This window comes from Actinacidiphila oryziradicis, assembly GCF_005047355.1.
Lineage (GTDB): Bacteria > Actinomycetota > Actinomycetes > Streptomycetales > Streptomycetaceae > Actinacidiphila > Actinacidiphila oryziradicis.
On sequence record NZ_SUMC01000030.1, the window covers coordinates 1 to 56099 of the forward strand.

Consider the following 56099-nt stretch of genomic DNA (forward strand, 5'->3'; position numbering starts at 1 on the left):
GGCGCAGCGCCCGGGGGCGTGGCCGGGTGCCGGCGCTGCTGCGGCGCCGGTCGCGCAGCCCGCGCCGGCGGTGGCCGCGCCAACAGCGGCCGCACCGGCCGCGTCGGCCGTGGCCGGGGATGCGTCGCGGGTGCGGCAGATGTGGCCGGACATTTTGGAGGCGGTGAAGAACCGCCGCAGGTTCACATGGATATTGCTGAGCCAGAATGCGCAGGTCGTCGGCTTCGACGGGACGACGCTGCAAGTGGGCTTCTCGAACCCCGGCGCACGGGACAGCTTTGTGAACGGCGGCAGCGAGGACGTACTGAAGCAGGCGCTCAGCGATGCGCTGGGCGTGCAGTGGCGGGTCGAGTCGATTGTCGACCCGTCCGGCAACGGCAACGGCAACGGCAATGGCGGCGCCGGCAGCGGGGGAGCACCCGCTCCGCGCCAGGCCGCCCCCGTCGCCAGGGTCCAGGAGGCGCCGCCCCCGCCGCCTTCGCCCGCGCCTGCCGCCGCTGCCGCGCGCGCGGCGGTTCGGGTCGCGCCGCAGCAGGACGTCCCGCCGCCCCAGCCGGAGGCGGACGCGCCGCCGCCGATCGAGGACGACATTCCGGAGGAGGATGATCCGGATCTCGATGACACGGCGTTGACCGGTCATGACCTCATTGTGCGCGAGTTGGGTGCGACGGTGATCGAGGAAACGGCTAACGAGTAGCGAGCACAGGAACGGGTAGCGCACGTCGCCCGTTTACTGCGTATGGCGTAGGGCGCGCGACCGCTTGAGCACGTAGGCTCGCCCTACTCGAACCACGTAGTCGTACGGCAGGAGTGACGCAGTGATTCCCGGTGGCCAGCCCAACATGCAGCAGCTGCTCCAGCAGGCCCAGAAGATGCAGCAGGACCTGGCAGCGGCGCAGGAGGAACTGGCCGAGTCCGAGGTCGAGGGCAGTGCGGGCGGCGGCTTGGTGACGGCGACGGTGAGCGGGGCCGGCGAGCTCCGAGGGCTGGTAATCGACCCGAAAGCGGTCGATCCTGATGACACCGAGACACTCGCCGATCTGGTGGTCGCCGCGGTGCACAACGCGAACGCGGCAGCACAGGAGTTGCAGAAGCAGAAGCTCGGCCCGCTGACCCAGGGGCTGGGCGGCATGCCTGGCCTGCCGTTCTAAATTCGCCCGTCCCGGATATGCCTGTTCCGGGCTCTATCTAAGGAAGTCGCTCCGTGTACGAAGGCGTGGTTCAGGACCTCATCGACGAACTGGGCAGGTTGCCCGGCGTGGGGCCCAAGAGCGCGCAGCGGATCGCCTTCCACATCCTGCAGGCCGATCCCGCCGACGTACGCCGGCTGGCGCACACCCTCGCCGAGGTGAAGGCAAGGGTCCGCTTCTGCACCGTGTGCGGCAATGTCGCCGAGGGAGAGCAGTGCCGGGTCTGCCGGGACCCGCGCCGCGACCCCGCGGTGATCTGCGTGGTCGAGGAGTCGAAGGACGTCGTCGCGATCGAGCGCACCCGTGAGTTCCGCGGCAAGTACCACGTGCTGGGTGGCGCGATCAGCCCGATCGAGGGAGTGGGCCCGGACGATCTGCGGATACGGGAGCTGCTCACGCGCCTCGCGGACGGCACCGTCACCGAGCTGATTATTGCCACGGACCCGAATCTCGAGGGCGAGGCCACCGCCACGTATCTCGCGCGCATGATCAAACCCATGGGCCTGAAGGTCACCCGACTCGCCAGCGGTCTGCCGGTGGGGGGCGACTTGGAATACGCCGACGAGGTCACACTCGGCCGTGCCTTTGAGGGAAGGCGGCTCCTTGATGTCTGACAACGCACTGACCCCGGACGACTTCGCCGTGCAGATCGCGGACCAGATCGAGAGCTTCATCCTCTCGGTGCGGGAGGTCGCCAAGGGCGACGACCCGGACAGCGCGGTCCCGTACCTGCTGCTGGAGGTCTCCCAGCTGCTGCTGGCCGGCGGCCGGCTCGGCGCGCACGAGGACATTGTCCCGGACGAGCGCTACGAGCCGGATATCGGCCCGGAGCCGGACGCGGACGAACTGCGGCAGCGGCTGGCGGCGCTGCTGGAGCCGATCGATGTCTATTCCGAGGTCTTCGACCCGTACGTGCCGCGCAGCACGCCGGTCGCGTGCCGGATCTCGGACGACCTGGCCGATGTGGTGACGGATCTGGCTCACGGGCTGGCGCATTTCCGCGAGGGGCGGGTGAGCGAGGCGCTGTGGTGGTGGCAGTTCTCCTATCTGTCGAACTGGGGCTCCACGGCGTCCGCCAGTCTGCGCGCGCTGCAGTCGCTGGTCGCCCACGTGCGGCTGGACAGCCCGCTGGACGCGCTGGACGGGCTGGACACGGACGATTCGGCCGGTGACGAGGAGCAGCTGGCGAAGGAGGCGGGCCGGGTGATGGCCGCCGAGATCGCCGGCCCGCTCGGTCTGCGCCAGGGCCAGGGTCAGAGCCGCCGGGGGTAGGGCCCCCGGCGAGCGCCCCCAGCGCACCCGCCGGAATTCCGGGGCGGGGCCCGATCCTGTGACCCGGCGCTGACAGGCGGCGCCGGGCGTGACAAAGTTGAGCGATGCAGTCCGGACGCCCCTCGCACTCGCAAGAGCCGGCGATGACCGCTTCCGAAGTGACGGATCTGCTGGCGGTCCTGTGGGGCAAGGCCCGGGCGAAGGCTCCGGCCGGGCCGATCTCGCCGTCGCAGCTGCGCGCGCTCCTCGCGATTGAGCGCAGGCAGGGCAGCAATCTGCGGGCATTGGGCGAGGCGCTCGAATCGAGCCCCCCCGCCACGAGCCGGTTGTGTGATCGGCTGGAGGCGGCGGGCCTGGTTGAGCGCTCCACGAGTCCGGCGAGCCGCCGCGAGGTGGAACTGCATCTGAGCAGGCAGGGACAGGAACTGCTCGACGAGGTACGTGACCACCAGGTGCGTGAGATCCGTAAGGTGCTCGAGATCATGCCTCCCGACGCCCTTGCACATCTCACCAAGGGGCTGGTCGCCTTCCGCGACGCGGCCGCGGCGGTGGATGACACGGCGGACGCTGACACAAGCGGGATACGAGCAGAGCGATCTGCTTGAGGCCCGGACGGTATGGGCGACGGGGTGGCCGGGCAGCCTGCCCGTATCCGACGGTGAAGCGTTACGCTGTTCGATTCCGTACAAACTGACAAAGAAGGTGCGACCCACAGTGAAGAACTTCCTGGCCGTGGAGCGCGCCGTGCGCACCGCCCCGCCACATGACCTCAGCGGCACAGCACGTGCCGCGCTGATCGAGCATTACGAGGCCACCGGCATGGAGCTGCTGATGGCCGACTACAGCCTCTCGGTCCTCGTCCCGGTCACCGCTCCGCCCGACGCCGCGGAGCCGTTGTCCATGCACACCAGTCCGGAGGGCCGCGCTTTCGGCAGCCAGGAGCCGTACGGACGGCATGCGACCCGCGACGGCACCGTTGACCTGCATCTGCCGGTGACCGTCCGCGGAGACAGGCTCGGGATCCTCACTGTGCGACTGCCCGAGCACAGGTGCACCCCGCAGTCCATCGAGGAACTCACCGAACTCGCGGAACTCATCGGACACGCGATCATCGTCGCCGAGCGTGACACCGATGTCTTCCTCCAGGCCTGCCGCGCCAGCCGCCTCACGCTCGCGGCCGAAATGCAGTGGCAGCTGCTGCCCGGCCGGGCATGCTCCCGCCCGGAGTACGCCATCGGAGGACAGCTGGAGCCCGCCTACGCCATTTACGGCGACAACTTCGACTGGGCCACCACCGGCGACTCCCTCACCCTCACCATCACCAACGGAATGGGCGAGGGAATCCAGGCCTCCCTCCTCACCAACCTCGCGGTGAACGCGCTGCGCAACGCCCGCCGCGCCGGGATCGGGATCACCGACCAGGCGGCCTTGGCCGACCAGGCCCTCTACGGGCAGTACAAGGGCGCGCAGTACGTCTCGACCCTGCTGCTCTCCTTCGAGCTGGCCACCGGGCACGTCCAACTGGTGGATGCCGGGTCCCCCCAGCTGTGGCGGCAACGCGACAGGACCATTGAGCGCGTCGCCTTCGAGGAGCAACTGCCGCTCGGCATGTTCGACGAATCCTCCTACACCGCCGAGGAGTTCCGTGCTCTCCCCGGTGACCGGTTGATCTTCGTCAGTGACGGCGTCTACGCCGCGGTCTCCGAGGCCGGAGAGGCGTACGGCGATCGGGCACTGGGCCGTGCCATCCAGGCCACCCGTCTGTTGCCCGCTGCCTCGGTCCCTCGCGCCGTCCTCCAGGAACTCGCCCTTCACCGCAACGCCGAGCCCGCCGACGACGCCGCGGTCGTCTGCCTGGACTGGTTCGGCCGCAGCGACGACCGAGCGGACTGACCTGGCCGGCAGGGTCTGCCGGGGAATGGGCGGGAAGTGGCACATCTGTTTCATTCAGTGGTCTTGATGTCTCACTATGTGGTAATGAGGCGACGTCTCAGAGTCGCTCGTTAGACTGAGTCGATCGCAGTACCGCAGTACACATCTTGAGGAGCGCACGTGGGCCTTGTCGTGCAGAAGTACGGCGGCTCCTCCGTCGCCGATGCCGATGGCATCAAGCGTGTCGCCAAGCGGATCGTCGATGCCAAGAAGACCGGCCACCAGGTCGTTGTCGTGGTGTCGGCGATGGGCGACACGACGGACGAGCTGATCGATCTCGCCCAGCAGGTATCGCCGATCCCCGCCGGGCGGGAGTTCGACATGCTGCTGACCGCCGGTGAGCGGATCGCCATGGCGCTGCTCGCGATGGCGATCAAAAACCTCGGCCATGAAGCGCAGTCGTTCACCGGCAGCCAGGCCGGGGTCATCACCGACTCGGTCCACAACAAGGCCCGCATCATCGATGTCACGCCGGGCCGGATCCGTACCGCCCTCGACCAGGGCAACATCGCGATCGTGGCCGGCTTCCAGGGCGTGTCCCAGGACAGCAAGGACATCACCACCCTCGGCCGTGGCGGCTCCGACACCACGGCCGTGGCGCTGGCGGCGGCCCTGGACGCCGGGGTCTGCGAGATCTACACCGATGTGGACGGCGTGTTCACCGCCGACCCACGAGTGGTGAAGAAGGCCCGGAAGATCGACTGGATCTCTTCCGAGGACATGCTGGAGCTGGCCAGCTCCGGCTCCAAAGTGCTGCTGCACCGCTGCGTCGAATACGCACGCCGCTACAACATCCCGATCCACGTCCGGTCGTCGTTCTCCGGCCTCCAGGGCACCTGGGTCAGCAACGCGCCGCGAAAGGACCAGACGGTGGAGCACGCGATCATCTCCGGAGTCGCCCACGACACGTCCGAGGCGAAGGTCACGGTCGTCGGCGTGCCGGACAAGCCGGGCGAGGCCGCCGTGATCTTCCGGACGATCGCGGATGCCCAGGTCAACATCGACATGGTGGTGCAGAATGTGTCGGCCGCCGCCACTGGCCTCACGGACATTTCGTTCACCCTGCCCAAGGACGAGGGCCGCAAGGCGATCGACGCCCTGGAGCGCAACCGCAGCGCCATCGGCTTCCAGTCGCTGCGCTACGACGACCAGATCGCGAAGATCTCGCTGGTCGGCGCCGGCATGAAGACCAACCCGGGGGTTACCGCCCAGTTCTTCGAGGCGCTGTCGAACGCCGGGGTCAACATCGAGCTCATCTCGACCTCCGAGATCCGCATCTCCGTCGTCACGCGGGCCGATGACGTCAAGGAGGCCGTGCAGGCGGTCCATTCGGCCTTCGGCCTGGACAGCGCGGGCGACGAAGCCGTCGTCTACGGCGGAACCGGTCGTTGAACAGCGAATATGTGACGTAATCCGTGGTCTGGACCACTTGATCAGATGTCCGGGTCCGTCAGACAATTTTGCTCCCTGCCTACCGCAACCGGCGGTAGGCAGGGAGCGTCTTTGTGTCAGCGCACTGTCCTAATGTGCTGCGCACGGGGGCGCGGGCGTTCAGGTGTACACACGCACAACAACGCCGGCGAAATTAGGGCATTGGGAAAGAGTTGGTACGCATGGGGATATTGGCTACACCGCCAAAAGCGGTGCCTTCCGCGTACAACCCTGACGGGGGGACGCGTGTCCAACAGGCGTGGCAGAGGCACTTGGTATCGAAGCGGCGTTCGGGCGGAGCAGCGCCCCGGCACGGCCGTACGGTCGCCGGCCGGCCCGCAATACCGGCGGTATGCCGGTGATCGCCCCCTGGCCGGTCGTGCGAGCGCCCTCCGACCGCGGGGACGCTGACGCCACGATGTCTGTGGGAACCACAGTCGACCACCTCACCGAGACCTACCGGGCCCACTACCGCTCCCTGCTCGGCCTCGCCGCACTGCTTCTCGACGACACCGCTTCCTGCGAGGACGTCGTCCAGGAAGCCTTCATCCGGGTGCACTCCGCCCGGAACAGAGTCCGGGACCCGGAGAAGACCCTCGCCTACCTCCGGCAGACCGTCGTCAACCTCTCCCGCTCCGCCCTCCGCCGCCGCATACTCGGGCTGCGGCTGCTCTCCAAGCCGATGCCCGACATGGCCAGCGCGGAAGAGGGCGCGTACGAGATTCTCGAACGCGACGAGCTCAAAACCGCCATGCGGAAGCTCCAGCGGCGCCAGCGCGAGGTCCTTGTGCTGCGCTACTTCGCCGACATGACCGAGGCTCAGGTGGCGGAGACACTCGGTGTCTCCATAGGGTCGGTCAAGGCGTACGGCTCCCGCGGCCTGGCGGCGCTCCGCGTCGCCATGGAGGCCACGGCATGAACACCCCAGACTTCCCTCACGGCATGGATCCACAGAACCCAGAACGCGACGACGACAGCACCATCCGCATGGGGACGAGCAGTTCCGAGGAGAACCTCAGTCCCGACGAGCAGGCCCTGCGCCGGCTTATGAAGGCCGCCGTCCAGGGCATCGAGCCCACCCCCGACGCCCTTCACCACCTGCGCCGCGCGGTCCCGGCCCGCCGGGCTCACCGCCGCCAGCTCATGGCCGGTGCCGTGGCGGCCGGACTGCTGGCGATCGCCGCCGTACCGGCCGCACTGCACGCCGCGAACACGTCGGGCTCGGCCAACAGCGACACGGCCAACGCCTCCAGCTCCCACAGCAACGGCGGCGGGGGCGGTGCCAAGGGCGATAACGGCAAGGCCGATTCCGGCAGGCCCGCCGGCTCCGTCAGCGATGGCGGCAAGCAGAGCGGCGGCAGGAAGACCAGCACCGCCTTGCCCTCCGCAGCCACCGTCACAAAGGGCGGCGCGGGCGGCCCCAGCCCGACGAGCACGATCGGCGCCGTCGCCGTCCATGCCTGCACCAGCGGCGACTTCGGCAAGCCCCTCAGTTACGCCGGCAGCGCCGCCTCCGACGGCACCGTCTACGGCTGGTTCAAGCTCTCCAACATCTCCAGCACCGCCTGCACCATCGCCGGCGCCGGCTCCGTCACCGCCGTAGCGCAAGGGAGCGCGGATCCCACCCGCATCTCGGTCGTCGACCACACCGCGGGCGACCCGGCCACCGGGCTTCCCAACGGCTCCGTCAAATCCCTGGTCCTCGCGTCCGGCCAGGCCTACGAGGTGCAGTTCGCCTGGATCCCGGCCTCCGGCGGCGGCACCACCGGCTGTCAACCCACCACGACGCCGACGCCCACCGACACGCCCACCGACGGCACGTCGACGACCTCCGGCTCCACGGCCGGCAGCACCGCCACCGCCACCACCGCGCCCGCCAGCATCGTCCTCACCGACACCTCGGCGCCCGCCACCGCCGCCGCCTCCGTCACCCTCGCCGACGCCTGCGCCGGCACCGTCTACAAGACGGGCGTCCTCAACGCGACGTAACCGGACGGGGGCGGGTCCGGACTCCGCGCGCGCCCCCCGTACCGTTGAGGGGTGTACCGGTTCCTGCTGACCCCGCGCTGGCTGGCCGGCCATCTCTTCGTAGTGGCCGCCGTCCTCTTCTGCACCTTCATGGGCAGCTGGCAGCTCAGCCGCTTCGAGGCCCGCGTCAACAGCCAGCACCAGGCCGAATCGGTGACCTCCAAGGCCGCCACAGCCAAGCCGGTGCCCCTCGCCTCCGTCCTGCCGGGCGTGCAGTCGGCCGTCACCACCGTCTCCTCCGGCCGCACCATCACCGCCACCGGCCACTACGACACCGCCGCCGCCCACCAGCTCCTCGTCCCCGACCGCGCCATGGGCAACCGGACCGGCTTCTACGTCCTGACCCTCCTCCGCGTAGACGGCGGCGCGGCCCTCCCCGTCGTACGCGGCTGGCTCCCCGGCAACCCCTCATCCGCCTCCGCGTCCGCCGTGCCGGCCGCCCCTTCCGGCCCCGTCACCGTCACCGGCGCCCTCCAGGCCCCGGAAAGCGTCGGCACCACCGGCGTCAACGCCAGCGGCGGCCTCCCCGCCGGCCAGCTCGGCATGATCAGCGCAGCCTCGCTGATCAACCTCGTACCGTACGACGTCTACAGCGCCTGGATCACCCAGACGACCGGCATCGCCGCCCCCATGAAAGCCGTCCCGCCCGCCGCCCCCGCCAACACCGGCCTCGACCTCAAGGCCTTCCAGAACCTCGGCTACACCGGTGAGTGGTTCGTCTTCGCGGGCTTCCCCGTCTTCATGTGGTTCCGCCTTGCGCGCCGCGAGGCAGAGGACCAACGTGACGCTGCGTTGGGCCTTGCCCCGGTTGACGCCGCGCCGCAGCCGGCGACTGCCGCCCCCCGCTGACCCCGTGCCGGGCGCCTCCGGCGCGGGTTGCGTTTGCCCTGCCGGGTGCCTCCGGCGCGGTTCCATCCCGCCGCGGTGTCCTCAAGCGCCGGACGGGCTGGGTTTGTCCGGCCGGACCGGCGTGGCTGGATTGCCCCGGCTGCTGGTGTGCGGGTTCCGCCCGCTCTGCCGGTGCGACGGTTCCTCCCCCAGCGGTAGCTGGGGGAGGCTCGGCAACCCCGGTGCCGGGCAACGCGACGCAGCCGGGACCGGCCCGCGGAGCGGTGCGAGGGCGGCACCCGGCGCCGGGGGCACCCGGCGCCCCCTGGACGCGCGGCGTCAGCCGCCCAGGTGTCGCTCCACGAAAGCCAGCTCCAAGCGCAACTGCTTGATCCGCTCGTCCACGACCAGTGACCCATGCCCGGCGTCGTACCGGTACACCTCGTGCACTTTGCCGAGTTCTTCCAGCTGCCCGGCGTAATTGTCGATCTGCCGGATCGGGCAGCGCGGGTCGTTCAGCCCGGCGCTGATGTACACCGGAGCCCGTACCTTCCCCACGTACGTGATCGGCGACGACGCCTCGAACCGCTCCGGCACCTCCTGCGGCGACCCGCCGAACAGCGTGCGGTCCAGCGCCTTGAGCGCCTCCATTTCGTCCTCGTACGCGGCGACATAGTCCGCGACAGGCACCGCGGCGAGCCCCACCGCCCACGCCTCCGGCTGGGTGCCCATTCCCAGCAGCGTCAGGAATCCGCCCCACGAGCCGCCGGCCAGTACCAGCTTCGCCGGATCGGCGAGCCCGGAGTCGATGGCCCACTCCCTGACCGCCGCGATGTCCTCCAGCTCGATCAGCCCGACCCGGTGCTTCAGCGCGTCCGTCCAATCGCGCCCGTACCCGGTGGAGCCGCGGTAGTTGACCCGTACGACCGCGAACCCGTGGTCCACCCAGGCCGCCGGACCGGCCGCGAACGCGTCGGAGTCGTGCCAGGCCGGGCCGCCGTGGATTTCGAAGACCGTCGGGAACGGCCCGGTCCCCTCGGGCTTCTGCACGAGCGCGTGCACCGTGCCGCCCGGCCCCTTGACCCACGCGTCCTCCACCGGCACGGAATCCGGCGCCGCGAGCCCCGGCGCCTCAAGCACCGTCTCGCCCGTGGTGGACCGCACCACCTGCGGCAGCGCCGCGGACGACCACAGGAACTCCACCGTCCCGTCCGGCCGCGCCGTCGCACCGCTGACCGACCCGGCGGGCGTGTCGAGCTGGGTCAGCTCACGGCTGCCGAGCTCGTACCGGAAGAGCTCGCTCCTGGCCCGGTACGAGTGCGCCACCAGCAGCGCCGAGCCGTCCGGGTACCACTCCGCGCCGACATCCCCCGGCAGATCGATCCCGAGCGCGGTCTCCTCGCCGGTCGCCACATCCCATATGAACGGCTCCCAGCGCCCGCGCCGCTGGTGCGCCGCCAGCAGCCGCGTATCTCCCGCCACAGGAGCAAACCCGAGGCACTCCAGACCCAACTCCACGGTGCCGCCCCGGCTGTCGTCCAGCTCGGTCACCGTAGAGCCGTCCAGCAGCACCACTCGCAGGGAGGAGTGCATCGCATCCCCGTGCTCGGTGTGCTCGATGACGATGAGCGTCCCGTCCTCCGACAGGTCGCCGACCCCGCCCGACTCGGCGTGCCGGTAGATCTCCACCGGCTCGCTCCCGGGGCGCGCCACATGGATCGTCGTCCCGTCCTCGTCCGTGGACCGCCCCACCACCGCTGTCCCGTCGCGCCCCAGCGCCAGCCCCGCCGGATAGGACGCGGGCAGCCCCGGCACCGCGACCTCGTCAGGTCCGCCGCCGAACGGCTGCCGCTGCCATACCCCGAACTCGTCCCCGTCGGTGTCGGCGAACCACCACACCCACTCCCCGTCCGGTGTCAGCGTCCCGTCCGACGTGCCTTTCGGCCGGTCCGTGACCTGCCGCTGTTCACCGGTCGTCCGGTCCCACGCATACAGCTCGAAGGTCCCCGTCGCGTTGGACACGAAGAGGCTGCGCTCCGGGGCGTCCTGCGCCCACTCGGGGAGTCCGACGCGCGGCGCCCGGAATCGCTTCTCCCAGTCAGGAATTGAAATGCTCATCCACCTATCGTCCCGTACCGCCCCGGCCGATGGACGGTCACCCGGAACACCGGCACATCCGCGGCGGCTTCGGCTCGCTACAGCTTGTGTGCCAGCTCCTCGGACAGGGTCCGCGTCCACCTGGCGAGTTCCTCGCGGTGGTGGACCTGTCCCTCGCAGAGCGCGCTCACCTGCGAATCCGTGATCTTGTTGGGACCCCGCATGCCGAGCAGGTCCGACATCTCCTTGAGTACCCACGCGAGCCGCTCCGCATCCGCGTGGCCGAGCGTAACCGATCCGGCCATGGGCAACCTCCTCACCTGCCCTTTTAACCGTACGCCGGTGAGTGCGCGGTTGCAGGCGGACCGCGCCCCGGCCGGGGGTCGCCCCGGCTCCGCCGGGTACGTGGAGATTCTTACGAGACTCTGACGCCACCGCCGATCACCTCCCTTCCCGTCGCCCCACTGACCACTGTGGTGCCATCCGCAGACAAGCACGGAGGCACTCGTGAGCAGCAAGCACAAGTCGAGGACCAAGCGCCACTTCACCCTGGCCGGGGCCGGCATCCTGGCGGCGGTGGCAGCGGTGGCCACGGTCACCGTGGCATCGGCCAGCCAGGAGAAGCCCGGCCAGGAGAGGCTCAGCCAGGAGAGGCTCAGCCAGGCGGAGCCGCGCATGGCGCAGGCGGGGAACGCCGTCTTCGTCCAGGGAAACGAGCTGGGCGGCAACACCGTCCACGCCTTCAAACGTGCCGCCGACGGCGCTCTCGCCGAAGCCGGCACCTATTCCACCGGCGGGCTCGGCGGCAGCCAGATCAACGCCCCCACCGACTCGCTCGCCTCCCAGGGCTCCCTCGTCCACGACCGGCGCTCCGGCCTGCTCCTGGCTGTCAACGCGGGCAGCAACACGGTCACGGCCTTCCACGCCGCAGGTGTCAAGCTCACCGCACGCCAAGTCATCGCATCCGGCGGTGACTTCCCCTCCAGCATCACGGTCTCCGGCAAGCTCGCCTACGTACTCGACGCGGGCGGCACCGGCACCATCCAGGGCTACCGCATCACCAAGGACGGCCTGACCCCCCTCACCGGATCCAGCCGTTCCCTCGGCCTGGCCAACAAGGCGGTCCCGCTCTTCTCCAGCTCCCCGGGCCAGATCGCCTTCACCCCGGACGGCCACGACCTCGTCGTCACGACCAAGTCCGCGAACATCGTCGAGGTTTTTCCGCTGGCCAACGACGGCACCCCCGCCACCGCCAAGCCCGTCTCCACCCCCTCCGCCGGTGCTGTCCCCTTCGCCATCACCTTCGACCGCCGCGACCACCTCCTGATCGGGGAGGCCGGGAAATCAACCGTCACCACCTATCAGGTGCGCCGCGACGGCAGCCTCAAGGTCCTCCAGGCCCCGCTCACCAACGGCCAGCAGGTCCTCTGCTGGCTGGAGCGCGCCGGAAAATTCTTCTACGGCGGCAATACCGGAAACTCCACCGTCTCCGGCTACGTCCAGGACAAGCACGGCAAACTCGCCCTCAGCAACGAGGCCGGTATCGCCGCCGCCCCCTCTCCGCAGTCCCAGGGGGTCATCGACCTCGCCGTCACCCCCGACGCCAAGTTCCTCTATGTCCAGAACGCCACCTCCGGCACCATCGACGGCTTCCGCGTCGGCCGCACCGGCGCTCTCACCAAGGTCGCCACCACGACGGGCCTCCCGGCCTTCGGCAAGTCCGGCATGGAGGGCATCGTCGCGGACTGACCGCCGGCCGGGGAAGCAGGAATCCCGCCCGTCGGGGGAGACAGGCGGGATGCCGGCGCGCGCAGGGGCTGGTCGTCAGCGGTGCGGGTCACTGGACCAGGTGGGCCCCGGCAGGCATGCGGGCGGGCTCGATCTCGGTCGCGGTTTCGGTGATCGCGACACGACCGCCCAGGCGGGGTACGACGAGAGGGCCGGGGTCGCCGTGGAGAATGAGGCGGACGGCTGCCCAGTAGAGGTTGACGCCGGTGAAGGCGGTCTGGAAGAGCCCGGCGGAGGGCCGGGGGTTGGCTTCGAGGAGAACCGGCCGGCCGTGCCAATGGCGCAACTGGACGTTGGAGAGATAGGCGAGCTCGAAGTGGCTGACGAGGCGGTGTGCGATGGCGGTGAGTGCGGGATCGTCCAGCAGGAAGCGATAGCGGCCGTGCTTGGAGCGGGCGATGCTGGCGACCATTGCGCCGCCGGGGGCGGAGAGGCAGTCGATGCTGATTTCCGGGCCGTCGAGATAGGGCATCACGATGAATTCGGGAACGGTGCCATCCTCATCGATGGCGTGCTGCATCGCGTTGGCCACTGCGTCAACGGTGGCCACCGGTCGGGGGGCTGCGAGCAGATCCTTCACCCGCAGCGGACGGTCGTCGAGGATACGGAAGCCGAAGGCGGAGAACTCCCCGGCAGGTTTGATGCAAACGGTCTCGCTGACCTGCGAGATCTCCTTCACCGCTGAGCGCAGCCCGTCGGCATCGGAGACGATCCGCCAGTCGGGCACCGGGATGCCGGCCGCGCGGGCGGCCTCGTAGGTGCGTCCTTTGCTGGTCAGTACGGACACGACGGGAGCCGGCGAGCTCATGAGTTTGGTGCCGGCCTCCGCGAAGGCGTCGGTGTGGGGGGCGAGGGCGTCAAGGCGGCGGGGCGGGATGAGTACGTCAATGGCATGCCGACGGCAGAAGTCCAGGGCGAATTCTGCGTAGGCCTCGTTGCTGACCAGGCGGGGCTCGGTAGCGCTCACGTCGAAGGCCGTGAGGGCCGGGGCATCCGGGTCGACGTTGGTGCCGTAGACGCGGACCGGGGTGCCATCGGGATTGTCCCTCAGCATCCGGATGACCTGGGTCGTGGCGACCCCCGCGCTGCTGAGCCAGATGCGAATGGCTATAGCGGGCTCCTTTCGGGCCGAGTTTGTGTGTGAAGCGGATCATAGCCCCGACATGTTGCCTGGCCTGTTCGGCTACGTCTCATTCAGCCCCCGTCCCATCCCACTCAAGTCCGCGCGGATGCCAAAACCCGCGCAAAGCCAGTAGTTGGCGCATTACGGATCGGAAGCGCCCATACGGGCGGCTGGGGGGTTATCTCTTGACGCACTTCAAGATGGACATGAGCACGAGCATGTACATGTGAATTAGAGGCCGCGCGAATAGGTGGGGCGGGTGAAGGAGCGGGGCGAGGGGCAAGTCTGGCAAGGCGGAGGTGGGGGCACCTCCTGGGGGCACCTCCCGGCCGAAGGCTGGGGGAGGTAGCTGGGGGTGGGGGCACCTCCCGGCCGAAGGCTGGGGGCGAGGCGACGCGATGGGGGTGCCCCCTGCTCGAGCGGAGCCGAGAGCTTGGTGGGGGCACCTCCCGGACGGAGTCTGGGGGAGAGTCGTCGACCGACACCGACGGCAACACTTCCAGGCGCCCCCGCCGACGGAGTCGGCTGATGTCACAGCTCGGCACGCGACGCCGCCCCACCTATTCGCGCGGCCTCTAAATGGCCGAGCACCCCCTGGCCCGAACCGGCGGGCCCTCACCTGGTCGTCGAATGGTCTTCGGCGAGCGGCTGCTCACACCAGATCGTCTTGCCCTCGCGGCTGTGCCGGGTGCCCCAGCGCCGGGTCAGCTGGGCCACGAGAAGCAGACCGCGTCCGCCTTCGTCGAAGACACGGGTACGGCGCATGTGCGGAGCGGTGCTGCTGGCGTCGGAAACCTCGCAGATCAAGGCGGTGTCCTTGATCAGGCGCAGCTGGATGGGCGTAGCCCCGTAGCGGATGGCGTTGGTGACCAGTTCGCTCACCACCAGCTCGGTGACGAAGCCCATACCTTCCAGCCCCCAGGTCTCCAGCCGGCGGGAGGCCCAGGAGCGGGTGTCGGCGACGACAGCTGGATCGGCCGGCACGTCCATGATGGCGACCCGGTCCTCGTGCAGGGCATGGGTGCGGGCGATCAGCAGGGCTACGTCATCGCTGGGGTGCTCCGGCAGCAGCGCGTCGAGTACGGCGTCGCAGCGTTCCGCCAGTGAGGTGGCGGGCCTGGCAAGGGCACGGCCGAGCTGCTCGAGACCCTCATCGATGTCCCCGCCGCGAGAGCTGATCAGGCCATCGGTGTACAGGACGATCTCGCTCCCGTCCGGCAGTTCCAGCTCGGAGGTCTCGAAGGGCAGACCGCCCAGGCCCAGCGGAGGACCGGGAGCCACATGGGGGAAGACGATGGTGCCGTCCGGGGTGAGGACAACCGGCGGGGGATGGCCGGCGCAGGCGAAGGAGCAGTTGCGGGTGATGGGGTTGTACACCGCATACATGCAGGTCGCCGTGGTGTCCGAGGTGCGCGCCTCTCCAGGGTCGGTGACCTCTACGGCGTCGTGGTGGGTGACCAGGTCGTCCAGATGAGTGAGCAGCTCGTCGGGGGGCAGGTCCACATCGGCGAGAGTGCGTACTGCGGTGCGCAGGCCGCACATGGTGGCGGCGGCGTGGATGCCGTGGCCGACCACGTCGCCGACCACCAGGGCGAGCCGGGCGCCCGACAGAGCGATCACATCGAACCAATCGCCACCGACGCCGAACTCGGAGCTTGCCGGCAGATACCGGAAGGCGGCCTCCAATGAGGGCCGCCAGGGAAGCTGCTTGGGGAGCAGGCTGCGCTGGAGTGCGAGGGCAGCGGTGTGCTCCCGGGTGAAGCGACGGGCATTGTCCAGACAGACCGCGGCCCGGGTCACCAGTTCCTCGGCGAGGACAAGATCCTCCTGTTCGAACGGCTCGTTCGGCCACGATCGGCAGAATACCGTCACACCCAGGGTCACCCCTCGTGCGCATACCGGTACAAACAGCCACGAGTGGAAGCCGTACCGTTCGGACGTCTCGGCGCGGGCCGGATCGTTCGCGAACCACTGGACGACGTTTGAGTCCATGGCCCGGAGCAGCAAAGGGCGGCCCGAGGCCAGGCAGCGGGCCGGGGGTGTCTGCCCCGGGTAGACGTCAACCTCCCCCACTTCGGCCAAGGCCTCGGGGGCACCTTCGTTGACAGACCGATGAGCCATGCGGCGCAGCCTGGCACCAGCGGTGACCGGGCCGGGCTCGTCGCCGTGGAGCAGGGGCTCGAGCAGGTCGACGCTGATGAAGTCGGCGAGCCGGGGGACGGCGACGTCGGCCAGTTCCTGCGCGGTCCCCCTCAGGTCCAGAGTGCTCCCGATGTGCATGCTGGCCTCGTTCAAGATGGCGAGCCGCTCCCTGTAGCGGTGCTGCTTGGTGACATCGTGAGCGGTGGCGCACACGCCGAGCGACTGTCCGGCCCGGCCGCGCAGCGGGGATGCGGTGGCCGAAAAGATGTGGTCATGGTCCGGGTCGGCCGGGGTGCGCCCGCGGATGGTGAAGGCGGCCGTCGCGAAGCCGGTGTCCATCGCCTCGCGCAGGTGCCTTTCCAAATGGTCGACGTCCGGGCCGGTCAGGACATCCTGCGGCTGTCGTACCCGGCGCTCCTGCTGCGACGTGCCGATCATGCGATTCATCGCGGTGTTCTGCCATACCCACCGCATATGTGTGTCGTAGACGGCGAGAGCGATCGGTGAGCCGCTGAACAGCCAGTCCAGCATGGCCTGCCCGTTCTGGGACGCGAAGGATTCCTCCGGCTCGGTCACCATCAGCAGCCACTGGCGGTCGCCGCGGTGGGAAAGGGCGTACGCCTGTGCGGGCAGTGTCAGGAGACGATGGTCCGCGTGCCGCACTGTCAGCTCGCCGCTCCACCCGTCCCGGACTGCTGAGAGCGCCCTGTCGCCAGAGGCGAGGATGCGGGCCACCGGCTGTCCCACGACCTGTCCGGCGAGATAGCCCAGCAGCAGGTGAGCGCCGGGGCTCCAGCCTGTCACCGTGCCCGCTTCATCGACTGTGATCATGGCGGCTCGCGGAGTGCCGACGGGGGTCGCCGGAAGCTGATCGCGTTCACTCCGGAAGGCATCGAAGCCGCTCATCGCTGTTTGCCTCGCTTCGGCGGGACCCTTCATTCGTTCTCCGCGAGCCACGTCCTAGTCCAAGAATGGTCCCCCGCGAAGACACAAGCAAATGTCCGGTTTCGCCTCCTCCGGCCGGCCCCGGACGTGCACCTCAGCTGGCTGCCAAGATAGCTCCGGGGCTGGTCACCAGGGGGACCTCATCTCTGTCATGATCGACGTCCGAAGGGCCCCAGTCCCTGTACTCGCCGGCGGCAGGGACGGCTTCGCGCCTGAGCTTGCGGAGAGCGGTGGTCCAGGCGCGCGACTCGCCGGTGCAGGTGGCGTCAGAAGGGTGAACGGATGAGCGCGCGTTTCGAGGAGATCGATTGGCGCCCGACGTCGATGGGCGACATCAGCCTGCGGCGTCGACGGGACCCGGCGTCGGGCGATGACGTGTACGAGGTGAAGCTCGGCGACGAGTTCTTGATGTCCAGCCTCTTCACAGCGGGCGAGATCGCGCTCACCCGGCTGGGCCTGGCGAAGCTGCCGAGCGCCGAACTGGATGTGGCCGTGGGCGGCCTCGGTCTCGGTTACACCGCTCAGGCGGCGTTGGACGACCCACGTGTGCGCTCGCTGATCGTGGTCGAGGCGCTCGGCGAAGTGATCGAGTGGCACAAGCGCGGGCTGGTACCGCTGGGCGCTCGGTTGGCGTCGGATTCCCGCTGCCGACTGGTCCAAGGCGATTTCTTCGCGATGGTCGGCGATCGCTGTGGTCTGGATCCCCGGACACCGGACCGTCGTTTCCACGCCATCCTGCTGGACGTCGACCATTCGCCGCGCCATGTGCTGCACCCACGTCACGCGGCGCTCTACCAGCCTGCGGGCCTGCGTGCTCTCGCCGATCGTCTCCACCCTGACGGTGTCTTCGCTCTGTGGTCGAACGACCCGCCGGACGAGCAGTTCAACTCCGCACTCGCGGAGGTCTTCGCGGAATCAGAAGCCCACGTCGTCGACTTCGACAACCCGCTGCAGGGGGGAACCGCGACCAACACCGTCTATGTGGGGAGGAAGCGAGCGGGCACGGACCCGAGGTAGAGGTGGAAGGGACCAGCGCGCTCCCCCGGTCGCCACGAGGGCGGCCGGTGTGACGCCGGGGCTCACCGCCGGCGTCACACCGGCATTGGTCACTTCACGTCGACGTAGTCACCGGCGGCGGACACGGCCGGGGTGGTGGAGGTGCCGGCGAAGGAGTAGCGCCAGTAGCCGTCGACCGAGGCCTTGTAGGTGGTCTTCAGGCTGCCGGAGCTGCTGGTGGTGACCGTCTTGAGGGTGGTGTAGGTGCTGCTGCCCTTCTTACGGAACTGCAGCTTGACCGGCTGGGTGCTGTAGCCGGCGTACTTCGAGGTGTCCCAGTTCGCACGGGTGAGGGACCCGACGATGGTGACGGTCTTGCCCTTGACGACCGGCTCGGGTGATGCGTTCACCGTGAGCCTGGATGCGCGCTGCAGGGCGGGAGCGGCGAGGCCGGTCTGCTGCGCCACGCCGACCTTGCTCATGTCCGGGTTGCTCACGCTCCCCTGCCCGTTGAGGGCCACTGCCCAGGCCACTGTGTGCCACTTCGCGCCGGCGTCGACGGTGGCCAACTCATCCTGCGGATAGATGTCCACCGTGCCCTTGCAGGTCTCGGTGGTGATAACGCTGGTGGAGGAGGAGGTGGAGGAAGTGATGGAGCAAGTGGCCGGGTTGTCGCCGTACAGGTCGTTGGCCGGGGTGGTGGCGGAACCGCGGTAGAGGTCGACGCCGGTGAGGAAGTCGGCGGCGGTGACGTCGGTGTCCGTAGCGGTGAGGGTGAAGCTGTAGGGCACGTGGACCGTGGCGGTGGTGCCCACGGGCACGGCGGCCTTGCCACTGTTGACCTTCACAGCCGAGAAGGTCACGGCGAGCGGGTACGGCGTGGCTGTCACGGAAGGGGCGGCGAAGGCCTTGGCGGCCGCCGGGTGCGCGGCCTTGACCTGCTGGGCCAGCAGCCAATCCTGGTGGGCCGGGTCCCTCGGCGAACGCGAAGGAGCACCTCGGGGACGGGCCGCCAAGCGGGAAACCGCCGGTCCGGACCTCCCGGGCTGCCGAGCCGGACGGTCCGGCCGTGGCTGGTGGGTTCGGTCCGGCCCGAGGCCCGGTGGCGACGTCCACGAGAGGGAACCCGCGAGGTCGCCAGTCAACAGCCCCCTTTCATGGCCCGGTGTGGACATAGGCGGCCCACCACAGTGGGTCGCCGTCCCGCTCCCGCAACCGCTGCACGGCGCTGTGCAGGGCGGCCGCGGCGCGGCTCGGATCGAGGCCGTCGAGGTGGCCGGGAGACCGCGGCGACATCAGGCCGGTATGGAAAGAAGTCCATTCCCGAGCAGCGCGGCTGAGCGGCGGAGGTCGCCGCCGGCCGTGACGCGGGCTCTGGAGGTGTCGCTGCGGTTGGAGTTGGTCTACTCGGACACCTTCCGGGCCGTGGTCCCACTGCGCAGCCTGGCCGACCCGACGGTGCTGGCCGACGCGCCGGACCTGTGGTCGGGGAGGTCCACCGCCCCCGAACTGTTCGGCCCGCGCGGGCAGTGATGACGTACGCGGGCACGACGCCGGAGCCCGGTTTCCCGGAGGCCCGGTGGGCCCTACCCCGTATCGCGCAATCCGCGGGACATCTCGGCCGTGGCCGAAGGCGTTTGGGCGGCGGTCATACCTGAGGACCGGCTGATCTAAAGTGCTGGTGTCAGTACCCCGTCATCTGGTGACCTGAGAAGGACCAACGGATTATGCCGACCGAGACGTTCGAGTTCCAGGTGGAAGCGCGCCAGCTTCTGCAGATGGTGATTCACTCGATCTACTCCAACAAGGACGTGTTTCTGCGCGAGCTCGTCTCCAATGCCTCCGACGCCCTCGACAAGCTGCGGCTCGAAGCGCTCCGCGACGACTCACTCGGCGCGGACGTGTCCGACCTCCACGTCGCCCTTGAGGCCGACCCGCAGGCCCGTACGCTGACCGTGCGGGACAACGGGATCGGCATGTCCCGCGACGAGGTGGTCCGGCTCATCGGGACGATCGCCAACTCGGGTACGGCGACGTACCTGCGGGAACTCAAGGAGGCCGGGGACACCGCGGCGACCGAGGGGCTGATCGGCCAGTTCGGCGTCGGGTTCTACTCCAGCTTCATGGTGGCCGACGAGGTGACGCTGCTGACCCGGCGTGCGGGCGAGAGCCAGGGCACCCGCTGGATGTCGAGCGGCGAGGGGACGTACACCGTGGAGACCGTCGACGACGCGCCGCAGGGCACCGCGATCACCCTTGGGCTCAAGCCGGAGGACACCGAGGACCGGCTCCACGACTACACGTCGCCGTGGAAGCTCCGGGAGATCGTCAAGCGATATTCGGACTTCATAACCTGGCCCATCCGGATGGCCACGCAGCCCGCGCCCCAAGCCGACGCCGACGCGGGGGAGGGGGCCGACACCGCGCCCGGCGAGCCCGAGACGCTCAACTCCATGAAGGCCCTGTGGGCCCGCTCGCGCGAGGAGGTCACCGACGACGAGTACCACGAGCTGTACAAGCACATCAGCCACGACTGGACCGACCCCCTGGAGACCATCCGCCTGCAGGCGGAAGGCACCTTCGAGTACCAGGCGCTGCTGTTCATCCCGGCCCACGCTCCCCAGGACCTCTTCCTTCAGGGCTACAAGCGCGGTGTCCAGCTCTATGTGAAACGCGTGTTCATCATGGACGACTGCGAAGCGCTGATGCCGTCGTACCTGCGCTTCGTCAAGGGTGTCGTGGACGCGCAGGACCTGTCGCTCAACGTGTCCCGCGAGATCCTCCAGCAGGACCGTCAGATCCAGTTGATGCACCGCCGGCTGGCCAAGAAGGTGCTGTCGACCATTAAGGACATGATGTCCGCGGCCCCGGATCGGTATGCCACGTTCTGGAGGGAGTTCGGCCGCGTCCTGAAGGAGGGACTGCTGGGCGACGTCGAGAACGGTGACGCCATCCTCGGCGTGTCCTCCTTCGCTACGACCCACGACAAGGACGAGCCGACCACTTTGGCGCAGTACGTGGAGCGGATGAAGGACGGCCAAGACCACATTTTCTACCTCACCGGTGAGTCCCGGCAGGCCATGGAGAGCTCGCCGCACATGGAGGCGTTCCAGGCCCGAGGAATCGAGGTGCTGCTGCTGACCGACCCAGTCGACGAGGTGTGGGTCGACACGGCCCCCGAATTCGACGGCAAGAAGTTCCGCTCCGTCGCCAAGGGAGAGGTCGACCTCGGCACTGAGGAGGAGAAGCAGGAGGCCGGCACCGAGCGCGAGAAGCAGCAGGAGGAGTACGCGGGCCTGCTGACCTGGATGACGGACCGGCTGAGCGACGACGTCAAGGAGGTACGGCTCTCCTCCCGTCTTACCGTCTCGCCCGCCTGCGTCGTCTCGGACACGCACGACGTGACCCCGGCGCTGGAGAACATCTACCGGGCCATGGGCCAGGAGATCCCCCACTCCAAGCGCATCCTCGAACTCAACCCCAAGCACCCCCTGGTCATCGGCCTCAACCGGACCCACACCGAACGCCCGGGCGACACCGGCCTCAATGAGACGGCCGAACTCGTCCACGCCTTGGCTCTGCTGGCTGAAGGCGGCGAACCGCCCCACCCCGCCCGCTTCGTCAAACTGATGGCCGACCGCCTCGAACGCACCTTGTGAGCCCGCACGCCCCTCCACGTCAACGGGGTGGGGGCTGTGCCCTGGCCCGCGGGTTGTGACACCGCGGGCAGGACTTGACTCGTGAGCGTCCTCAGTCGAAACCGTCGACGCCTTGCCTCGGAGCCCTCGGTCTCTACGACCCGCCATGCGACCTGTCGGAGCCGGGCGGCAAGTCGCCACCGCGGGTCGGCGACACCGTCTTTCCTTAGGAGCGGCGGGCCGCCTCCGTCGCCTCGCAATGCGGGCGAAGCGATTTACCGCTTGGCCTCTTCGTCCCGAATCACGGGCACAGCGGTCGCTGAGGTCATCTACGCACGTCAGAGGCAGTGCAGGGGTTGTTGACGGTCACTGCGGGCTGGGGCGGTTGCTGTACTTCGCTGCTGTACATCCCGCTTGCGGATCATGGGGGACTGCGTCATGCAGGAGACAAGCCGCCTGTTGCGCGTCGAGGGTTATCCTGTCGTTATGAGCGTCGGTTACAACCACTACCCCGAGCTCCACGCCCTGATCGAGCGGCTTCAGCCGGAGCAGGCCGACGAGCTTCGCCGCCATCCCGCCTGCTCACCGGCTGAGCTTCACCGGCATAGGGGTCAGCGCCAACCAGCACCTGGGCGCTGAGGCCAAACAGATCATCCGGCGAGACCTGCGCGGAGTCGACGAGTGATCCTGGTTGACACAGGTCCACTGGTCGCCGCGCTCGCTGCCACAGACGCTGATCACGCGCGCTGCGCATCGTTCTTCAACAGCTTTGTCGGGGAACTGCTCGTCACCCCGTATGTGGTGAATGAGGTCTGCTACCTCACCGAGCGTGACATGGGCAGCAAGGCAGAGGCCGCGTTCCTCCGGTCCCTCGCGCGCGGCGAGCTGCGGCAGATCGAGATTGAGTCAGGCGATTTGTTCCGTATGGCCGAGCTGGTCGAGACCTACGCCGACTTCCCACTCGGCATGGCCGACGCCGCGGTTATCGCGGTTGCCGAGCGCTTGGCCGCTCGCGATATCGCGACCCTGGACCAACGGCACTTCCGTGTCGTGCGCCCTCGGCACACGACGACCTTCAGGCTCCTGCCCGACTGACACCACAGGAGGCCGACCGGAACCGATGTTGATCAAGGTTCCGGAAAGTCGACCCGGTCAAGGACGTGCCCGATCCGGCTCCGGGCTCCAGGCAACCTACGGGCCAGAGGCAGAGTTCAGTGCTTGGCATGCCGGCTCAACCACTCGAAGGCGGTGGCGCTGGAGGCCCATGAGGGGTGTCACGGCCGTCATCTGATCCGTAGCTCTATGTGGATCGGTCATCGGATTGTCGCACAGGTTGCCGTTGGAGCGCTGACGGGTGATTCGGGTCGGCTGCGGTCGGGGAGGTTGCTGTACTTCGCTGCTGTACAACCACAACTGACCGACCCGGTCGGACCCGGCACCGCCCCGTAGTCGCAGGGGGTGCGGCGCCGGACGCGTCAGGCCTACGCCTCGGCCACCAGCTGGAAGGCCCCCATGCCGTCGATCGTCTCGGAGATGAAGTCCGCGTAGCCCGCGTGCCGACGCAGTGCTGTCTCAAGGGTAGAGCTTCCTCTCCTCGGCCAGCATCGCCACGTACGCCGGGCGCCCCCTGCTCCACTCCCAACCCGAGTAGTTATTTATCGGCAGCCCCCTGGGGTAACCACCGTGACGGGTGGCGAGATGTCGTCACCGACCCGCTCGCCGAATTCCGAACTTCACAGCCTTGTGGCAAAGTCACCCCCAGGCCCTTTACGAAGTCTTGGCCTAGGGGCGCACAACTGTGCGTGCGGCACAGGAGTCACACAGGTGCGTCACCACTCCTCTGTCCTCCCAAGGAACTCCTTCATGAGACTTCGTCGCACATTCGCCGCAGCCGCCGCGACCGCTGCCCTGGTGCCGGCCGCGCTGCTCTCGGCGACGGCCGCGCACGCGGACCCGAACGCGACTGCCACCGCCACGGTTAGCGCCCCCCCGACGGACACGGCCGGCGACACGGCCACGGCGACGGACACCGCAACGGCGACCGACACCCCGACAGCGACCGACACGCCGACGGCGACCGACACGCCCACTGCCACGGACATCCCAACGGCGACCGACACGCCGACCACGACGGCCACCCCGACCACGACGGCCACGCCGACCACGCCGTGCCCGACGGACGACGGCAGCGATACCTCTTCCGCGCTGACCCTCAGCGTCACCGGCCTGCCCAGCAAGATCGCTGCGGGCAGTGGCTGGCACACCTTCCAGATGTCTGCGTCCAACACCTCGGACAAGTCGCTGGGCACCGTCAACTGGCTCAGCGCCGTGGACAACGACAGCAACAGCGACAATCCGAAGGACTGGCTGGGCACCTACGCCCACCTGCAGTTCTTCGACCCGGCTTCCAAGACCTGGCAGAGCATGGAGGACCTGGTCGGCACCGGCGTCTTCTTCGGCGCGACCGACCTCGGCCCGCACGCCACAGTCGACATCAAGATGCGGCTGAGCCTGGATGCCAAGGCTCCGGTCGGCGACGGCTTCGCCATCGGCCTCGGCGGCTACACCGACGACGCCAAGTGCGACCACACGGCTTACAGCGAGTACGACTTCAAGGTGCTCGCGCCCGGCAAGAGCGCCGGCAACCCGGGTGACGCCACCGGCACCAGCGCCCCCGCCCCCGTCGGCAAGAAGCCCCAGGGCGGCATCACCGACCTGCCGGCGACCGGCAGCCTCGCCGAGACCGGCGCCTCCTCGTCGCTCCCGACGATCGCCCTTTCCGGCGGCGCGGCCGTGGTGCTCGGCGCGGGTGCGATGTTCATCGTCCGGCGCCGCAAGTCGGGCAGCGCCGCCTGATCTGAACCCCGAGCGGTACCGGCGGCACCGGAAGGATCGGCAGGCGCAGCGCGCCGAAGGCCGCTCCCGGACCGCCGGGAGCCGGGGGCTCACCGGGGGAGGCGCGCGTAGGCCTCCCCCGGGTGGACGGAGTCTCTGCTCGCCCAGTTGGTGGCAGTCCGGGATCAGTGGTGACCTGGCAGCGTGCCCAACCGACGCCGCGTCCGCGTATATGAACGTGGCAAAGATCGCTGAACTCAGACGGCTCGCCCCAGAACCTTCCCCTGCCCGAGCGCCGGCAGATCAAGAAGATCGCGAAGTCCAAGCCCACCGAGCACGCATCGGTGGATCAAGGCTTAGGTACAGGAGTGAGCCGCTGCGCGGACACTGTGGCGACGGTCGTGGGCGAGAAGGTCGAGTACCGCTGCGGTTGGTTCGGAATCGTCCGCCTGGGCTGCTGCCTGTGCGAGTGTTCGCCGTACTCGAAAGTCCTTGTCCGTGGCCAGTTGCATGGTGGTGCTTCGATAGCGGGTCGGGTGCCGCAGGCATAGCACTGCGCTGGCCTGTCGGACGCTGTTGTGGGGGTGGGCTGCGAGGAGGTTGGCGTCGACCGCGTCAGTTGCTTCCTGCGGCAGGTAGCTCAGCACCTGCGCGGCAGCATGCACGTCGGCGGCGTCCTCGCTGCGTAGCAGGATGATTGCTTGGTCGCGCGCCCAGGCGTGCTCCTCGGGGGTGGTGGCTGACGCTGCGGCCAGGAGCAACGCGGGTCCACGAAGCGAGGTCGATCCCATGGAGATCTTGAATGAGCTGAGTCGGTGGGGAGTCCCGGTCAGCTCGTCGTCGAGATGACTGCCTTTCCGCTCTCCGAGCATGAAGCTACTGGCGGTGTGGAACGCTTCCTGTCGGATGTCGTCTGGCAGGTCGATGATCAGGTTGCGGGCACCGGTGAGTGCGTCCTGCCGATTGATTGCCACCTCCCTCTCTGTCAGCCTGTGGTGCCGCATGGTCGAGGTGGGTTGCGAAGTCAACGACTGAAGCCGCGTCCTGCCAGCACCAGGACTCGTCATGGCGCTGGCGCTGATGGATTTCGGTGGGCACGGTGTCATCGAGGCGCGAGCCGAGATAAACCAGCAACGGCAGCCGAGCGAAGCCGAAGACGCTGAGGTGTCTGACGTTGTCGCGGGCGATACCCCGTTTCAACTGGTGCTCGATCACATCGTCGATCACTGCCGTGGCGTGCCGGTTGTAGGAACGACTCCGCTCCCCCGCATCCCACGGTGAGTCCGCCAGCCTGGCGGACTCACCGGGCAGGTGCCGCAGGTCAATCTCGATGCCGTGCCGGGAGTACGACTCCAGGAACAGCGGGTACCGCTTCGCGGCGACTTTCGGGCTTCGGCAAGGAGTTCGACGCACATGTAGCGGTCGGCCTCGCGGTCTCCGCCGCTGAGACAAGACCCGCTCCGTTCACCCAGGTTATCGGCTGGATTCAGGCCATTGGCCAAGAGACGGTCTACCCGGCGGCCACGTTGCTGTCCACACTCCTCGGCAGGGAGTCCACGGAGGGGGAAGCCATGGTCAAGAAGCGAGGGCGCCGATCAGCTGCCCGCAAGCGCGGCAGCGTGATCCTTCTTGGTGGGGGCGCGCTGCTGTTGCTCGTGACGGTGGCATTCTGGTCGGCCATCTGGCCGTACCTGCTTGGGGCCGGCGTACTCGGCGGCCTCGGTACCGGAAGCTGGTGGCTGTGGCGTACCGATAGGCGGGTGCGCGGCCGGGACCGGCAGTGGCGACAGCAGGACGCGATACAGGCCGGCCACCGGACCCTTACCGAGGTGGACAAGATGTCCGGCACCGAATTCGAGGAGCTGGTCGCCGCCCTGTGCCGCCGGGACGGCTGCACCGACATCCGCAGGGTGGGCGGAGCCGGGGACAACGGGGCTGACGTCACCGGACGCCTTCCCGACGGCCGCACGATGATCATCCAATGCAAGCGCTACACACCACGCAGCACCATCGCTCCCCGCGAGGTCCGCGACCTCCTCGGCTCCAAAGCCCACTTCGGAGCAGACCTGGCCGTTTTCGTCACCACCACCCGCTTCAGCCGCCAGTCCGAGGATCTCTGCGTACACAACGACATCCTCGCCATCCACCGCGACCACCTCGGCCTATGGAACAACGGAGCCTCGCTGCAATCCCTGATCAACATCAACGGCTCCGGCCAGGGCGACCAACAGCACCGAGCCCGCTGGAAGAAGACATATGGAACATCGCCCCGACCCACAGCCCGTCGTCGAGGCGCATAGCTCCATGAGGAGGGGAAGGGCCTGAGAGTCGTCACCAGGCCCCGAACTCCTCGTCGGAGAACCGCCCACAGCTTGCGGCTAGCGCTTCTTGGTCTTCTTCTGTGGCGGGGTCCACTCGCCCCGGTGCAACTGACAGCGGGAGTAACCGATCATCGCCGGATTCTGGCACCGCTTCCCGGTCTTGGTGTTGGTCGACCCGCACTTGACCTGTTTGCCCATTCGTCCTCCTCTGTCCGGTCGGAGGCGTGCCATGCCAGGCCCATCGTCACCGGCCAGAGCTGCGAACCGCTCTACCTGCGCGCGTATTCGACTGATTCCAGCTCTTTAAGGCCCGGATCATGACATTCTCGCCCAGGCTGATCAACATCAAGGCAACAGCATGCTCAGCGCTGGCGTTACGCCTGGCCGTACAGGGCTGCCAGATCGATCAGCCGGATGCCAGGGGTGGTGTCGGCGGTGATGCGGGCCTTGTCGTTGAAGCCTGCCCCGCTGAAGCAGATGAGCTGAGTGTGGGTGGTGTCGTAGCGTCCGGCCTGGGTGATGAGGTCGCGGATGTGCTGGAGGCGTTCGATGTGGGCGATGCCCATGGTGTCGTTCCACTTGGCTTCTCCGATGGCCAGCAGCGGCGGCTTGCCGCCGTCCGTGATGCCGAGGAGTTCGCCTGCGCGCATGGCGTGTGGTCCCAAAGTGGTCCCAGGGCACACGGCTCCGAAGGCCGCTTGGCATCGTGCCAGGCCGCGGGCTTGTGTTCGGCGCGGGCGTGTTCGGCGGCCAGTTCGGCGATGTTAGGCAGGTCGCGGATGCCGCACGGTGGGGGCGTTCATCGCACGCTTCCCTCCAGAGCGTCTGCGCCCCATGCGGCCAGCCGATCCGGGACCGGCCCGGTGCCGTCCAAAACGTGCCGGGAGAACGCGTCGCGCTCGTGGGCCAAGAGGGCGGCCTCCCACACGCAGGGGGCCAGACCGGTGCGGCCCGGCCGGAGTTGGTCGGGCCGCCCGGCCGGGCTGGTGAAGATCGCCAGGTCGGACATGTGCCCCTCAATCCAGGTGTGGACCAGGAGGTAGTCGCCGTCGCCACCCGCGTGCAGGATCAGCACGGCGAGCCCGAGCGACCCGCGGACGCGTCCGAGCTCCAGATAGGCGGCAGCAATCTGCAGCGCCGTTTCTGTGTCCTGATCGGTCAGCGTGCGCCCCGGTGCCTGCAGGCCGTACACCTTCACCAGGTGGCCGCTGGCCTCGTGGATGCCCAATGCCCGTGCGTTCCGGTCGTGGTGACCCTCAGCCAAGGTGAGCAGTGCATGGGTGTCGACCGCCGCCGGCGGTTCCTCGCGGTCATTCATGCGGCCATCGTGCCGGGCGCAGGCCCGCCCGCCTTCGGCGGGGCGGCTCCCGTGCCGTCCTGCGGCCGCCCGACCTGCGACTGCGCCGACGGCGGTTGTCGTCGTTTGTTCATCGCTTAGCACCCACGCACGGCCCACAGACGGCCCGAGCGGGGGTGTTGCCAATCCTCACGCCTCACTTCGCTTCTCTGAAACACTCGCTTGAAGGCTGCGATTCGGGGCCTTGCCTGCCTACTCTCCGGTGACTCCGTCGATGCGCTCGCGGAGAAGGTCGGCATGGCCGTTATGCCGCGCGTACTCCTCGATCATGTGGGTGAGGACGTAGCGGAGTGAGAACTTCTCATCGCCGTAGTGCCCGACAACGTCGAGGGATTCGGCAGCATCCGCGATGTCGCGGGATCGGGCGCATGCCTCGTGCCAGACGTTGAACGCCTGACCCGGGTCGGCCTCATCGACGTCGAATTCGGCGAACGCCCCGTCGGACATCCGCCCCCAGTAGCTCCGGATGTGCTCACCGTTGATCACGTTCTGGAACCAAGACCGCTCGACATCCGCGAGGTGACGAACCAGCCCGAGCAGGGACATGGCGGAAGGCGGAACGGCCTTCTCCCTGAGCTGTTCGGCGGTCAGTCCCGAGCACTTCATGGCCAGCGTCTGGCGCTGGTAGTCCAGGAAGCGGGTCAGCGATATGCGCTCGTCAGCCACCCGTGGAGGTTCGGATCTGTTGTATTCACCCATCAGATGATCATCCCAAACGAGCTCGAGCAGGGGAACTGGATTCCGGAGACAGACGGGTCGGCCTGGCTGTAGCTCTCCCTTCCGGGGCGCTGTGCGCGCGGCCGGCGGAGTCTCAATGGGCGAGTCAAGGCCCGTCTTCTTGCCCTGGTTCTTCACGGTCGGGTTTCCCACCTGCGACCCCGCGGCACACCCGACTTCTGACCTGGGCCGATGTCTGCGGTATCTGTCATCGCTGGTCAGCCTCGGTTCGCCTCGGACGGCCCAGAGACGGCCCGGGACTTGACCGCCCGGATCGTTCTTAGTCGATCAAGGACTCAAACACAGCTGTGAGAGGACCCGCGGCGTCACCCGTGTTGACCACTCCACGAGGCTCGATGAGCAGGGCACTGACCTCTTCATCTGCCTTGGGACAGTGCTCGACTCCGCGCGGGACAGTGAACATCTCACGGGGTCCGAGCACGACGTCTCGGTCTCGAAGTTGAATGGTGAGCTTACCGCCCAAGACGATGAAGACCTCGTCGGTGTCCTCGTGGGTGTGCCAAACGAACTCACCGAGGATCTTGACGACCTTGATCTCGTAGTCGTTCAGCCTTCCGACAACCTTCGGCGACCAGTGCTCGGAGAAGGCGCTGAGCTTCTCATCGAAGTTGACCTTGTTGGCATAGCTCATGGGATCACCCTGTCGGACCCGGGGACCTACGCACAAGGCCGGTTTAGGGGCTTTGAGCGGTGTCCTCTCCGGTCTGGGCTCGAGCACGATCAGGGGGCTATACGCTTGTCCGCGAAATCGGGCAGCCACGGTCTGCCCGCTGATGCGCCCGATTGACCCGCGGGTCTGGGCCCCGACAGGAACCACAATTGTCCCACCTCAACAGACCAGCAGGAATTGACAATTACACGATGCAACAGCGCCGACGGCACTACGCTGCTGTGTCGTGCAGGAGACGCGCCTCGACACTGCTCGGATCCGGGCGGCCCGCCGGGTAATCGACCCGATTTTTCTCGACACTCCGCTGTACCGCTGCGAGGCGCTGGAGCGCGACCTCGGGTGCACGGTGAGCATCAAGCTCGAAACGGCGAACCCGGTCCGCAGCTTTAAGGCCCGCGGCACCGAGGTAGTCGCGAGCCTGCTCGCCGACAATGGCTCGCCAGCCGTGGTGTGCGCCAGCGCGGGCAACCTTGGCCAAGCCCTCGCTTGGTCCGGTCGCGGCCGGGGGCTCGACGTGACCGTCGTGGCATCCCGCTTTGCGACTGTGGCCAAGCTTGATCGCATCCGCGCGTTGGACGCCAGGTTGGAGCTGGTGGACGGCGACCACGAGATGGCTCGCGAGCGGGCGGCGGCCATCGCGCGGTACGACGGCATCCGGCTGGTCGAAGACAGCCTGGACATCGAGACCTGCGAGGGCGCGGCGACCATCGGCCTGGAACTGGTGGACACCGTGCCGTCGTTCGACGCCGTCCTGATTGCTCTCGGCGGCGGGGCGCTGGCCACCGGTGTGGGTCATGTGGTGAAGGCCTGGGCGCCCGAAGTCGAGGTGATCTGCGTCCAGCCGCTGGGCGCACCGGCGCTGACACACTCGTGGCGCCAACGGCGTGTCGTCACCACCGACTCGACCAACACCATCGCTGACGGCGTCGCCGGCCGGCGTCCCATCCAGGCCGTCCTGGACGACCTCCTCCTGGTCGCTGATGACGCCGTCCTGGTTCAGGAGGCGTCGATCACCGCCGGTATGAGGATGCTCCTCGACCGCGCTGGCCTCGTCGTCGAACCGTCGGCCGCGCTCGGCATCGCGGCGATCCTCGAAGACCGTGACCGCTTCGCCGGCCGACACGTAGTCATCATCGTGTGCGGCAGCAACGTCGACGTAGACGCTTATCACCGCTGGGTCGGTGCGGCTCCCATCCACAGGTCTTGACAATTGCCCGGAGCGCGGGCGTAGCGGGTGATCAAACTGATGAAGATGCACTCCGACCAACTGGGCTGGATCCGAGCTGCTTTGCCCCTTGCGGGGGGATCGGCATGCCGTATCAACCGGCATTCCGATCTGTGTGCGTCAGTTGTCCTTGCCCTCTTCCCCCGTTCCGCGCCCCACCTCGGCAGCGAGGGATGCAGCCGAGCCCGGCCGCGTCCCCGCAAGGATACAGAGACTGATCTGACACCCGCGGGCACCCGGCAGATGGTGAGTTCACCGTGACCGGGTGAGAACTTCGGCCAGCTCCCGCAGGTCGTGCGCAGTGTGAGTGGGTGCGGTCATCACCCGCGGGTAGGGGGGTGCGCCACGTTGCAGCCATGCTGCCTGCAGGCCTGCGCGGCGTGCTCCGTCGATGTCCCAGGGATGGACGGCAACCAGCAGGGTCTCGGCGGGGTCGGCGGTCAACTGGTCGGTGGCGTAGCGGTAGGCCGCTGCCGCCGGCTTCCACGCCCGTACGGTACTCACGTCCAGCAGAGCCTCGAAGTGTTCGAGGAGTCCGGCTCGGGCCAGCAGGCGCTCGGTGGTGGCGGTGGCGCCGTTGGTCAAGGTGGCCAGGCGCAGACCGGCGGCATGCAATTGCTCGACGCCGTGGGGGACGTCGGGGTGTACGTCCAGGTTGTTGAAGCCGTCCAGGATGCGGGTCACCGCGTGGTCGAGGTCGCCGTTCCAGCCGTCCAGGCCGGGCAGCAGGCCGCGCAGCCCGGCCTCGGCTACGTCCCGGAAGTCCGCGTAGGCGCCGGCTGCGGTCAGCGCCAGTCCGTCACGCAGCACACCGGCGAACCAGGTCGCCAGCAGGTGGCCGGGCGCGCCCACCGCCTCGAACCGGCCGCGCAACGGGGAGAGGTCGCTCAGGGTCTCGTTGACGTCGAAAACAATCAGGCGTACTGGCGCATGCATGGTCTCTAGCTCCTTGGTTGTTGCCGCTGGCAGAGTGGCTCGCGGCGGGATCAGGCTCTGCGTAGGTCGGTGAGAGCAGCTTTCACTGCCCGGTGGAAGGTCGGGTACGCGTAGATCATGTGCCGCTGCCGCTCGATGGGCACCTCGGCCTGGATCGCGACCGCGAGGCCGTAGAGGACCTCGCCGCCGACCGGCCCGATGGAGGTAGCGCCGACCAGCACGCCGCGGTCGGCTTCCTCGACCAGTTCGATCAGGCCCTCGTTGCCTGCCTTGTGGATCCAGCCGCAGGTGGAGGAGGGAAGCTGGGTAGTGCCGGTTTGTACGCGCAGACCCTGCTCCCGGGCGGCGTGCTCACTCAGGCCCACGGAACCGACTTCGGGGTCGGTGAAGGTCACCTGGGGCAGAGCGCGGTAGTGCGCGTCGGGTCCCGGCTCGCCGAGGATGGCGCGTACCGCAATCTCCGTCTGGTACAGGGCCACGTGGGTGAACAATCCCAGTCCGGGGCCACCGGAGATGTGCGCAAAGGTTGCGTTTACGGCTGCCCTCAGCGCTTGCGTCCGTCCGTCCTGACTCCGTCCGCGTCGAGTGGCAGCTGTACGAACTCGACTCCGGAGAGATGCTGCGCTGCCCTCCCAAGGACGACAGCTACCGCACGATCGACGCGCCGCCGTGGCTGTCGGACCTGGTCTCCGAGCACATCGCCCGCACCAAGACCAAACCCTGCCCATGCCACGGGAAGGCGTACGTCTTCCATGGCCAGGGCACGGTCCGAGGGGGAAACCCCGGTGCGAAGCTCGTGGACGTCGCACGGCGCGCGGGTGTCTCCGGGTACCGTGTCGAACGTCCTCAACCACCCGGAGCGGGTCACTGACGCCACGCGCGTCCGTGTCGAATCGGCTGTTGCGGAACTCGGGTTCGTACGCGGCCGGTTGACGCTGAAGCCGAACGCGCATTGGAGGCGCAACGGGTTCGCCACGTGGGTGTTCACGCCGGCCGCCTCCGGCTGGTACCCGAAGAAGGCCCCGCAAGAAGCTCGACCGGTGCCCCTGCTCGGGGAGCCGTGGCCCGGCGTTCCCGTCCGAGGCAGGAACTCGCAGGGGCGGGCGGATGCCTGTTGGCTCCCGATCGCGAAGGGCCTCACCCCACACGGACTGCGGCACTCCCACCGTACGCACACGGAGGAGCTGGGCACCGAGAAGGTCCTCATGGACGAGCGCATGGGCCACATCGACGGCTCGGTCTCAGCCCGCTACGCCCACGTCACCCCGGGCATGCGCAGGCGCCTCATGATCGGCCTGACCGAGCAGTGGGAAGCGGCGCTCGCGGCTCGCCACGCAATCCACCCGCGTTCCTCGGTCAGGGTCCTCGACGCCCTGCTCCGCGCCCGCCCGTAGAGACGAGAGGAATGCTCAACGGCGCCCGGTACACATTGCCGGGCGCCGACTTCATAGGGGGAACAGGTCCTCCTGGATGTACTCGACCACCTTGCGTTGCGGATAGAACAGCCCTAGCAGCATGAAGGTCTTGGGGTGTGCGGAGATGTTGCCGACGAAGCAGTGAACGGCCCGGTCGGGGGTGAACATCCGGTCGAACCAGCGTTCCCGCAGCTTGTCCTGGACGGCGCGCTCACCGTACTTGCGCAGGAACTTGCGGTACGACTCGCCCGCTTCCCAGTCCTTGAGCCCCATGGCGTGGCCAGGGCATTCCTTGTCCGCGCAGCGGAAGCTGTAGCGGAATTCGAGCGGTACCCACTCAAGACGGCTGAGATCCTGGTCGAACATATCCAGCTGGTCGGCCAGCGCGGCCTTGGATGTCGGCCAGGGCTCGGCCGACGCCAGCCGAAACCCGGTGACCTCGGCGGGGCGGAAGATGCCCAAGGAGGTCCCGTGCGCCTCCTGGTCCCTTTTGATGGGTCACAGTGATGGCGCGACGAGCGGCTCTATGTGCGCGTACCGCTGCTTCCACCCGTCGGAGGACGGTATCCGAGCGACGACGTGCAAGGTGTCGAGGTTCGGACGGACGCTTTCAGGCCGCCTGTCCCGGTTGTGCGGTTGGACGTCGACTTCGATGATCGAGTACTTCGCGAACTGGTTGGCCTCTTGCAGAAGCCGGAACGGAACCGGAAAGAGGCGTACGTGCCTTGGCGCCCCAAGGTCCAGGCGTATGCCGGCCACGCAGCTCGTCTCGTGGTACTTCGTCGACAGCTCTGGATACGTCTTGACGGTGATCATGATCCGTGCCCGTTGCCACGTTCCTGCCACATCGCCCCCTTTGCCGATCGCCCCTGATCAGATTGGAGGGGAGCATCGGGGTTCAGGCAAGAGGGCCTGCTGGTTCGGCGACGGAGTCAGGCCAGCGGCCTCACGGGCGCTGCGGTCCGCTTGTGGATCGTCTCCAGGACCACCTGCCGGTGGCAGCGCTCTTCGTCCTTTTCGAAGCACAGCACCGCGACCCGCGACTGCCTGGCGTGCTCGGCGAGACGGTCGAGGTCCGACTGGCCCTCATCGGAACGCAGCACGCTACGGAAGCGGGCTCGGCCTGCGACGAGGCGACCGTCCCAGAACGGAGCGCGATTATCTTTGGGATTCCCCAGCCCACGCAGGTGGGTGTACTCGATACCAACCTCGGCTAGGGCCAGCCCGAGCCGCGTCTTGCTGAAGCCTGGCTTCCGGCTGATCGGCGTGAGCCGTACATCGGCCACGACCTCGATCTGGCTATCCAGGAGCGAGGCGACGAACGAGTCGATGTCACGTCCCTCGTATCCGGCAGACCACAGGCCCGGGGTGGCCGGCTCGGACTGCCGGAACAGATCGTCGAGCGATACATCGAGAGCCTCGGCGAGCGCTCCAATGGTGAAGAAGCCTGGCTGGATAGCTCCCTCGCTCTCCACCCGCACGAGCGTTCTGGCATGAATGCCGGCTTCCTTCGCCAGCTGCGCACGCGTCCATCCCCGCGCCTCCCGCAGCGTGCGTACGCGCTGAGCCAGAACGCGCGCACGGGCGTGGTCACGAGAGCTCGTTGTGGGAAGACCAGCCATGTGCCGTGATCCTAACTTCCAGTCAGGTGGACATCCAGATGTTCGCCGCGGACGAGCACGGGAACCAGGGTCGTGTCCCACCGTATTCTTGCTGTCACGTGTCGCACGAGGATTCCGTTGCCGGGAACCGATCAGACATGACCGTCCTGGTACGCCCACCGTGTCGCTTTGGGGCACGCGCCCAGCGAGGGAGCTCGACCAAGATCTTCTCCCCGTTTTCTCCCAAGAGGCCTCGGGAAGCACTCAGGGCCCCGATCCAACAAGTGGATCAAGGCCCTGACCTGCACTTACGAAGTCGGGGTGGCGGGATTTGAACCCACGGCCTCTTCGTCCCGAATCACGGGCACGGCGGTTGCTGAGGTCATCTACGCGGGTGAGAGGCAGTGCGGGGGTTGTTGACGGTCGCTGCTGGCCGGGCTGGTTGCTGTACTTCGCTGCTGTACATCCAGCTTGCGGATCATGCGGAACTGCGTCATGCAGAAGACAAGCCGCCCGTTGCGCGTCGAGGGTTATCCTGTCGTTATGAGCGTCGGTTACGACCACTACCCCGAGCTGACGCCCTGATCGAGCGGCTTCAGCCGGAGCATGCCGATGAGCTTCGTCGGCATGCTCTGCGTTTGGTGGGAGCCGACGAGGTTCCGCCTGCTCACAGGCTGAGCTTCACCGGCATAGGGGTCAGCGCCAACCAGCACCTGGGCGCTGAGGCCAAACAGAGCCACTTGCATGGGGTGGTTGCAGCGCGGTCTGGTCACATCGCCACCGGGTCGGACCGGGGGACGAATCGGCCGGCCGCGACGCCGGGAACGAGCATGCCGTCGCGGACGATCAACTCGCCGCGCCGTAGGACGTGGACGACCCGGCCGGTCACCTTGTACCCTTCGTATGCACTGTAATCGACGTCCATATGGTGTCCGGCCTGCGTGATGGTCCACTGCGTCGCGGGGTCGAACACCACGAGGTCGGCGTCGGCGCCGACGTTGATCCGGCCCTTCTCGGCGAGGCCCATGAGGCGTGCGGGTCCAGTGGAGACGAGTGACACCCACTGGTTCAGCCCGAGTCGATGGCGCGCCACCCCCTCGCTGTAGAGCAACTCGATCCGGTGGCGGATACCGGGCACGCCGTTCGGGATCAGGGAGAAGTTGTCGATGCCGACGTCCTTTTGCCCGTGGAAGTCGAACGGGCAGTGATCGGTCGAGACCACCTGTAGCTGTCCGAGCCGGAGGGCGTGCCACAGTGCCGACACGTCGCTCGACTGGCGCAACGGCGGATTCATCACGTACTTGGCCGGCTCGAATCCGGGGAGTTCGTACCTCGTCCGATCGATCATGAGGTAATGGATGCAGGTCTCCCCGACTGCGACTTGTCCGCGCTCGCGCGCGCGCAGGATCTCGGTGAGCGAGTCTGCGGACGAAACGTGCACGAAGTAGACCGGCGCACCGGCTAGCCGGGCGAGGGCCAGGGAGCGGTACGTACCTTCGGTCTCGCTGATCGCGGGCCGGGTCAGTTCATGCTGGTTGGGGCCGGTTCGGCCGGCCGCGATCGCCCGATCGACCAGGACGTCGTTGACGACGCCGTTCTCGGCGTGAACGAGGCACAGGGCACCGAGGCGTCGGGAGAAGTCCAGAGCGCGGAACAGGGTCGCGTCGTCGGCCATCAGCCCGCGGCGAGGATAGGCCAAATAGATCTTGAACGTGCAGATGCCGTCGGCGACGACGTCCCGGAGTTCCTCGAGGTGGCTCTCGCTGATGTCGTTCAGGACGAGATGGAAGCCGAAATCGGTGAGGGCAGCACCCTCGGCGAGTGCTCGACGCGTCTGTACCGACTCGGCTAGGGACAGCTGCGGCTGCTGGTAGGCGAAGTCGATGACGGTGGTCGTGCCGCCCAGAGCCGCGGCCTCCGTGCCGGACCTGAAGTCATCGGCCGTCCGCTGGCCCTGGCTGCTCGCCTCGAGATGCACGTGCGGGTCGACACCGCCGGGGATTACGAGATGCCCGGCGGCGTCGATGCGGTGTCCTGCCGAGATGTTGGTGGCGTTGCCACCGTCGCCGATCCAGCAGATCCGGCCGTCGCGGACGCCGATGTCGGCGCAGTAGGTCGCGTCGGCGGTCACAATCGTCCCGCCTGCGACGAGCGTGTCGACGTTCATCATGTGTCCCTCTCCTGGCTACCGCGCAGCCTGCGGTCGACCGATGACGGTTTCGAAGAAGCGACGTGCGGCGGGGAAGATCTTTGTGACCTCGTGGGCTGCTCCCGGGACCAGGTCAACGCGGGCGTTGATGCCGTGGGCGGTGAAGTTCGCGGCGAGCGTGTTGGCTCGTTCGATCCGTGTCTTGCCTGCCGCGCCGGCGCCGTCGAGCCAGTTGGTGTCGTCGGGGTTGTTGATCTCCCAGGTTTCGGTGTCGTTTTCTCCGACGACGATCTGGACGGCGACGGAGCGGAGCTGGTCCAGGTTGAGTTGGATGCCGAACTTGTCCTGGATGTCGCTGGTGCCCAGCCACCAGGGTCGCGTGTCGTCGATCTGGGTGATGCGTCCGGGTGCCCCGACGGAGACGGCGGTGAGTCGGTCGGGGTGGAGGAGGAAGAAGCGATGCGCGAATTGGCCGCCTCCGGAGAACCCGAAGAGGAGGAAGCGGTCGGTGGTCACGTCGTAGGACTCGGCGACCTCGTCAATGATGGCCAGGAGGATCTCGTCGTAGCGGATGCCGTGGTATTCGATGAACTTGTAGTTGTGCAGGTCTCCGGGTTCGATGATGCCGCCAGGGAACAGCGGGGCCAGGATCAGGGAGTTGTTCTCCTCGGCGAACTCCGCGAACGCGTTGCAGTAGTCGGAGTTCGTGCGATCGGTCCCGTGGATGACGACGGTGAGGGACAGAGGCACATCGGGACGCCGGTTTTTGGGTGAGTACAGGGTGTAGGAGAACCGCTGGTCGACGCGGCTGGCGTAGACGGGGGTGGCTCCGAGCTTGTAGAACTCGGCGGTGTTGCGGGGGCGGTCGTTGAGGGTAACGGTCATGGTGTGTGGTTGTTTCCTAGCTGTGGTGTGTGGTTGATGCGGCCCACCGATGGCGGGACTGGTCCAGCCATCGGTCTGCTTGGTTGGTGTCGGTGGCCCACGCGGCGATCTCGGGGAGGGTGGCCAGCCAGGTCAGCTCCTCGGACCGGGCTAGCTCCAGGAGCTCTTCGAGCATGCTGATGCGGCCCGGTTTGCCGATGACGGAGGCTTCGAAGCGGGGCACGACGAGATTCCCCAGTCCGCGGTTGGCGACGAGCACGTCTTCCCAGTTGCGCAGCACGGTCTCGTACGGGGCGATGCGCGATCGGCCCGGCGGGTAGGTGGCCGGGGGCATGTTGAAGGCCAGGTAGGTGTAGTCCGTCAGCTCCCAGTTGTACGGGATGTCAAGCATCGGTATGGAGCCGGACGCGTCGGTCCAGAGCGAGGGTGCATTGCCGGCAGGGATCGTGGACGTCCACGTCACTCCCGCGCCGACCAGCAAGGGAACCCACGCGTCGGTGATCCGTGACCCGGCAATTCGGGCACCGGACGGCCGGCTGCCAGCGGCTTCTGCGACGGTGTCGAGCGCCTTATTGATCTGATCGACTGTGTTGCGCGTGGCAGCGTCGATGTCGATTCCGGTCAGCAGGACCGCGACTTGGTGTCCCTCGGCGGTGATGTCTTCAACGACGCTGCGGTAGCGGGATGCGACAGTCGGCGGCACGAACCAGGTGGCTCGGGTGCTGGTCTGTGCGAGTACCTCCAGGAGTCGGGGCACGCCGCGTAGAACGCCGTAATGGCCGATGGACAGGGTCTTGGGCAGTCGTACCGCTTCGGGGTAGCGATCGATCCAGAACCATTCGGCGTGCACGTCGATGGTCAAGGCGAACCCGCTGGTGTGTCCGGCGGGCCAGGTGAGCGTGGGCTCTGCTTCGGTCATGCGGTCACCTCGATCATGTTCTCGGCGCTCTGGCCGGAGGTGCGCCACCAGTTGGCGATTTGCGAGCCGGTGGCGAACCAGACATCAGGTTTGCTGCGCATGTAGGCCAGCAGCTCGCGCAGCGCTCTCAGGTTGGCGGGCCGCCCAGAGATCTCCGGGTGCAACATGAGTGTGTAGGTGAGCCCGTATCGGTAGTAGCCGTCGAACTCGCGACGCCAGTTGTCATGGGTGCCCCTGATGCTGGAGATGCGGTCCAGGCTCGGTGGCAGCTGCGGAGAATCCGCGTAGATGAACTGGTGGTAGTCGTCGAGCTCCCAGTGGGCGCAGATCTCGACGAGGTCTGTGGTGGCGCCGTCGATCAACCAGGTGGCGGGTCGGTCGTCGCCGCGCATGATGCTGGTGTACTCGAAGCCGGCCTCGAGTAGCAGCTTCGGGGTTTCGGGTGTCGGGTCGCCGCCAGGGCTGCGGAATGCCTTGGTGCGCACGCCGAGGTAGTGGTCGAAGATCTCGAATGAGCGGGCGAGGATCTCTTGCTGCCGGTCGACGCTCTCGGAGGAGAACAGTTCGTGGAGGTATCCGTGCTGACCGAGCTCGTGGCCGGCGTCGCGGACGGCTTCGAAGGCTGTCGGCCACTGTTCGACGTTCTTGGACGGGATAAAGAACGTGCTGGGCACCTCGAAGTCGGTCAGTGCCTGCAGGATCGCCGGAAGACCACGGTAGATGCCGTTGGCGGCGTCGTTGAACAGTGAGATGTCGTCCAGGACGCCGTGTTGTTTGTCGTCGGTGACTGCGGTCGGTCCGTCGACGTCAAAGCTCACCCAGACCGCGCATCGGGCACCGTCCGGCCAGCGCGGACGGGTGTCGTGCGTGATGGTGTGGCTCACAGGGGTGTTCCGTTCTGATCTAGCAGTTACGGCGCGCGGAGGATAGCCGGGGCGTCTGCGTGCGGGAGGACATCTGGGGCGTCCGCGTGCCGGCGGATGTTGATGACGACCGCGACGGCGGCGACGGCGGCGATCGCGCCGGGCAATGCGTACGCCACATATGCGGGGAACGTGCCGATATGCGCGTCCAGCACAACCCCGCCGATGTAGGGGGCGGCCATGGCGCCGATGCGTGCGATGCCCAAGCACCAGCCCAGACCGGCGCCCCGCACCGCCGTGGGATAGGCGCCTGCCGCGAAGGCGTTCTCGGTGACGGAGGCGTTGACGACGACGCCTCCGGCGATGAAGGCGAGCACCGCGACGGTGAATGATCCTGAGGCGAAGCCGAGGGCGAAGATCGCGGCCACAGACAGGACGTAGTTGGCCACGAACACTCGAGTCAGGCCCAACCGGGCGACGATCCAACCATTGAGGATGTTGACGACGAGGCCGCCCATGAGGAGGCAGACCGTCATCGTCAGGCTCGATGTCAACGACCTGCCTGAGGCCACAAGCAACGAAGGCAGCCAGGTCTGGACGCCGTAATAGGGAATGAGGCAGCACGCGAAGATCAGGCCGAGAAGAATCGTGCGCACCCGGAGGCTCTTGGTAAACACCTGCGCCAAAGGCGCCCTCGCGATGCCGGTCTCCGGGACGTAGAGCTCATCGGTGACCGGATCGATCGGGCCGAGCTCGCTCGGAATACGCTGCAGTGTACGCAGCGCCTTGCGATCCAGTCCCTTCCGGACCTGTATGTTCGGCGACTCCGGCAGCCAGAGCATGAGGAAGGGGATCAGGACCAGGAACAGGGCACTGGTGAACACGACCGGACGCCAGCCTGCCGTCTCAACGATCTGACGAGCCACCAGCACGGCAACCACCCCGCCCAGGTTCGCCCCGCACATAATCCAAATCGTGAACGACGAGGCCCACCTCCTGGGCGCGAGTTCCCGCGCCAGTGCGGCAGCGACCGCGAACAGACCCCCGATCCCCGCACCGGCCAGAACGCGGCACAAGGCGAACATGGCCGGCCCCGGAGAGAAGGCCGACGCGACCGTGGCCAGCGAGAACAGGCTCACACCCACGATCAGGCACGGCTTCCGTCCGATACGGTCCGAAACGGTTCCGGCAACCATCGCCCCGATGAGCATGCCAAAGAAGGTGGCCGAGCCTAGCAGCCCAGCCTCCGTATGGCTGATGTGCCAGGTCCGGGTCAGCACGGGCAACACTGCCCCGAACACGTTGAGGTCATAACCGTCAGCCACAAAACACAGGTTGATGAGGAGGATGACCCCGACGTGATACCTGCAGATTGAGCTTCGAGAGATGTACTCATCGACATTGATACGTGACATGAGGATTAGCCTGGACGCTGGCGCAGCGCAGTGACAATTATTTTCACAAAAACTTGCTAAAATATTGAAATAGCGATAGCTGTGTGCTATGTGCAGTGGGACTGTCTAGCCCTTCAGTTGTAGATCCTTGAGGGGGTTGTAGTTCCGGTCTGGCCGTGTGGCGGTGGTCGGATGGCCGCGTTATGGGCTCGGTGGCAGGCACGGGCGTGGGCTTTGTGGCGGCGGCGCCAGGCGGACCAGTGCAGGACGTGGGCGGTGCGCTCGTCGTGTGGCGGCTGGGGACGGAACGCGACGATCAGTCGGCCGATCTCGTAGGCGGTGAACCGGACAGGCGGGATGCTGGGGCGATGATCGATCGCCTCGTCCACCACGCCGAGGTCTACTCCCTCAAGGGCGAGTCCAACCGCATGCGAGCCGCGAAATCGGCCGCGTCCCCACGGCCACCGACAACGAGTGACACGAACGACCGAGGCCGCGGTGGCTCACAATTGAACCGTTCGAACCGGTCCCAAATTCAATTCAGCCGTTGCCGACAGGTTGTCGCACCGGGTGCGCGGGGTTCCACGGGCCCTGGTGGTTTCCTTTCGTGTCGTAGGATGGGTTTCCGCTGGTCAGCCAGGTGCGAGGGCGTGCAGCCGGGTGATCGCTGCGGCGATGTGGGTGGCCCAGGGCCAGGTGGCTGCGAGGCGCAGCCGCAGATGATCGCCGTTGAGAAAACCTCAGTGAGAAGGAGGGCGAATGGTCGTCCGACTGCGCCTACCCGACGCGGGGCCGCCGTTTCGAGCCACAGTGTCTCCGCTTGCGGAGATGTGTGCCGGACTTCATGTCCTGGTCGCCCCCGGGCATCATCCGGGCAGCCGGCATTGGGTCGCGCTCGCTCACGAGAAGTCATACAGTTCACTGCTGGCGCAAACGCTCAATTGGGCACCGTTGTGGGACGCGTTCCGGGCACAGTTCTTGTATCCGCTGAACTGGAAATCCTCGCCAAGAGCGGGCATCACCAGGAACCTCGAAGCGCTCAGCCGACTGCCCATCGCCGAGTTCCAGGACATGGTCGCCGACGCACTTTATGTCGGTGCGCTCAAGGGCGGCAGGCGACCCGACGATCAGAGGCTCCTCGGCGAAATGTCCCTAATCTCTGCCCGCCACCACAACCTCGCTGCGCAAATGCTGCGCGACCCAGAACAGCTACTACAGGAAATCGTCATGTTTCTCGACGACTTCTACCACCGACTCTTCGAGCGCGAATGGGTCACCATCCACGGGATCGTCACCCGCGAAGCAAGCGCAATGACAGGAGCGCTTCGCAACGATCCGCTCGCAGCCGTGCAAGCACTACCACTCGTGATCGTCGGCCCGGGCAAGAACGTGATCCGAATCGACAAGCTCTACACAGAAGCCAGTGCCCCCACCACGGGGCCGATCCTTCTGATTCCAACCGTGCTCGGCCACCCGCACCTCGTCGTCAAACACGGACCAGGACGTCCCTCACTCATCCACTACCCAGCCCGCGACCGAAGCGCTGAGACTCTCAGCACCGTCGAAGACGTCTCCGCACGGCTGGCATCCCTCAACAACATCACCCGACTGACGATCTGCCGACTACTGCTACGCCAGCCCGCTTCCACCAACGCCATCGCCCGATACCTCGACCGCACACCCTCCGAAGTCTCACGCCAACTCAGCCAGCTCCGGGCCGCCGGCCTCGTGGCAACCGTCCGCACACGTAATGGAGTACTCCATCACCTCAACACAGCCGTCCTGGAGTCCCTCGGCGAAGACATCCTCGCCTCCATCCAAGGATGAGGATCCCCTCGTATCGTGAAGGGAGGGACTTAAGGGGAGTCAGTTGCCTGAAAAGCGGCGGCAGTATGATGCGGAGTTCCGCGCGGGGGCGGTGAGGATCGTCCAGGAGACGGGCAAACCGATGGCCCAGGTGGCCCGTGACCTGGGCGTGAACGAGGGCACATTGGTCAATTGGGTGACGCGGGCACGGCGGGCGGCCGATGTGACCGCCACCGTGCGCCGACTGCGGGAAGAGAATGCCCGGTTGCGCAAGGACAACGCCGAGCTCGAGGTGCGGCGGCAGCACCGCGTAGCCGATCCGTAGCGCGGGGAAGAGCGTCTTGCTGAAGCTGCCCACGTAGACGACGGTGTCCCGGTGTCGCTCGGCGGCCAGCGCGGGAAGCCGATCGGCGGTGAAGGTGAACTCGTTGTGGTAGTCGTCCTCCAGGACCGTCGCCCCGTGCGCGTAGGCCCACTCAAGGAGTCCACGCCGCTGCCTCTCGGACATGATGAACCCGGTCGGGAACTGGTGCGACGGCGTCACGTACACCAGCTTCACCTGCCCCGGATTGTGCCCCTGGGCCCGCACACAGGCGTCGATGTCGGCCACCCGCAGCCCCTCCTCGTCCACGGGGACAGTCACCACGGCCGCCTGCGAGCAGCCGAAGACCTGTCGCAGCACGGTGTGGCTGGGGTCCTCGATCACCACCACGTCACCCGGCCTGACCAGCATCCGGACGAGGATGTCCAGGGCCTGGGTGGCACCGCCGGTGACCATGATGTGGTCGGGGGACGCGTCAAGGGCCCGACTCTGCCGGACCAGGGCGGCGATCTCCGTACGCAGGGTCGGGGAGCCCTCGGCCGGGCCGTAGCCGAGCGCTGCGAAGTCGGCGCGGCCGTAGGCGTCATGCATGGACTGCCGCCAGCGAGCGACGGGGAACTCCGCGAGCGCCGGGGTGCCGTGCCGGAAGTCGAGCGCGGCGCCCGGGTGGTGGGTGGGCGGTGGTTCCCATGGCTGCCACAACGCGTTGCCGCCGTCGGTGGCCCTGGGCGGCTACGGGGCGAGCGTGGCGGACGCCGCGCGGGAGGCGCGCGGCGTGGCGGTGGGGTCGCCCCGCCGCCCCGCGACCTTGGTGCTGGAGCCGCGCCGGGCGGCGAGGATGCCGTGGGCGCGCAGTAGTTCGTAGGCGCGGGTGATGACGGTCCTCGACACATCGAGCTGCTGGGCGAGTTCGCGAGACGCCGGCACAGTGTCGCCCGGCCGCAGCTGACTGGACCGCACCAGGGCAGTGACCTGGTCGCACACCTGCTGTTGCAGCGGTGTACCGCCGTCCCGGTCCAGAACGATGAGCAACTCCGGTGATCCCACGTCACTTTCCTCCATTTCTCATGCCCCGGCCGAGTCTGCCACGGGGGCTCACTTCGGTGGCGCTCCGGCGATCACGGGGTGTTCGGCGGCGCGCGGGTGTCGCGTCCTGGAACCCGACGGCGCTGCCGACCCTGGTCCACGACACCGCACCGAGACCGGACGTCCTCATGGTCCGGGCCGGCCTGTTGGTCGGAATCGGGACACTCGACGCCGCCGACGCCCTGCGCGAGGCGTGGGACCTCGGCGAAGACGGGGTATGGGGCATGAGCCCCTTCGGCGGCAGCGCCTTCGATCCGGTCTGGGACCGGATCGATCCACGCACCCTCCTCCCAGACGCACGCGGGGTCTCCCGGGTACAGGCCGCCTTCCGTGCCGCCTACCACCTTCCGGGCCTCGCCACCGTCGCGGTGGGCACGGATGACCTCTCCCACCTGCGCGAACTCGTTGACGCCGTGGCTACCGACACCGACGGGCGGACGCTCGCTGACAACAGCGATGGCCGCGGCCCGGATCGATGACCGGGCCATGGTGGAAGAGTTCCTCGCAGAGGCCGAACAGACGGCCCAGCGTCTCGAACATGACGCCAACCACATCTGGACGGCGTTCGGCCCAAACCATGTCGCTATCCACCGCATCTCAACTGCCATGGAACTCGGTGACGTTCAGATCGCCGTCGACCAGGGGCCACGCGTGGACACCTCCACCCTGCCCTTGGAGCGCCGTGTCCGGCACACCCTCGAGCTGGCCCGTGCGTACAGTGCTCAGAACCACACGGACGAAGCCCTCGCCCTCGTCCTGGACGCGGAGGAACTGGCGCCCGAGCAGGTCCGCTACCACTTCATCTCCCGCCACCTGGTGACCGCCTGGGGCCGGCAGCAGCGCGGCAAGCCGAGCCACCTGCTGGCCGGCGTGGCTCAGCGAATGCGCGTCATCGGGTGATCCTCCCGCGACGACTACAGTCGTTGCCATGAGCGACTCCGAAGCCCACGAGCGGTAGCCCAGCCCCGCACCGCCGCCGGCGCGCTGTTCTTCGACGAGACAGGGCGCGTGCTCCTGGTCAAGCCCACGTACAAACAGGGATGGGAGATCCCCGGCGGCTACCTGCACCCAGGCGAGACCCCAAGCGAAGGCGCTGCACGGGAGGTCAAAGAGGAGATCGGCGTCACCCCGCCGATCGGCCTCCTCCTCGTCGCGGACTGGGCACCCCACCCGACCGAGGGCGACAAGTTGCTGTTCATCCTCGACGGAGGCATCCTCCCAGCTGGCGAGCGAGCTCAGATCATCTGGACGGGGTGGAGATCGACCAGTTCACGTTCCATCAGGCCGATCAGATCGATGGAGTGCTCATCCCTCGGCTGGCCCGTCGAGTCCACGCGGCAATCGGGGCCCGTGCGCGATCAGAAACCGCTTACCTTGAGAGCGGGGCAGACCACGGCGTCGAGGGCTAATGCACCGGTCCGATTGAGCAGCCGGCCGGGGGATCAGCTGATCAGCGCCATTTGCAGCGAATGCAAGCGGACAATGACCTGGTGGCGAACGTTGAGGAGGAGCCAGTCACGGCAAGCCCGGCACCGCAGGCAAGTGATCCAGAGGCCCCTGGCGTTCAGCTCGTCGGGTTGGAGATGACGCGTATGACCGGGCGGGTGCGGTCGGTCTTGACGGGGTCCGTCACAGGAGACCTTTTCTGTCGGTGACGGTGGCACGACGACAAGGCTCCGGTGGTCGGGAACGTTCCCGGGCACCGGAGATGACATCAAACCGACATCGCCGGCTGGGTTGCAGGCGCTCGCGCTCGCCGGGCGTGAACCTCAAGGGGCCGACGCGCGCGGTGCGCTTGGCACCGGTGAAGCGGCGGATCGCCGGCTGGACGCTCTGAACGGCAGGCTCGCTGGCCGCATCGTCGACTGTGGCTGGTGCGGCGTTTTCGCTGGGGCGGACGGCGGCGAGCGTGTCGCGTTGGACGGCATGGAGCTTGTCCGGGTCGGGGACGACCTCGGCCCCGACCTTCTGGCCCGGCGCGCCCTCGCGCCGGGACCCCTCCGCCACCCCTGGGGCGGAGAACCCCCCAGTCCGGCCGCGAGTCGGACTGGGGGGACTACTGGCTCCGCCAGGAGCCCCCTTACCGAACGCCCGACGCCAAAGAACCTTCAGGTCAACGGACTTCGACGGCTGCTCCGTGCCTTCGGCGTTGCTGTCGTCGAGGTGGGGCCTCTTCCTCATGGCATTGTCTCCTGTCAAGGCTGGACTGTCCGGGGCGCACGGGTGGCATGGTCCGGGCGATCAGCGGTTTGGTGAGGCCGGGAACGCGGTGTAGTGGGGCTGCTGACCGTGGCGGCGGATGTCGGCTGATGTCCGGTGGGGGATTTCCGCCGATGGATGTCTGTGGCGGAAGACCGTCCGCCCGCGACGGCTGGGCCTGCGGGCGGACGACGGTGATCCGGATAGGGCGGGCTGTCAGTCCACGGCGGGGTGGGCGCGAGTGTCGTCGGGCCGCTGTCCGGTTTGTTCGTCGCGCAAGTGGTTCATGAGCTGGGTGAACCGGTAGGCAGCCATCGGCAGGTGCGCGGCGCGGACGGCCTGCTCGACCACGGCGCGGGTCAGGCCCCGATCGGCGACGGCGGGTCGGGCGACGGCCAGGAGCTGGTCCATGGTCGCGCCCGGAGGGCGGCCGGTCGGTTTGGCGCGGACCGCGGTGACCGGCCGTATGCCGTTGGCAGGGGCGCCGGTTGCCGCCGCTTGCTCCGGGAAGGGTATGGGCTCGTTGTTCGCGTGTGAGGTGTTCGCCGCTGACAGCCGGGGTTCTGCCTCACCGTGCGTGGCGATCTGGGTCGGAGGCTCGACGGTGTCGGCGGAAGGAAAGTGGTCCGTGGCGGTCGGGCGGCTGGCTGTGCTGGACGGCCGGCTGTCGGTGTGGCGGGTGATGAGGATGCCCAGGTGGACGGCTCCGGCGAGGGCGAGCGGGGCGAGCATGGCCAGGGTGCCGACGGCGGTGTCGCCGAGCCGAAGGCTGGTGCTGGCGGGAGTCTGCTCGTTGAGTCGGACGGCGTGCAGGACGTTGGCCCAGACGCTGGCGGCGGTGGAGATGGAGAACAGGGCCCATACGTAGGCGCGGGCGGACCAGGGGGCGTCGTGCAGGACGAGGAGGGCGCGTACGCCATAGGCGATGAACCCGTCGATGATCAGGGGGTAGACGAAGGTCAGCGATTCCCGGACGTGGATCGCGTCGGCAGTCTGGCGCAGCGCGTCGTACGAGAGCGCGAACCCGGCCACGCCGAGGGCGATGATGGCGGCGCGGTCCCAGCGGGTGACTCGGCCAACGGGCGTCGCGGAGGGGGGTGCGGTGGTGGGCATGGCGATGTGGTCCTTGGTGGTGTTTGGGGATGTCCGCGTGGGTGGTATTTGCCGTCTCGGCCGTTGAATTCGCTGGTCAGGGCGGTCACGGCAGCGGCGGGCGCGGAGCGGCTGTGCCGTCTGGCCGGGACTTGTGCCGTCTGGAGGCGGGCGCTGCGACCTGCTGTCCTACGGCAGGGACGATCAAGACGGCACGAGACGGATGTGGTTGCCGTCTGGCTGGGGCCTGGCCGCCGGGCGCGGTGGGTGCGCTCGGCGGCCAGCGCGTGGGCGGTGGTGGCTGGTTCCGTCTTGGTCCTGGTTGCCGTCTCGTCCGTAGGTGGTCTGGCCTGCGGGTTCACGGCACGTACGGCAGGTACGGCAACCGGGGACGGGACCGGCGGCTGTCAGTCGGTGATGGTGTCTGGGCCACCGAGCGGGTGGACGGCGGGGCAGTACCGGCGCCAGGCGTCGGCGAACTTGTTGCGGGTGTAGCCCTTGAGCTGGCCGCCGGGGACGCGCACGTTGCCCGAGGTGATGCCGTAGTCGCTCAGCATCGCCCCGAGGCCGCGCGGGGACAGGCCGTCGCGGCCCCACTCGCCCCACGGGGCTTCGGGGTCGGCGTTCAGGGTGAGGCGGATGTACTCGGTGGTGAGGCTGTCGGGGTCGCCGTTGTTGGCGAAGATCCGGCGGATGTCGGCGAGGATGCGCGCTCCGCTGGGGTTGTCCTCCTCGGTCTGTACCTCGGAGGCGACCATGCGCGCGCACGCCTGGCGGGCCAGGCGGGGCCAGGGGCCGCCCGCGAGGTCGGCGACGATCACCAGGGGCTCCCAGGTGTCGGCCGCGCGGTCCTCGACCGGCATGGGCGGCTCCAGTCGGAGGGCCTCGTCAGCAAGGGGCGCGGTCCAGGCGGCGAGCTTGTTGCGGATCTCGTGCAGTTCGGGGGTGTCGCGCTTGGAGCGGAAGGGTTGGACGCTCTCTCCGTCGGCGCGGCGGCGCATGCGGATGACGACCGACCTGTCCATGATCGTGTCGGGGAGATCGCCGATGCCCGCGATGGCCGCCATGGCGAAGGTGTGGAACCGGTGGGGCGTGTGGTCGTTGCCGACGACGCGCAGCACATAGCGTCCGCGCTGGTGCCCGGCGTTGAGCAGACCGCGCATCTCCTCGTTCTTCTCGGCCATTTTCGGGGTGCCGAAGATGGTGTCGGCCTCGTCGACCAGGAGAGTGGGCGGCTCGGCGGTGATCGAGCGGAAGACCGCCGCCGGGGTGGAGTTGACCGTGAGCACCGGCTGGTGGACGGTCTCGGTCAGCACGTCGAGCAGGCGGGACTTGCCGCACCGCTTGGCGGGGCCGACCACCGCCAGGCGTGGGGCGTGCTGCCACGCGGGCTGGAGGTGGGTCGCCACGACCCACAAGGTGGCCGCGTTCAGTGCCTGCTCGGACGGCAGGATCACGAACTTCGCGATCGCCGTCCGCAGGGCCGACAACAGCTCGGCGCCCTCACCCGCTGGGGCGTCGGGCAGCGCGTCGACACCGGACAGCCCACTGGGCGCCGCCTCAGCGTCCTGGTCGCCGGGTCCACAGGCTGTGGACGGAGCGGGGTTCTGGGCAGGGCGTGGCTGACCGGGGATGGCGACGGCGGGCCAGACTGCGGCGGGCCGGGAGGCTGCGCCGCTGGGGTCGGTGGGCTTATGTTGGGACATGGAAATTCCTCACTCGGCGGCTCCGGGGGACTACCCGGATTCGCCGTTATTGACTGTCCTGGGATGGGCGGTGGCAGGGTTTCCGATCGGCCCTCGGTGTTCGTAGCACCGGGGGCCTCACGTTTCTCGGGTACGTGTCAGGCGGTTGGGCCTGCGTCTCCTTCCTGTTGGTGGCTCCTTGTGCGGGCGCCTGGGTTCGACTTGCTATCACGTAAATCCGGCCGCGCCGCACCGCGCTCTGTCGTCTATTGTGTTCGCGTTCCCACATCTCCAACCTCTCTACGGTTGACTTTTTCAGTCGCGTGAGGTCTAGTTAAGCCGGAAGATCGTCCCGTGTCAACCGAGAGGAGGTTGAAAAAGTGAATCCCATGGAGACTCCTAGTGGGCGGCTCAGCGGTGAAGCCCTGGTGGCCCACAACCTGCGCGTCCTACGGAAGGCCGCCCGGCTCTCTCAGGACGATGTCGCCGAGCGCATGAACCGGCTCGGCTTCAAGTTCCACCAGACGCAGGTCGCCAAGATCGAACGGAACGCCCGGCCCGTGCGCTACGACGAGGTCATCGGTCTCGCCAAGGCGCTCGGCGTCCCGCTGTTCCCCTTCATGACCGAGGCCGTCGCCAGCGAGGGCGAGCCCGAGTACGAGCTCCAGGAGGCCGCGTTCCGCGTCGAGGCAGCCGACCAGGAATGGAGAAACTCCCACGACCTCGAACAGGCGGCGAAGGCCCGCCTGACAGAGGCGGAGCGCGAGTACGCGGAGATCGCCGAGCGTCTGGGCATAGAGGCCCCTGATTTCCAGCCCGACTTCGAGTTCTACCCCGCGCCCAACTCCCCCGACGACCCGCTCAGAGAGGACGCCGACGAGCAGGCCCCCGACCAGTAACGGAGGCTCCGCCCGCTCATCGCAGACCCCGCCGCAAGACCCCCGGCGCTACGAACGCCCAGGGCCGCCGAGCGGCATCGCACCAGCCCACCGCCCATCCCCGCCAGTCAACACCGCGGCGCGCAGCTCACTGCGCCGCCGGAAGGAACACCCATGTCCACCACTGCCACCGCCATCGAGCGGAAGTGGTTCACCACCGCTGAAGTCGCCGTGATGCTCGGCTTCGGCCTGTCCAAGACGAAGGCGCTTGTCCACTCGGGCGAGATCCGCTCCGTCAAGATCGGGCGCAGCCGCCGCATCCTGCCGGCCTGGGTCGATGAGTACGTTGCCCAGGCCGTCGCCACCGACATGGAGCTGGCGGCATGAGCGGCAAGCGCGGTAACGGCGAGGGATCCATCTACCCCTACCGCAACGGCTTCGCGGCGTACGCCTGGGTGACCACACCCATGGGCAAGCCCAGCCGCAAGTACGTCTACGGCAAGACCCGGCCCGAGGTCCACGACAAGTGGCTCAAGCTCCACACGGCGGCCAAGGCCGGCCCCGTGGCCACCAGCACGCCGACCCTGGAGCACTTCCTCGCCCACTGGCTGAAGGAGGAGGTGGACGTGAATCTCAAGCCGCTCACCGCAGCGACCTACGAGACTGTGGTCCGCCTCTACATAACCCCCTTCCTCGGTGCCAAGCGGATCGACAAGCTCAACGTCCGCGACGTCCGCGAGTGGCTCAACAAGCTCGCCGCCGCCTGCCAGTGCTGCGCGCAGGGCAAGGACGAGGCACGGCCCGAGGAGCGGCGGCGCTGCTGCGCGATCGGCAAGTGCTGCGGCAAGACGCTGGCCAAGCGGTCGGTTGGCGACGCTCGGACCGTGCTGCGCAGCGCGCTCACCTACGCGATGAGCGAGGAGATGATCTACCGGAACGTCGCACAGCTCGTCAAGATGGCCAAGCCCCGAAGCCACAAGGTCATCCCGTGGTCGGTCGAGGAGGCCAGCCGTTTCCTCGAATCCGCCCGCACCGCCCGCGACCCGCTGTACGGGGCGTACGTGATGATCCTGGTCCTGGGCCTACGGAAGGGGGAGGTGCTCGGGCTGGAGTGGTCGAACGTCCTGCTGGACCGCAACGAGGTCCTCATCCAGAAGCAGCTCCAGCGGGTGCGCCGCAGGCTGCTGCACTCGGAGACCAAGACCGACGCGTCGGAGGCGCTGCTCCCGCTGCCGGACATCTGCCGGGCCGCGCTGTTGCTCCGTCAGAAGAGCCGCGACGCGCACAAGCTGGCCGCCCGCGACCTGTGGACCGAGTCCGACCTCGTCTTCACGACCCGCTACGGGACACCGGTCGAGCCCCGGAACTTCAACCGGCGCTTCGCCTTCCGCTGCGCAGAGGCGGGGGTCCGGCTGATCCGCGTCCACGACACCCGCCACACCTGCGGCTCGCTGCTGGCGGCCCTGGACGTCCACCCGCGCATCGCGATGCAGATCCTCCGGCACACGCAGATCTCGGTGACCATGGAGGTCTACACCCACGTGCCGTCGGAGCAGACCCGCAACGCGCTCCGCAAGCTAGGCGCGACCCTCGACGGTGGCCGATCCGCCGAGGCACCGGGCGAGGAACAAGGGCCACTGCCTTCCGCCTCCGATGGGGGCCGGGGAAAGCTGGCATAACTGCTCCGTCCGTAGCTGATCAACTGCGCAGGGGTCCGGCCAGAACGATCTGGCTGGACCCCTGCCGTTGGGCGAGGAGGCCGAGGACGTGGATCTCCACGGCCGCCATCGCTGCGGTCGGGCTGGCTTGCCGGGGACGGCTCGTCAGCCGCCGACGCCGTGGCGAGCGTACTGCGCGAGCCGCTCACGCAGACCGTTGCCGTCAGCCGCATCCGCCTTGCCGATGTAGAGGATCTCTTCCAAGGCCAGATGGTCTGTGATCGGGATGGTCGACGGTGGTAGGTCGCCCGCAGAGGTGACCCGCAGTAGCACGAGCCCGCATCTCAGTCTCGATGAGGCCGATGGGCTGGCTGCGCACCCGAATATTGGGCCCGATCTCTGATGATGCGGAGAGTGCCGGTTCTAATCTGATGGTTCACCTATGTCGGGGGTGGGTTTTGGCGCGTGTGTATCGGATTCGAGCTCGGTGGGTGGTCGCGCCGGTGGTGATTCTGGCTGCGGTGGCTGCGGTAGCTGCGCTGCTGGTGTTGGAGGAGCCACCGCCGTGGCTGGCGTGGTGTCCTGCATGGTTGGGAGCTGTGATTGTCGCCGTGTTGGGGGTGGCCGGGACCTGGTGGCTGGAGCCGTGGACGGCGCGTCGGCAAGGTGCGGCGGACGAGGATCAGCAGGCGGTGGACCGCCTGCGCCGGTACCTCGGCCGTCAACAAGGCTTGCCGCGGATTGGCGAGCGGGGTGCTGGTGGACTGCTGCTGCGGGTCCATGAGGCCATCCCTCTAGACCTGCCTCCCGAACCGGCAGCGGGAGCAAAGGTGTTGCGTCGGGCAGGTTGGTTGCGCCGTTGGAGCGGGCCGGTCCGGCTATCTGGAGAAGGGCCGGATCCTGACCTGCCCGCGTTCGTCGAGCGGGACATCGGCAAGCAGGTGTGCGCGTGGATGCGCGCCGCCAGTCGTGAGGGCGGCTTCCTGGTGCTCGTGGGCAACTCCTCAGTTGGCAAGACCCGTCTGCTGTATGAGTCGGCCCGCAGTGAGTTGGCCGGCTTTGTCGTTCTCGCACCGGATCTCGGCGACGGAGCACTGGTCAACGTCATCGCCGACGCCACCTTTCCACTGCCAAAGCTGATCGTGTGGCTGGATGAACTGCAGCGCTTCCTTCCCGGCCCATATTTCGTCACCGACGACCAGGACAGCCATACCGCGATTACCGCTGCCACCGTCCGCAAACTGCTCACTGCGGACACGCCCGTGGTCATCGTGGGCACCCTGTGGCCGCAATACGCCACGGAACTGCGCACAGTCCAACCCGACCCGGCCAGCGTTGGTCAATCCCGCTACCCGGCAGCCATCGACATCCTCACCACCTGACCGATATTCCGGTGGACACCTTCTCCCGCACCGAGCGGGCCCTGGCCGCGACCCGGGCCGCGCGGGACCCGCGTCTCGCCCAGGCGGTAGCCGATCGCGACTACAACGTCACCGAGGTCCTCGCCGGCGCGCCACAGATGATGCGCCGCTACCAGCAGGCCACCGACCTTCATAAAACCGTCGTCCACGCGGCCGTCGATGCCCGCCGTCTCGGTATTCAAGGCCCCCTCACCATTGACCTACTGCGCGCCTCAGCTCGCGGCTACCTCACCACCGTCCAACCCGACGACACGTGGTTCGACCAGGCGCTGATCGAGCTCACCAGCAGCACACGCCGTGATGACCGCGCCACCGCCCTCCTTATATCCCTGCCGACCGCCGACCACCGCGGCGTGCTCGGCTACACCGTCGCTGACTACCTCCTGCAACAACTGGCTCGACGACGCCGCAGCTGCCAGCTCACCTCTTTGACCTGGCATGCCTTTGTCGACCACATCACCGACCACGACGACCGAATGCGCGTCGCCGACAGCGCCCAACGCCGACTGCGGTACCGGACCGCGGAGGCCCTCTACAGAACCCTCACCCCCGGCAGCGCTCGCGCCGCCCACACGCTGGCGGGTCTGTTGGTCACGCAGGAGAAGGCCGATGAAGCCTTCCAGGTGCTGCGAACCGCCGCCGATGCCGGCGACTTCTTCGCCGCTCATCGGCTGGCCGAGCTGCTGGTCGGTCAGGAGGATACCGATGAAGCCATCCGGGTACTGCGCCCTGCCGCCGACGCTGGCGACCTCCTAGCCGCGAATAAGCTGGCCGAGCTGCTGTTCGGACAGAGACACGCCGATGAAGCCAACCGAGTGCTGCAGTCCGCCGCCAGCAACTCTCACGCTGCCTCCAGCCACCCTCGCACTGTCTGCAGGCTGGCCGAGCTGCTGGCCGGGCAGGGGTACACCGACGAGGCCATCCAGGTGCTGCGGCCCGCCGCTGACGCCCGCCATGTCGAGGCCGCACGCGCGCTGGCCGGGTTGCTGGCCAAGCAAGGGAATGCTGACGCACTCTGGGCTCGTGCTGACGCCGGCGACTTCTCCGCCGCCGGCGAGCTGGTCCGGCTGCTGGCCCGGCAGGGGAACACCGAAGCGCTGCGGGCTCGTGCTGACGCCGGCGACTCCTCCGCCGCATGGTTGCTGGCCGGACTACTGGTCGAGCAGGGGAAGGCCGATGAAGCCTTCCAGGTGCTGCGGCCTGCCGCCGACGCCGGCGACCTCTCCGCCGCCGTCGGGTTGATTGAGTTGATGGTTAGGCAGGGGAAGGCCGATGAAGCCTTCCAGGTGCTGCGGCCTGCCGCCGACACCGACGACCAATTCACCATCGGCGAGCTGACAGAGCAGAGAAACATCGACACGCTGCGGGCCGCTGCTGACGCTGGCGACCTCTACGCCGCTCGCAGACTGGCCGGACTGCTGGTCGGACAGGGAAAGACCGATGAGGCCATCCGAGCGCTGCGGAGCCTTGCCGACGCAGGCGACCTCTCCGCCGTCATCGAACTGACCATGCTATTGGCCCAGCAGGGGGACGCTGCCACGCTAAGAACCCTTGAGGAGACCGGCGAGTACTCAGCCGCCGAGGCGCGTGCTAGCCGACTGGCCGGACAGGGAAACATCGATGCGCTGCGGGCCCTTGCCGACGCCGGTGACTCCTACGCCGCCTACACGCTGACCGATTTGCTGGCCATGGGGGCGGATACCTACCAGTTGCACGAGGAAGTACACGCTGGCACGTACGGCGCTGTTGATCACCTGATCGCGTTCCTCGCCCAGAACATCGGGTACGAGAGGGCGGAACAGTTGCGCACCCAAGGCTTCGACACGGACGGGCCTCATTGACTACCGTCATCGACGCCGCAGGCTCTGCCCTGGCTTTGGCGGTGCACTATATATTCCACCGCCAAAGCCAGGGCCCTGACGCAGCGCGTGAACTGAGTAGATTCTATCTATATAAATCTCAAGTAAAGCACCTAGGGTGCTCGTGTCATGGCGGAGATGGTGGCCGCCACCGCCCGGACCTGGGCTGGTCGACAGGGTGGGCGCTGGCTGCTGTCACGCTCGGCGGTAGTGCGCGAAGACTGATCCCGCTCCGTCTCCCACGACCACTCGGGGTCGGTGCCACGCTGAAAGGGATAGGTCTTGGCGAGTTCGAAGAACTGCCCTGAGGGCTTCAGCTGCCGCTTGTTGACCACAATGGCCGACAGCATCACCGGGGAGCCGTCGTGGTGCTCCCGACGGCACGCGTATTCGAGGAGAAAGCTCATCGCGGTCGAGTGGTGATAGACCCGGTGTCCCTCAACCGCCAGGTCGCTGCTCAGCTCGCTGTAGCAGTCGACACGGCCTTCAGCGGCCCAGTGCTTGAGCACCTCGACCATGGCATCCAAGGCCGCGTTGTAAGGCGGAGAGTGGCGCCGGAGCCGGGGGCGCTTGGTTTCGGGCTGCTTGTCGTCATGGTTCTCCATGGCGGAATGTCAGCACAGCCGGCCAGCCTCCGGCCAGGGATTCACCACAAGAGCCGGCCACCTGATCAGTAGGCGCGGAAGATGAGGCGACGCTTGGTGTCGTCCGCCGGTCCCTGTGATCGTGATGGCGGACCCTGACCCTCGCCGGTCGCGGGCGTGAGCTGGGATCCGTTTGACACTCGGCTGTGGGTGGTCCGACAGGTTTCAGCGGCGAGCGTCTCGTGTCGGCTGGCCCGGCTGCTGGTGGTCACTGAGGGACGCGGTGGTTGCTGTACTTTTCTGCTGGCAGACGCGTCAGAGGCCCTACCGGATCTCTCCGATAGGGCCTCTGACCTGGGTCGGGGTGGCGGGATTTGAACCCACGGCCTCTTCGTCCCGAACGAAGCGCGCTACCAAGCTGCGCCACACCCCGGTTCAACGAGGATTACTCTAGCGGACTCGCCGCCGGAGACGAAATCCGGTTTTCGCTGGGTGTGAGGGTGAGCAGGGTCGCCTCGGGGGGGCAGGCGAAGCGGAGCGGGGTGTACCGATTGGTGCCGCAGCCTGCGGAGACGTGGAGATATGAGCGGTGGCCGGCGGCCTCGTGCGTCGAGAGACCCTTGACACGGTCGGTGTCGATGTCGCAGTTAGTGATGAGGGCGCCGTAGAAGGGGATGCAGAGCTGGCCGCCGTGGGTGTGCCCGGCGAGGATCAGGGGGTAGTTGTCGGCGGTGAAGGCGTCGAGGACCCGGAGATAGGGGGCGTGGACGATGCCGAGGGCAAGATCGGCG

57 protein-coding genes, 1 tRNA gene and 3 pseudogenes (1 of these 61 running past the window's edge) are annotated in these 56099 nt (G+C 67.7%); 28 read left to right on the top strand and 33 right to left on the bottom strand.

Translation table 11 applies throughout. The features are described from left to right. The 10 genes and pseudogenes from FCI23_RS27465 to FCI23_RS27510 form a co-directional block, all read left to right on the top strand. A pseudogene (locus FCI23_RS27465) lies at positions 1 to 697 on the top strand (DNA polymerase III subunit gamma and tau); the annotation flags it as partial. A 121-nt stretch (positions 698 to 818) separates the two neighbouring features. Continuing rightward, positions 819 to 1151 (top strand): YbaB/EbfC family nucleoid-associated protein, encoded by a 333-nt coding sequence (locus FCI23_RS27470; RefSeq protein WP_136726630.1) that lies wholly within the window; start codon positions 819 to 821, stop codon positions 1149 to 1151. 53 nt (positions 1152 to 1204) lie between these two features. Continuing rightward, complete coding sequence (gene recR / locus FCI23_RS27475) at positions 1205 to 1804, top strand: recombination mediator RecR (protein WP_136726631.1); 600 nt, start codon at positions 1205 to 1207, stop codon at positions 1802 to 1804. Next, on the top strand, positions 1797 to 2462 hold the full coding sequence (locus tag FCI23_RS27480; RefSeq protein WP_136726632.1) for a DUF5063 domain-containing protein: 666 nt from the start codon (positions 1797 to 1799) through the stop codon (positions 2460 to 2462). The genes recR and FCI23_RS27480 overlap by 8 nt, the downstream gene beginning before the upstream one ends. A 158-nt stretch (positions 2463 to 2620) precedes the next feature. Further along, the gene (locus FCI23_RS27485) at positions 2621 to 3067 is read left to right on the top strand and encodes a MarR family winged helix-turn-helix transcriptional regulator (protein ID WP_246144066.1); all 447 of its coding nucleotides are present in this window, start codon (positions 2621 to 2623) and stop codon (positions 3065 to 3067) included. Between the two features lie 97 nt (positions 3068 to 3164). Next, positions 3165 to 4355, top strand: coding sequence for a PP2C family protein-serine/threonine phosphatase (locus tag FCI23_RS27490; protein WP_246144068.1), 1191 nt, complete (start codon positions 3165 to 3167; stop codon positions 4353 to 4355). Between the two features lie 159 nt (positions 4356 to 4514). After that, complete coding sequence (locus FCI23_RS27495) at positions 4515 to 5786, top strand: aspartate kinase (RefSeq protein ID WP_136726635.1); 1272 nt, start codon at positions 4515 to 4517, stop codon at positions 5784 to 5786. A 391-nt stretch (positions 5787 to 6177) separates the two neighbouring features. After that, entirely contained in the window at positions 6178 to 6744 is a 567-nt protein-coding gene (locus FCI23_RS27500; protein WP_246144079.1) for a SigE family RNA polymerase sigma factor, read from the top strand. After that, positions 6741 to 7814, top strand: coding sequence for a hypothetical protein (locus FCI23_RS27505; RefSeq protein ID WP_136726637.1), 1074 nt, complete (start codon positions 6741 to 6743; stop codon positions 7812 to 7814). The genes FCI23_RS27500 and FCI23_RS27505 overlap by 4 nt, the downstream gene beginning before the upstream one ends. A 51-nt stretch (positions 7815 to 7865) precedes the next feature. Beyond that, entirely contained in the window at positions 7866 to 8702 is an 837-nt protein-coding gene (locus FCI23_RS27510) for an SURF1 family protein (RefSeq protein WP_136726638.1), read from the top strand. A gap of 318 nt (positions 8703 to 9020) precedes the next feature. Here the strand turns inward: FCI23_RS27510 and FCI23_RS27515 are convergent, their stop codons facing one another. Further along, on the bottom strand, positions 9021 to 10799 hold the full coding sequence (locus tag FCI23_RS27515; protein ID WP_136726639.1) for a S9 family peptidase: 1779 nt from the start codon (positions 10797 to 10799) through the stop codon (positions 9021 to 9023). Positions 10800 to 10876: 77 nt separating this feature from the next. Beyond that, positions 10877 to 11083, bottom strand: a complete 207-nt coding sequence (locus FCI23_RS27520) for a hypothetical protein (protein WP_136726640.1) — start codon at positions 11081 to 11083, stop codon at positions 10877 to 10879. A 202-nt stretch (positions 11084 to 11285) separates the two neighbouring features. Here FCI23_RS27520 and FCI23_RS27525 point away from each other — a divergent pair, with 202 nt between their 5' ends. Continuing rightward, a complete protein-coding gene (locus tag FCI23_RS27525) occupies positions 11286 to 12527 on the top strand; it encodes a lactonase family protein (RefSeq protein WP_136726641.1) in 1242 nt (413 codons plus the stop codon). Between the two features lie 88 nt (positions 12528 to 12615). Here the strand turns inward: FCI23_RS27525 and FCI23_RS27530 are convergent, their stop codons facing one another. Both FCI23_RS27530 and FCI23_RS27535 read right to left on the bottom strand, forming a co-directional pair. Further along, positions 12616 to 13677 carry an ATP-grasp domain-containing protein gene (locus tag FCI23_RS27530; protein ID WP_322973903.1) on the bottom strand — a complete coding sequence of 354 codons (1062 nt, stop codon included), beginning with the start codon at positions 13675 to 13677 and terminating at the stop codon, positions 12616 to 12618. Between the two features lie 627 nt (positions 13678 to 14304). Continuing rightward, positions 14305 to 16662, bottom strand: a complete 2358-nt coding sequence (locus tag FCI23_RS27535; RefSeq protein WP_136726643.1) for an ATP-binding SpoIIE family protein phosphatase — start codon at positions 16660 to 16662, stop codon at positions 14305 to 14307. A gap of 396 nt (positions 16663 to 17058) precedes the next feature. Here FCI23_RS27535 and FCI23_RS27540 point away from each other — a divergent pair, with 396 nt between their 5' ends. Continuing rightward, positions 17059 to 17793, top strand: a complete 735-nt coding sequence (locus FCI23_RS27540; RefSeq protein WP_136726644.1) for a polyamine aminopropyltransferase — start codon at positions 17059 to 17061, stop codon at positions 17791 to 17793. A gap of 89 nt (positions 17794 to 17882) precedes the next feature. On the opposite strand, the gene FCI23_RS27545 is transcribed toward FCI23_RS27540, so the two are convergent. Together FCI23_RS27545 and FCI23_RS56700 are read right to left on the bottom strand one after the other, a co-directional pair. Then, positions 17883 to 18788, bottom strand: a complete 906-nt coding sequence (locus FCI23_RS27545) for a hypothetical protein (RefSeq protein WP_246144069.1) — start codon at positions 18786 to 18788, stop codon at positions 17883 to 17885. A 139-nt stretch (positions 18789 to 18927) separates the two neighbouring features. Further along, entirely contained in the window at positions 18928 to 19068 is a 141-nt protein-coding gene (locus tag FCI23_RS56700) for a hypothetical protein (RefSeq protein ID WP_169316958.1), read from the bottom strand. Positions 19069 to 19134: 66 nt separating this feature from the next. Here FCI23_RS56700 and FCI23_RS62465 point away from each other — a divergent pair, with 66 nt between their 5' ends. Both FCI23_RS62465 and htpG read left to right on the top strand, forming a co-directional pair. Then, positions 19135 to 19305, top strand: coding sequence for a glycoside hydrolase family 92 protein (locus tag FCI23_RS62465; RefSeq protein ID WP_136726645.1), 171 nt, complete (start codon positions 19135 to 19137; stop codon positions 19303 to 19305). Positions 19306 to 19499: 194 nt separating this feature from the next. Beyond that, positions 19500 to 21431: a molecular chaperone HtpG gene (htpG, locus tag FCI23_RS27555; RefSeq protein ID WP_136726646.1), complete on the top strand. Its 1932-nt coding sequence runs from the start codon at positions 19500 to 19502 to the stop codon at positions 21429 to 21431. A gap of 345 nt (positions 21432 to 21776) precedes the next feature. On the opposite strand, the gene FCI23_RS27560 is transcribed toward htpG, so the two are convergent. Further along, positions 21777 to 21983, bottom strand: a complete 207-nt coding sequence (locus FCI23_RS27560) for a hypothetical protein (protein WP_136726647.1) — start codon at positions 21981 to 21983, stop codon at positions 21777 to 21779. 108 nt (positions 21984 to 22091) lie between these two features. Here FCI23_RS27560 and FCI23_RS27565 point away from each other — a divergent pair, with 108 nt between their 5' ends. Further along, the gene (locus FCI23_RS27565; protein ID WP_136726648.1) at positions 22092 to 22505 is read left to right on the top strand and encodes a type II toxin-antitoxin system VapC family toxin; all 414 of its coding nucleotides are present in this window, start codon (positions 22092 to 22094) and stop codon (positions 22503 to 22505) included. Between the two features lie 768 nt (positions 22506 to 23273). Beyond that, positions 23274 to 24266 carry an LAETG motif-containing sortase-dependent surface protein gene (locus tag FCI23_RS27570; RefSeq protein WP_136726649.1) on the top strand — a complete coding sequence of 331 codons (993 nt, stop codon included), beginning with the start codon at positions 23274 to 23276 and terminating at the stop codon, positions 24264 to 24266. A gap of 335 nt (positions 24267 to 24601) precedes the next feature. On the opposite strand, the gene FCI23_RS27575 is transcribed toward FCI23_RS27570, so the two are convergent. Continuing rightward, positions 24602 to 25219, bottom strand: a complete 618-nt coding sequence (locus FCI23_RS27575) for a HEAT repeat domain-containing protein (RefSeq protein ID WP_169316959.1) — start codon at positions 25217 to 25219, stop codon at positions 24602 to 24604. Then, positions 25122 to 25658 (bottom strand): SAVED domain-containing protein, encoded by a 537-nt coding sequence (locus FCI23_RS63135; protein ID WP_322973904.1) that lies wholly within the window; start codon positions 25656 to 25658, stop codon positions 25122 to 25124. Before FCI23_RS63135 ends, FCI23_RS27575 begins: the two co-directional genes overlap by 98 nt. A 158-nt stretch (positions 25659 to 25816) precedes the next feature. Between FCI23_RS63135 and FCI23_RS27585 the strand changes: the two genes are divergently transcribed. Further along, positions 25817 to 26545: a restriction endonuclease gene (locus FCI23_RS27585; protein ID WP_136726652.1), complete on the top strand. Its 729-nt coding sequence runs from the start codon at positions 25817 to 25819 to the stop codon at positions 26543 to 26545. A 78-nt stretch (positions 26546 to 26623) separates the two neighbouring features. Here FCI23_RS27585 and FCI23_RS56705 read toward each other — a convergent pair whose 3' ends face one another. From FCI23_RS56705 to FCI23_RS27605, 5 genes are all read right to left on the bottom strand, one after another. After that, positions 26624 to 26764 carry a hypothetical protein gene (locus tag FCI23_RS56705; protein WP_169316960.1) on the bottom strand — a complete coding sequence of 47 codons (141 nt, stop codon included), beginning with the start codon at positions 26762 to 26764 and terminating at the stop codon, positions 26624 to 26626. A gap of 176 nt (positions 26765 to 26940) precedes the next feature. Further along, complete coding sequence (locus FCI23_RS27590) at positions 26941 to 27216, bottom strand: hypothetical protein (protein ID WP_246144071.1); 276 nt, start codon at positions 27214 to 27216, stop codon at positions 26941 to 26943. Between the two features lie 149 nt (positions 27217 to 27365). Further along, the gene (locus FCI23_RS27595) at positions 27366 to 27884 is read right to left on the bottom strand and encodes a hypothetical protein (protein ID WP_136726653.1); all 519 of its coding nucleotides are present in this window, start codon (positions 27882 to 27884) and stop codon (positions 27366 to 27368) included. A 231-nt stretch (positions 27885 to 28115) separates the two neighbouring features. Continuing rightward, the gene (locus tag FCI23_RS27600; protein WP_322973899.1) at positions 28116 to 28589 is read right to left on the bottom strand and encodes a DinB family protein; all 474 of its coding nucleotides are present in this window, start codon (positions 28587 to 28589) and stop codon (positions 28116 to 28118) included. Positions 28590 to 28920: 331 nt separating this feature from the next. Continuing rightward, positions 28921 to 29292 (bottom strand): cupin domain-containing protein, encoded by a 372-nt coding sequence (locus FCI23_RS27605; protein WP_136726655.1) that lies wholly within the window; start codon positions 29290 to 29292, stop codon positions 28921 to 28923. A 265-nt stretch (positions 29293 to 29557) separates the two neighbouring features. On the opposite strand from FCI23_RS27605, the gene FCI23_RS27610 reads away from it, so the two are divergent. Beyond that, positions 29558 to 30538, top strand: a complete 981-nt coding sequence (locus FCI23_RS27610; RefSeq protein WP_136726656.1) for a threonine ammonia-lyase — start codon at positions 29558 to 29560, stop codon at positions 30536 to 30538. A 270-nt stretch (positions 30539 to 30808) separates the two neighbouring features. Here the strand turns inward: FCI23_RS27610 and FCI23_RS27615 are convergent, their stop codons facing one another. Both FCI23_RS27615 and FCI23_RS27620 read right to left on the bottom strand, forming a co-directional pair. Next, the gene (locus FCI23_RS27615) at positions 30809 to 31492 is read right to left on the bottom strand and encodes a haloacid dehalogenase type II (RefSeq protein ID WP_136726657.1); all 684 of its coding nucleotides are present in this window, start codon (positions 31490 to 31492) and stop codon (positions 30809 to 30811) included. A gap of 50 nt (positions 31493 to 31542) precedes the next feature. Further along, positions 31543 to 31971 (bottom strand): hypothetical protein, encoded by a 429-nt coding sequence (locus FCI23_RS27620; RefSeq protein ID WP_246144076.1) that lies wholly within the window; start codon positions 31969 to 31971, stop codon positions 31543 to 31545. A gap of 83 nt (positions 31972 to 32054) precedes the next feature. On the opposite strand from FCI23_RS27620, the pseudogene FCI23_RS27625 reads away from it, so the two are divergent. Further along, positions 32055 to 32886, top strand: a pseudogene (locus FCI23_RS27625) (LacI family DNA-binding transcriptional regulator); the annotation flags it as partial. A 51-nt stretch (positions 32887 to 32937) separates the two neighbouring features. Here the strand turns inward: FCI23_RS27625 and FCI23_RS63140 are convergent. From FCI23_RS63140 to FCI23_RS27665, 9 genes are all read right to left on the bottom strand, one after another. After that, complete coding sequence (locus FCI23_RS63140; RefSeq protein WP_322973900.1) at positions 32938 to 33369, bottom strand: hypothetical protein; 432 nt, start codon at positions 33367 to 33369, stop codon at positions 32938 to 32940. Between the two features lie 36 nt (positions 33370 to 33405). Continuing rightward, on the bottom strand, positions 33406 to 33753 hold the full coding sequence (locus FCI23_RS63145) for a hypothetical protein (protein ID WP_322973901.1): 348 nt from the start codon (positions 33751 to 33753) through the stop codon (positions 33406 to 33408). An 86-nt stretch (positions 33754 to 33839) separates the two neighbouring features. Next, positions 33840 to 34529: a DUF488 family protein, N3 subclade gene (locus tag FCI23_RS27635; RefSeq protein ID WP_136726658.1), complete on the bottom strand. Its 690-nt coding sequence runs from the start codon at positions 34527 to 34529 to the stop codon at positions 33840 to 33842. A 748-nt stretch (positions 34530 to 35277) separates the two neighbouring features. Then, positions 35278 to 36678 carry a dihydropyrimidinase gene (gene hydA / locus FCI23_RS27640; RefSeq protein WP_136726659.1) on the bottom strand — a complete coding sequence of 467 codons (1401 nt, stop codon included), beginning with the start codon at positions 36676 to 36678 and terminating at the stop codon, positions 35278 to 35280. 15 nt (positions 36679 to 36693) lie between these two features. Next, complete coding sequence (locus FCI23_RS27645) at positions 36694 to 37542, bottom strand: alpha/beta hydrolase (RefSeq protein ID WP_136726660.1); 849 nt, start codon at positions 37540 to 37542, stop codon at positions 36694 to 36696. Between the two features lie 16 nt (positions 37543 to 37558). Then, the gene (locus FCI23_RS27650) at positions 37559 to 38461 is read right to left on the bottom strand and encodes a polysaccharide deacetylase family protein (protein ID WP_136726661.1); all 903 of its coding nucleotides are present in this window, start codon (positions 38459 to 38461) and stop codon (positions 37559 to 37561) included. Further along, the gene (locus FCI23_RS27655) at positions 38458 to 39345 is read right to left on the bottom strand and encodes a polysaccharide deacetylase family protein (protein WP_136726662.1); all 888 of its coding nucleotides are present in this window, start codon (positions 39343 to 39345) and stop codon (positions 38458 to 38460) included. Before FCI23_RS27655 ends, FCI23_RS27650 begins: the two co-directional genes overlap by 4 nt. 26 nt (positions 39346 to 39371) lie before the next feature. Continuing rightward, a complete protein-coding gene (locus FCI23_RS27660) occupies positions 39372 to 40739 on the bottom strand; it encodes an MFS transporter (protein WP_136726663.1) in 1368 nt (455 codons plus the stop codon). Positions 40740 to 40852: 113 nt separating this feature from the next. Further along, positions 40853 to 41110, bottom strand: a complete 258-nt coding sequence (locus FCI23_RS27665; RefSeq protein ID WP_211265491.1) for a hypothetical protein — start codon at positions 41108 to 41110, stop codon at positions 40853 to 40855. 367 nt (positions 41111 to 41477) lie between these two features. Between FCI23_RS27665 and FCI23_RS27675 the strand changes: the two genes are divergently transcribed. Continuing rightward, positions 41478 to 42545: an ArsR/SmtB family transcription factor gene (locus FCI23_RS27675; RefSeq protein WP_136726664.1), complete on the top strand. Its 1068-nt coding sequence runs from the start codon at positions 41478 to 41480 to the stop codon at positions 42543 to 42545. Here FCI23_RS27675 and FCI23_RS60155 read toward each other — a convergent pair. After that, entirely contained in the window at positions 42487 to 43548 is a 1062-nt protein-coding gene (locus tag FCI23_RS60155) for an aminotransferase-like domain-containing protein (RefSeq protein WP_211265492.1), read from the bottom strand. The genes FCI23_RS27675 and FCI23_RS60155 overlap by 59 nt on opposite strands. 30 nt (positions 43549 to 43578) lie before the next feature. Beyond that, positions 43579 to 43893, bottom strand: a complete 315-nt coding sequence (locus FCI23_RS58380; protein ID WP_211265493.1) for a GntR family transcriptional regulator — start codon at positions 43891 to 43893, stop codon at positions 43579 to 43581. 56 nt (positions 43894 to 43949) lie between these two features. On the opposite strand from FCI23_RS58380, the gene FCI23_RS27685 reads away from it, so the two are divergent. From FCI23_RS27685 to FCI23_RS63150, 3 genes and pseudogenes are all read left to right on the top strand, one after another. Beyond that, positions 43950 to 44411: an aldo-keto reductase family protein gene (locus tag FCI23_RS27685; RefSeq protein ID WP_136726665.1), complete on the top strand. Its 462-nt coding sequence runs from the start codon at positions 43950 to 43952 to the stop codon at positions 44409 to 44411. Positions 44412 to 44418: 7 nt separating this feature from the next. Next, positions 44419 to 44832: a hypothetical protein gene (locus FCI23_RS27690; protein ID WP_211265494.1), complete on the top strand. Its 414-nt coding sequence runs from the start codon at positions 44419 to 44421 to the stop codon at positions 44830 to 44832. Positions 44833 to 44940: 108 nt separating this feature from the next. Then, a pseudogene (locus FCI23_RS63150) lies at positions 44941 to 45024 on the top strand (NUDIX hydrolase); the annotation flags it as partial. 537 nt (positions 45025 to 45561) lie between these two features. On the opposite strand, the gene FCI23_RS56710 reads toward FCI23_RS63150, so the two are convergent. The 3 genes from FCI23_RS56710 to FCI23_RS27710 all read right to left on the bottom strand — a co-directional run bounded on the left by FCI23_RS56710 (position 45562) and on the right by FCI23_RS27710 (position 48929). Then, the gene (locus FCI23_RS56710; RefSeq protein WP_169316961.1) at positions 45562 to 45939 is read right to left on the bottom strand and encodes a hypothetical protein; all 378 of its coding nucleotides are present in this window, start codon (positions 45937 to 45939) and stop codon (positions 45562 to 45564) included. A gap of 408 nt (positions 45940 to 46347) precedes the next feature. Further along, positions 46348 to 47244: a DUF2637 domain-containing protein gene (locus tag FCI23_RS27705; RefSeq protein ID WP_136726667.1), complete on the bottom strand. Its 897-nt coding sequence runs from the start codon at positions 47242 to 47244 to the stop codon at positions 46348 to 46350. A 386-nt stretch (positions 47245 to 47630) separates the two neighbouring features. Further along, complete coding sequence (locus tag FCI23_RS27710; RefSeq protein ID WP_136726668.1) at positions 47631 to 48929, bottom strand: DUF3631 domain-containing protein; 1299 nt, start codon at positions 48927 to 48929, stop codon at positions 47631 to 47633. A gap of 368 nt (positions 48930 to 49297) precedes the next feature. Between FCI23_RS27710 and FCI23_RS27715 the strand changes: the two genes are divergently transcribed. The 5 genes from FCI23_RS27715 to FCI23_RS27735 all read left to right on the top strand — a co-directional run bounded on the left by FCI23_RS27715 (position 49298) and on the right by FCI23_RS27735 (position 54706). Next, positions 49298 to 49807, top strand: a complete 510-nt coding sequence (locus FCI23_RS27715) for a helix-turn-helix domain-containing protein (protein WP_136726669.1) — start codon at positions 49298 to 49300, stop codon at positions 49805 to 49807. 153 nt (positions 49808 to 49960) lie between these two features. Then, entirely contained in the window at positions 49961 to 50173 is a 213-nt protein-coding gene (locus FCI23_RS27720; RefSeq protein WP_136726670.1) for an excisionase family DNA-binding protein, read from the top strand. Then, positions 50170 to 51465: a site-specific integrase gene (locus FCI23_RS27725; protein ID WP_136726671.1), complete on the top strand. Its 1296-nt coding sequence runs from the start codon at positions 50170 to 50172 to the stop codon at positions 51463 to 51465. Before FCI23_RS27720 ends, FCI23_RS27725 begins: the two co-directional genes overlap by 4 nt. Before the next feature lie 470 nt (positions 51466 to 51935). After that, positions 51936 to 52826 carry a hypothetical protein gene (locus FCI23_RS27730; RefSeq protein WP_136726672.1) on the top strand — a complete coding sequence of 297 codons (891 nt, stop codon included), beginning with the start codon at positions 51936 to 51938 and terminating at the stop codon, positions 52824 to 52826. Between the two features lie 11 nt (positions 52827 to 52837). Next, positions 52838 to 54706: a tetratricopeptide repeat protein gene (locus tag FCI23_RS27735; protein ID WP_136726673.1), complete on the top strand. Its 1869-nt coding sequence runs from the start codon at positions 52838 to 52840 to the stop codon at positions 54704 to 54706. A gap of 131 nt (positions 54707 to 54837) precedes the next feature. On the opposite strand, the gene FCI23_RS27740 is transcribed toward FCI23_RS27735, so the two are convergent. The 3 genes from FCI23_RS27740 to FCI23_RS27750 all read right to left on the bottom strand — a co-directional run. Continuing rightward, a complete protein-coding gene (locus tag FCI23_RS27740; RefSeq protein ID WP_136726674.1) occupies positions 54838 to 55329 on the bottom strand; it encodes a hypothetical protein in 492 nt (163 codons plus the stop codon). 338 nt (positions 55330 to 55667) lie between these two features. Next, positions 55668 to 55741 (bottom strand) — tRNA-Pro (locus FCI23_RS27745). Between the two features lie 12 nt (positions 55742 to 55753). Then, on the bottom strand, positions 55754 to 56099 hold the final stretch of the coding sequence (locus tag FCI23_RS27750) for a metallophosphoesterase (protein WP_136726675.1). The gene runs 626 nt beyond the window's last position; the window shows 346 of its 972 coding nt (coding positions 627-972); its start codon lies beyond the right edge, outside the window; it ends in the stop codon at positions 55754 to 55756.

What these genes read in the sequence shown, in the direction of transcription:
- FCI23_RS27595 (WP_136726653.1), bottom strand. Translation starts at nt 27,884, where the DNA reads ATGAATGACCGCGAGGAACCGCCGGCGGCGGTCGACACCCATGCACTG.
- FCI23_RS27540 (WP_136726644.1), top strand. Translation starts at nt 17,059, where the DNA reads ATGAGCGCGCGTTTCGAGGAGATCGATTGGCGCCCGACGTCGATGGGC.
- htpG (WP_136726646.1), top strand. Translation starts at nt 19,500, where the DNA reads ATGCCGACCGAGACGTTCGAGTTCCAGGTGGAAGCGCGCCAGCTTCTG.
- FCI23_RS27520 (WP_136726640.1), bottom strand. Translation starts at nt 11,083, where the DNA reads ATGGCCGGATCGGTTACGCTCGGCCACGCGGATGCGGAGCGGCTCGCG.
- FCI23_RS27715 (WP_136726669.1), top strand. Translation starts at nt 49,298, where the DNA reads ATGGAGACTCCTAGTGGGCGGCTCAGCGGTGAAGCCCTGGTGGCCCAC.
- FCI23_RS27505 (WP_136726637.1), top strand. Translation starts at nt 6,741, where the DNA reads ATGAACACCCCAGACTTCCCTCACGGCATGGATCCACAGAACCCAGAA.
- FCI23_RS27740 (WP_136726674.1), bottom strand. Translation starts at nt 55,329, where the DNA reads ATGGAGAACCATGACGACAAGCAGCCCGAAACCAAGCGCCCCCGGCTC.
- FCI23_RS27705 (WP_136726667.1), bottom strand. Translation starts at nt 47,244, where the DNA reads ATGCCCACCACCGCACCCCCCTCCGCGACGCCCGTTGGCCGAGTCACC.
- hydA (WP_136726659.1), bottom strand. Translation starts at nt 36,678, where the DNA reads ATGATGAACGTCGACACGCTCGTCGCAGGCGGGACGATTGTGACCGCC.
- FCI23_RS27720 (WP_136726670.1), top strand. Translation starts at nt 49,961, where the DNA reads ATGTCCACCACTGCCACCGCCATCGAGCGGAAGTGGTTCACCACCGCT.
- FCI23_RS27660 (WP_136726663.1), bottom strand. Translation starts at nt 40,739, where the DNA reads ATGTCACGTATCAATGTCGATGAGTACATCTCTCGAAGCTCAATCTGC.
- FCI23_RS27560 (WP_136726647.1), bottom strand. Translation starts at nt 21,983, where the DNA reads ATGGCGGCGAAGCTCGTCGGCCTGCTCCGGCTGAAGCCGCTCGATCAG.
- FCI23_RS27645 (WP_136726660.1), bottom strand. Translation starts at nt 37,542, where the DNA reads ATGACCGTTACCCTCAACGACCGCCCCCGCAACACCGCCGAGTTCTAC.
- FCI23_RS27635 (WP_136726658.1), bottom strand. Translation starts at nt 34,529, where the DNA reads ATGGCTGGTCTTCCCACAACGAGCTCTCGTGACCACGCCCGTGCGCGC.
- FCI23_RS27535 (WP_136726643.1), bottom strand. Translation starts at nt 16,662, where the DNA reads ATGATCACAGTCGATGAAGCGGGCACGGTGACAGGCTGGAGCCCCGGC.
- FCI23_RS27725 (WP_136726671.1), top strand. Translation starts at nt 50,170, where the DNA reads ATGAGCGGCAAGCGCGGTAACGGCGAGGGATCCATCTACCCCTACCGC.
- FCI23_RS56705 (WP_169316960.1), bottom strand. Translation starts at nt 26,764, where the DNA reads ATGGGCAAACAGGTCAAGTGCGGGTCGACCAACACCAAGACCGGGAAG.
- FCI23_RS27605 (WP_136726655.1), bottom strand. Translation starts at nt 29,292, where the DNA reads ATGAGCTATGCCAACAAGGTCAACTTCGATGAGAAGCTCAGCGCCTTC.
- FCI23_RS27515 (WP_136726639.1), bottom strand. Translation starts at nt 10,799, where the DNA reads ATGAGCATTTCAATTCCTGACTGGGAGAAGCGATTCCGGGCGCCGCGC.
- FCI23_RS27585 (WP_136726652.1), top strand. Translation starts at nt 25,817, where the DNA reads ATGGTCAAGAAGCGAGGGCGCCGATCAGCTGCCCGCAAGCGCGGCAGC.
- FCI23_RS27690 (WP_211265494.1), top strand. Translation starts at nt 44,419, where the DNA reads ATGGTGGAAGAGTTCCTCGCAGAGGCCGAACAGACGGCCCAGCGTCTC.
- FCI23_RS27500 (WP_246144079.1), top strand. Translation starts at nt 6,178, where the DNA reads ATGCCGGTGATCGCCCCCTGGCCGGTCGTGCGAGCGCCCTCCGACCGC.
- FCI23_RS27710 (WP_136726668.1), bottom strand. Translation starts at nt 48,929, where the DNA reads ATGTCCCAACATAAGCCCACCGACCCCAGCGGCGCAGCCTCCCGGCCC.
- FCI23_RS27615 (WP_136726657.1), bottom strand. Translation starts at nt 31,492, where the DNA reads ATGCATGCGCCAGTACGCCTGATTGTTTTCGACGTCAACGAGACCCTG.
- FCI23_RS56700 (WP_169316958.1), bottom strand. Translation starts at nt 19,068, where the DNA reads ATGTCGCCGCGGTCTCCCGGCCACCTCGACGGCCTCGATCCGAGCCGC.
- FCI23_RS27480 (WP_136726632.1), top strand. Translation starts at nt 1,797, where the DNA reads ATGTCTGACAACGCACTGACCCCGGACGACTTCGCCGTGCAGATCGCG.
- FCI23_RS27650 (WP_136726661.1), bottom strand. Translation starts at nt 38,461, where the DNA reads ATGACCGAAGCAGAGCCCACGCTCACCTGGCCCGCCGGACACACCAGC.
- FCI23_RS27675 (WP_136726664.1), top strand. Translation starts at nt 41,478, where the DNA reads ATGGTCGTCCGACTGCGCCTACCCGACGCGGGGCCGCCGTTTCGAGCC.
- FCI23_RS27590 (WP_246144071.1), bottom strand. Translation starts at nt 27,216, where the DNA reads ATGCGCGCAGGCGAACTCCTCGGCATCACGGACGGCGGCAAGCCGCCG.
- FCI23_RS27570 (WP_136726649.1), top strand. Translation starts at nt 23,274, where the DNA reads ATGAGACTTCGTCGCACATTCGCCGCAGCCGCCGCGACCGCTGCCCTG.